Consider the following 56,587-nt stretch of genomic DNA (forward strand, 5'->3'; position numbering starts at 1 on the left):
GTTTCTTCGGCAAGTACAACACCATCTTCTGGCTCAGCCTGGTGTATTGCGCAGGCCATGCCTGCCTGGCCATCTTTGAAAGCAGCGTCAACGGCTTCTACTTCGGCCTGTTCCTGATCGCCTTCGGCTCGGGCGGCATCAAGCCGCTGGTCGCCTCGTTTGTCGGCGACCAGTTCGACCAGACCAACAAGCACAAGGCCAAGCTGGTGTTCGACATGTTCTACTGGATCATCAACTTCGGCTCCTTCTTCGCGTCCTTGCTGATGCCGGTGTTCCTGCGCGACTACGGCCCTTCGATCGCTTTCGGCATTCCCGGCGTGATGATGCTGGCCGCCACCGTCGTCTTCTGGATGGGCGCCAAGAAATACGTGCACGTGCCGCCGGCGCCGCCCAATCCCGATTCGTTTACCCGCGTCGCCCGCACCGCCCTGCTGGCCCGTGTCGAAGGCGGTTCGCGTCCAGGCCTGTATGTTGCCTATGTCGGCGTGCTTGGCGCCCTGTATGCGTTCTACAGCATTCCTGAATGGGGCTTCGTGATCTCGGCCTGTACCGCGCTGGTATTGCTGCTGGCCTTCGGCAGCATCGGCACCGCGATGCAGCTGGAACGCGCACGCGGCATCCACCCGGACGAAGCGGTCGAGGGCGTGCGTGCGGTGCTGCGCATCCTCGTCATCTTCGCTCTGGTCACGCCGTTTTTCTCGCTGTTCGATCAGAAGGCCTCGACCTGGATCGTGCAGGCCAATACCATGGAAAAACCGAGCTGGTTCCTGCCGGCGCAAATGCAGGCGCTGAACCCGATGCTGGTGATGCTGCTGATTCCGTTCAACAACCTGGTGCTGTACCCGATGCTGAACCGCTTCGGCCTGGAAGCAACCGCCTTGCGCCGCATGACAGCCGGCATCGGCTTTTCCTCACTGGCCTGGATCGTTATCGGCCTGCTGCAACTGGCCCTGGACAGCGGCAGCGCCGTCTCCATCATGTGGCAGATCCTGCCGTACGCGCTGCTGACCTTCGGCGAAGTGCTGGTGTCGGCCACCGGCCTGGAATTCGCCTACAGCCAGGCGCCCGTGTCGATGAAGGGCGCCATCATGAGCTTCTGGAATTTGTCGACCACGGTGGGCAATCTGTGGGTGCTGATCGTCAACCGCAGCGTGATGAACGAAGGCGTGATCGGCAAGATTGCCGAGAGCGGCATCAGCGTGACGGCCTTCCAGATGTTTTTCTTCGCCGCCTTTGCTGCGGCGGCCATGCTGGCCTTTGGCCTGTATGCGAGGCGCTACAAGATGGTCGACAACTACCGCCAGGCGGTGGTGCCGGGCAAGGCGTGATGCCAGCCTGAGCTGGCAGTAACAAGGAAGGGCGCACACTGTGCGCCCTTTTTTTACGTCGTCACCGTCGGCGCATCGCGCCCCGTACGCTCCCTGATCTGCGCCAGCTGCTCGGCAATCGCGATCAGCCCGGCCAGCGCCTGCTGGGTCGGGATATCGTGCTGGGCCGGGTCGGCCTCATAGCGTTCCAGGTACAGGCGCAACGTGGCGCCCTGGGTGCCGGTACCCGACAGGCGCAGCACAATGCGCGAGTTGTCCGTCATGATGATGCGGATGCCCTGCTTGTGCGACACGGAACCGTCGACCGGGTCGGTATAGCTGAAGTCGTCGGCCAGCGCTACCGTGTACTGTCCCAGCTGCTGGCCCGGCAAGGCGGCCAGCTGGCCGCGCACGGCGTCCATCAATTGCGCGGCGGCGGCGCTGTCGATATCCTCGTAGTCATGGCGCGAATAGTAGTTGCGGCCATACGTGGCCCAGTGCGCGCGCACGATCTGCTCGACCGACTGTTTTTTTGCTGCCAGCAGGTTGAGCCAGAATAGCACGGCCCACAAGCCATCCTTCTCGCGTACATGGTTCGACCCCGTGCCATAGCTTTCTTCACCGCATAAGGTGGCCATATCGGCGTCGAGCAGGTTGCCGAAGAATTTCCAGCCGGTCGGCGTTTCAAAGCTGGGGATGCCCAGCGCGGCAGCCACGCGGTCGGCTGCGCCCGAAGTCGGCATCGAGCGGGCGATGCCTGTCAGGCCGGCGCGGTAGCCGGGCGCCACGGTGGCGTTGGCAGCCAGGATGGCCAGGCTGTCCGATGGCGTGACGTCGAAGCGACGGCCAACGATCATATTGCGGTCGCCGTCGCCGTCGGACGCCGCGCCGAAGTCGGGTGCGTCGTCTTGCGCCATGCGTGCAATCAGCTCGGCCGCATTGACGGGATTCGGGTCCGGGTGGCCGCCGCCGAAGTCTTCCAGGGGCAGGCCGTTGATGACGCTGCCCTTCGGTGCGCCCAGCAGGTCTTCCAGGATGGCCGTGGCGTACGGGCCGGAAACGGCATGCATGCCGTCAAAGCAGATGCGCAGGCCACCCGCGAACAGGGAGCGGATGGCGTCGAAATCGAACAGCTGCTGCATCAGCCCGGCGTAGTCCGCCACCGGGTCGATCACTTCGACCACCATCTGCTCGACGCGCACTTCACCGAGCGTATCGAGGTCGATGTCGGGCGAGTCGCTGATGCGGTATTCCTTGAGTTCCTTGGTGCGCGCAAAGATGGCGTCGGTGAGTTTTTCGGGCGCCGGGCCGCCATTGGCGATGTTGTACTTGATGCCGAAGTCGCCGTCCGGGCCGCCCGGATTATGGCTTGCCGACAAAATCAGGCCACCGCTGGCGCCGCGCTTGCGGATCACGCAGCTGACGGCCGGCGTCGACAAAATGCCGCCCTGCCCCAGCAGCACGCGCGCGTAGCCATGCGCGGCCGCCATGCGCAGCACCGTCTGTATCGCGGTGCGGTTGTAATAGCGACCATCGCCGCCCAGCACCAGGGTTTGCCCATGGTAATCGCCAAGGGTATCAAACACGCTTTGCACGAAATTTTCCAGGTATTGCGGTTCGCTGAACACGCCCACCTTCTTGCGCAAGCCCGAGGTACCAGGCTGCTGGCCCGCGATCGGCGCCGTATTGATCAGTTGAATTGCCATCTTGCCTCCTTATCAAGCAGCTATGCTAGCGCATGCGGCAACGATGGCAAAGCGTTGTACGCTTGCCACGGTGCGTCAGGCCACGGATCAGTGTGCAACCTTGCACCTTTCGCATCGTTAAAATATAATAAGAATCGTTCTCATTATCATTTGTCTATTCCACGCCAGCCAGCGCCAATGCGCCCAGCAAGCCATCCATTCCCATAAAGAGTCCGCCGCATGACGGCGGCAGACGAGAAGAAAGATTTTTATGGCGCGACCACGCTCGCTGGACTGCAAGCTTGACGGTACGATTCCTTTTTCCACCCGCCCGCTGGCCGCCGCCGTGCGCTCGGCCCTGCTCCTGACGGCGCTGGGCACGACTGGCCTGGCGCTGGCCGACGACACCGCCACTGCTGCAGACGCTACCCTGGCCGAGATCAAGGTGGTGGGCCAGCAGGACAAGGCCAGCACCGAGTACACCGGTTCCTACACCACGAAAGAAATGGCCACTGCCACACGCATGGGCCTGTCGATCCGCGAAACGCCGCAATCGATTTCGGTCGTCACGCGCCAGCGCATGGACGACATGGGCCTGAACAGCCTGGCCGATGTGCTGGTACAGTCGACCGGCGTAACGGTGCAGGAAAATGACAGCGAACGCACCACCTTTGCCGCGCGTGGTTTTTCTATCGGCAATTACCAGATCGACGGCGTGGCCGTCAATTCAGGCGCCAATGCGCTGTTCGACACGGCCATTTATGACCGCATCGAAATCGTGCGCGGCGCCACGGGCTTGGTCAGCGGCAATGGCGACCCGTCGGCCACCATCAACATGATGCACAAGCGCCCGGGCAAGGAATTTGCCGCTTCGGCTGGCATGACGGTGGGCTCCTGGAGCAAGGTTCGCCTGGAAGGCGATATCAGCACACCCCTGAAGGCCGACGGCAGCATCCGCGGCCGCCTGGTGGTGGCCGGCCAGAACCGCCACTCCTACATGGATTTGTACAAGGAACGCAAACTGGTCGGTGCCGTGGTGGTCGAAGCGGACCTGACACCGGACACCATGCTGACAGCCGGCATCGACTACCAGAAAAACACCCCGAAAGGCACCAGTTGGGGCACCACCCCGCTGTTCTTCGCGGACGGCACGCCGGCCAACATGCCACGCTCGTTCAATATGGCGGCCAAATGGAGCAGCTGGGAACGCCAATTCCAGAACAGCTATGTCTATCTCGATCATCGCTTCGCCAACGACTGGAAGATCAAGGCCGCCTATGGCCGCCTCGACAGTTCGTCCAACGGCAAGCTGTTTTACGGCGGCAACGGCTTTCCGAACCAGGACGGCTCCGGCCTGTCCGTCTGGAGCGGTGCCTTCCCCTACGATGAAAAGCAGGATAATTTCGACTTGTCGGCCAATGGCACTTTCCCGCTGTTCGGCCGCCAGCATGACCTGGTAATGGGCGTCAACGGCTGGAAACGCACCGGCACCACGCTTGAGACGCAAATGGAAAACCCGCTGCCGTTTGCCACCACCATCCCGGACTTCCGCAACTGGAACGGCGACGTGCCCGAACCGGACCTGATACGCACCGGTGCGCGCGATGTGGCCACTACCAAACAGTCAGGCGCGTTTATCGCCACCCGTCTCAACCTGGCCGACAGTTTCAAGCTGCTGGCAGGCGCGCGCATCTCGAACTGGAAGACCTACAACGACCGTTATGACACCAGCAATGCGTTCGTCAGACGCAGTGCGGCGTATAAAACCGATGATGTACTCACGCCATATGCGGGCGTGGTGTGGGACGTCAGCAAGACCACTTCGCTGTACGCCAGCTACACCGACCTGTTCAAGCCGCAGAACCTGAAGGACAAGAACGACGCCTTCCTCGACCCGATCACCGGCAGCAATGTCGAAGGTGGCGTGAAGAGCGAACTGTTCGACGGCGCCCTGAATGCCTCGTTTGCCGTGTACCGGGCCAGGCAGGACAACCTGGGCGAGGAAGACATGTCAGTGGCACCGACCTTCGTGCTGCCGGACGGCAGCCGTCCGTACGTATCGACCGGCAAGGGCAATATCAGCAAGGGCCACGAGGTGGAAGTGTCGGGCAGTCCCCTGCGTGGCTGGCAGCTGTTCGCCGGCTATACGCATGGCAAGACCCGCACCGACAAGGGCGTGTTGACCAATACCATACAGCCGACCAATATGCTGCGCCTGACAAGCACCTACCGCCTGCCCGGCGACTGGCAGAACCTGACCATCGGCGGCGGGGTGAGCGTGCAGAACGACATCTGGGCCACCAATGTGGCACTGCCCGGTGGCAAGCGCGGCAGCGTCAGCCAGGGCGGCTATACCTTGCTCAACCTGATGGCGCGCTACCAGATCAGCCCGAAACTGTCGGCCACCATGAACCTCAACAATGCGCTCGACAAGAGCTACTTCCGCCGCGTCGGCTTCTACAGCGGCGGCTACTACGGCGAACCACGCAGCCTGGCGCTGAACCTGCGCTACCAGTATTGATACGGCCACTGCCGATTTGCCATGCCACCCCCACCAACAGGAATACACACATGAACATCACTTCCATCGTCCGCCTGTCCGCCCTCTCCATCGCCCTGGCAGGCGGTTGCCTGCTGTCCGGCGCGGCCGGCGCCCACCAGATCTGGCTGGAACAGAACGACAAGGCCGCCAGCATCTACTTCGGCGAATTCGGCGACAACTTGCGCGAAGCGTCGCCGGGCCTGCTCGACAAATTTACCCTGAAAAACGTCAGCTGGATTTCCGGCAGCACCAAAAAGCCGCTGCAGGCCAGCAAGAGCGCCGGCGCCTTCGTGCTGAACGGTAAAGTTGCGCCAGGCGAAACCATCATCGCCGAGGAAAACAGCTATCCGGGCTGGGAAAGCAAGAAGGATGGCAAGGTCCTGTTCTCGATCTGGACCCCGGCCGCGCGCATCGTTGCCGACCACAGCGCACAAGCGCCAGCGCTGACCCTGGACCTGCTGCCTACCGGCACGCCGGGCCAGTTCAAGGTCACCTATCAGGGCAAGCCGCTGGCCAAGGCCAAGATCGGCGCAGTGGTGCAATCGGGCTGGATGCGCGAAGCCTACAGCGACGAGCAAGGCCTGGTCAGCTTCCCGCTGCCATGGCAGGGCAGCTATGTGCTGGAGGTGCACCATGAAGACAAGACCGGTGGCCAGCGCGACGGCAAGAAATATGACAGCGCCAGCTACGTCACCACCCTGAGCCTGGTGCAGGCGCAGGGTGTGGCGCCACTGCCGGCTGCGCCAGCCGTGCCACCGAGCAAGGACCACGGCTGATCCATGCACGCGCCTGCCACCAACCATAAAATGCCACGCCTGCGGCTGTCCGCAGGCGCACTGTACCGCCTCGGCGTGGCCTCGCGCGGCGTGGCCGCCATCGTCGGCGGCTACGTGCTGGCGGCGCTGGTCACCATGCTGCTGTCGGTGACCCTGCCGATGGCGCGCCCGGAAGCCGTCATGACGGCAACCCTGCTGTCATTCACTATCTATACCTGCGCCGTGCTGTGGGTGTTTGCCACCGCCACCGCCCTGCGCGCCTGGCTGGGGCTGCTGATCCCCAGCGCCGTCATCGCCGCCATCCTGCAGTGGCTGGACGTACTATCGTGGAGTCTCGCATGAAAGAAGGTTTCCGCCAGTCGATGGCATGGCTGCACACCTGGTCCGGCCTGCTGGTGTGCTGGGTGCTGCTGCTGGTGTTTTGCGGCGGCACGGCCAGCTACTACCGCAGCGAAATCACCTTGTGGATGCAGCCCGAGCTGCATGCTGTCGCGGCCAACCCGGTCAGCAGCGAAGTGGCCGCCAGCGCCGCCCAGGCCGCGATGACCGAGCGCGCCGGCGGCGCCACGCGCTGGTTCATTACCTTGCCCGACGAACGCACGCAAGCGACGCAACTGGGCTGGAGCAAGCCGCCGAAACCGGGCGAAAAAAAGAAGGGACGGCGCGGCAACTTCCATACCGAAAAGACCGACCCGGCCACCGGCGAGGTGCTATCCAAGCCACGCGACACGCGCGGCGGCGAATTCCTGTATCGCCTGCATTTCGACCTGCACTATATGTCGCCCATCTGGGCCCGCTGGATCGTCGGTTTTTGCGCCATGTTCATGCTGGTGTCCATCATCAGCGGCGTGATCACCCACAAGCGCATCTTCAAGGACCTGTTCACCTTCCGGCCCAAAAAAGGCCAGCGCTCGTGGCTGGACGCGCACAATGTGACGGCAGTGCTGGCCCTGCCCTTCCATCTGATGATCACCTATACGGGCCTGGTGACATTGATGTTCCTGTATATGCCGTCCGGCGCCACCGCCGCCTATAAGGGCGACAAGGACACCTTCTTTGCCGAGGCGTTTCCGCGAGCGGAAGAACGCAAGGCGGCCGGCGTGGCTGCGCCCTTGACGCCATTCGCGCCGCTGGTGCGCCAGGCAGAGCAACAGTGGGGCAGCAAGGTTGAGCGCATCTCGGTCAATGCGCCTGGCGACGCCAACGCCGTGATTACCCTCAGCCGCGCCTCGGGCCGCGACATGTCGACCCGCCAGCCGTCGATGGATTTCGATGGCGTCACCGGCAAGCTGCTGTCGTCGAATGGCGAAGTGCTCCCTGGCGCGGCCGCCACGCAAGGCGTGATGGTCGGCCTGCACGTGGCCCACTTCGGCGCGCCGCTGCTGCGCGCGCTGTTCTTCCTGTCCGGGCTGGCCGGCTGCGCCATGGTCGCCACCGGCGCCCTGCTGTGGGCCGTCAAGACGCGCCAGAAACAGGCGAAAGCGCTGGCCGCCGGCAAGCGTGCCAGCTTCGGCTTGCGCCTGGTCGAAGCGCTCAATATCGGTGCGATTGCCGGCATTCCGATCGCCTTTGGCGCCTATTTCTGGGCCAACCGGCTGCTGCCGGTAGCGATGGAAGACCGGCCGCAAGAAGAAATCGCCTGCTTCTTCGGCGCCTGGGCACTGGCCGCCATCGTCGCCCAGCTGCGCCCGACGCGCGCCATGTGGCGCATCCAGCTGACGGCCGGCGCCATCCTGCTGGCCGGCCTGCCGCTGCTCAATGTGTTCACCACCGAGTCACACCTGGGCGTGACCCTGTTGCTGGGCCGTGGCCCCGTGTCGGTGGCTGCCTTCGACCTGGTGGTACTGGCACTGGGTCTGCTGCTGGCCTGGGCGGCGTACAAACTCAAGCCGCTGCCGGCGAAAGCGGCCAAGCTGGCTGCCGCAGCGCCAGCTACCAACACCCTGCCCGGAGCCGCATGATGGAGATCTTGTCCAATTTCCTCGTCTTCGCCCTGTGCTATGCCGGCCTGTCGTGCCTGTGCCTGGCAATGGACCGCCACTACGCCGACCTGCACGGGCGCGGCGCGGAACCGCCGCCGCAGCTGCGCCGCCGCCTGCAATGGGGAGGGGCTCTGGCACTGGCCTTCGCCCTGGCCTGGGCCATGCATATCGCCGGCGCTGGCTACGGCACTGTGTTCTGGGTAGGCAGCCTGACCGGCTGCGGCCTGCTGCTGATCTGGCTGCTGCCCTATGCACCGCAACAGGCGATGCGGCTGGCGCGGGTGGTGGGCGCTGCGGCGGCGCTGGCGGCGGTCATGCTGGCGCTGCTTTAAGCTGTACTTGCTGCTGTCACATCTGCTACGCTCACGGCTGATCGTACGCCAAAGGCAGCAGCAGATGCGCCAGCAAATCCGAACCAGGAACAAGCATGCCACACCCCACAACCGAGATTGACTATGTCGGCTTCTGGTCGCGCCTGGGCGCGAACCTGATCGATACCCTGCTGCTGTTGCTGATCGTGGTAGCGCTGAAGGTGGCCGTGTATGGCCGATATTATTGGATGGAAGATGTGTGGATACTCGGGCCTGCCGACTTCCTGATTTCCTGGGTATTGCCTAACGTGCTGCAGGTAGCGCTGTGGATCAGGCTTGCCACCACGCCGGGCAAGATGGCCGTCAGCGCCATCATTGTCGATGCGCGCACGGGCAGCCAGCCCTCTGCAAGGCAGTGCGTCATCCGCTGCCTGGCTTCCTACTTGTCAGCCCTGCCCCTGTTCCTCGGCTTTATCTGGATCGGTCTCGACGCCCGCAAGCAGGGCTGGCACGACAAGCTTGCCGGCACTGTCGTAATACGCCGCCCGGCCAGCCAGGCCGTGGCCTGAGCCGGGCCTGAGCATCGCTTCCACGCCATCGGCCGCCATCGCGCGCCCCAGGTGATAACCAAAAGCGGCATCGCAGCCCATGGCCGCCAGCATTTCCAGCTGGCGCGCGTTTTCCACGCCGCCGGCGATCGCGCGCAGCTTCAAGGTGTGGGCCATCGCCACCATGGCGCGCACCATGGCGCCGTCATCGGCTGATGCGCCCAGTTCATCGACAAAGCACTTTTCAATCCTGACGGCGTCGACCGGAAAGCGCTGCAGGGAATGCAGCGGGCCGTCGCCGGTGCCGAAGTCGCTGATGCAGATCGTCATGCCCAACCGGCGGAACTGGTGCAGGATTGCTGCACCATCGTGGTGATGGTCGATCAGGGTGGTGGCGGCGATTTCCAGTTCGATGCAGTGACCGGGCACGCCGGCCGCGCCCAGCGCGGCACCGACATTGCGCGCGATATCGCGCTGGTAGAACTGGCGCGCCGACAGGCTGACGGTAACCGTCAGCAGCCGGCCCTGCGCGATCCAGCGTTTTGCCTGCTCGACGGCAGTGGCCAGCACCCAGGCACCCACCGGCAGGATCAGCGCGCTTTCTTCCAGCACCGGCAGGAAATCGAGCGGCATCATCAGCCCCAGTTCCGGGTGCTTCCAGCGCAGCAGCGCCTTCACGCCCGTGATGGTGCCTGTCGCCAGGTCCATGCATGGCTGGTAAAGCAGCACGAATTCATTGCGCTCGAGCGCATGGCGCAGCGCCGTTTCCAGGATGGTGCGTGAATATGATTGCGTCTGCATGCGCGGCGCGTAGCGCAGGCAGGTGCCAGAGGCGTGCCGCTTGGCGGCATACATGGCGAGATCCGCCTTTTCGATAAGCGCATCGACATCATCATCGTCGTCCGGATACAGCGCCACGCCCACGCTGGCGGCCACCGACAGGCTGTACTGGTCAATCACGAACGGCGCAGCGATGGCGGCGATGATTTTCTCGGCCACGCGCGTCGCATCATGCGGATCGTGCAATTCGGTCAGCAAGACGATGAATTCGTCACCCCCCTGGCGCGCCACCGTATCGACCTTGCGCACGCACTGCTGCACCCGGCGCGCGAATTCGGCCAGCACCTGGTCGCCCACGTCGTGGCCCAGGCTGTCGTTGATGGCCTTGAAGCGGTCGATATCGACGAACAGCACCGCCAGCAAGCCCTGATGGCGGCGCGCATAGGCGATGCCGTGCTCGAAGCGAATCTGGAAGTGCAAGCGGTTCGGCAAACCGGTCAGGCCGTCATGGTGGGCGATGAATTCCAGTTGCTGCTCGGCGCGGCGGCGCGCCGACACGTCGTGCAACAGCAGCACCGCACCGTCTTGCGCCAGCGGTACGCAGCTGAAATGCACGTCGATGCGTTTGCCGTCGCTTTCGCGCAGCAGCACTGCGCCGCGCGCCACTTCCAGCATGGCTTGCTGCGCCACGCAGTCGCGCACCTGCTGCGCCGCATCGATGGCGGCTCCGTCATGGAACAGCGGCAGCAACTGCGACACGCTGGCGCCCACCCCGTGCACCGCCGGCAAGCCGCCCATCGTCAGTGCGCGCGCATTCAGGTAGCACACCACGCCATGGCGGTCGGTGCCGATCACGGCCACCGGCAGCGCCTGCAGCAGCGCCAGCATGGGTGCCTGCGCCGCCAGCTGGGCCTGGCCCAGCGCATGCAAGGTGCGCCAGCGGCGCTCGCCCCAGCACTGCCCGGCCAGAAGCACGCCGAGCATGGCCAGCACCAGGCACAGCGCCATCAGCAGCGACATCATGGATCACCAGCGGGACGGGACAGGGGGTTCATGGTTTTCCTCGTAACGGCGGATAAAAAGATTCCGAGAGGAAATACTATAAGAATAGTCGGCGCTTTTTTGCCCGTTCGGGCCGCGCTTGACCACGGTCAACTGTTCCGGCTACGGCCGCAAGGCAGCATGCGTGTCAATACGTCGTCCTTGCGCACACGGTGATGATAGACGGCCGCCAGCACATGCAGGCCCACCACGCCCCAGGCCACCCACTTGCCCAGGAAGTGGTGCACGGCGTCAACCGGCGGTTCGAAGCTTTCCCAGCCAAAGCCGAAGATGGACGCCAGCGCGTCGAACAGCGCGGTATCGCGAAACGAGGGCACGGAAAACAGGCCGAAGTCCGTCGGCAGGCTGGTGCCTGCATAGCCGGTCAGGGGCAGCACAATCAGCAGGCCGTACAGGCCCCAGTGCGCCGCATGCGCCAGCCGGTGCTCCAGCACGGAGCCAGGCGGGTCCTGCGGCTGCACGTCAAACAGCCGCCAAGCCAGCCGCGGCAGCACCAGCGCACCCACCAGCAGCCCCAGCATCCAGTGCACGTTCAGCACCGCTAGGGTGCCCGGCGCTTCATCGTCGAGGAACCAGATCACATAATAAACAACGATATAGGCGCCGATAAAGGCGGCGGCGCTGGTCCAGTGAAAGAACTTGGCCAGCGCGCCAAAACGCTCGCGGCTATTTTTCAATTGCATGGTGTTTTCCTGGTCTTAAGGATGAGAGGGTGGGCCGGCCAGCAGGCCATTGAGGAGCATGTCAAGAGCGCCCTGCGATGCGGCCAGGCGCGCCGGCGGATCGCCATCGGCTTCGGCGATCCAGAAGGCCGCTTCGGTCACCGCCCCATACAGCATGCGCGCCGTCACGCCCGCATGCGATGGCCGCACCACGCCGTCGTCGATCAGCGCTTGCAGTGCAGACTCGAGCGCGGCGATGCCGATTCGCTGGTGCGCTTGCGGCACGTCGCCGAACATGGCGCGCGCGTCCTGCAGGATGATGCGGCGCAGTTCGGGCACCAGCGCCAGCTGCAGGTAGCCCTGGCAGCGGCGACGCAAGGCTTCCCAGGGAGTCGCCGCAGCATCCGCCATGGCCTGCAGGTGCAGACCGACCTCGCCTTCGAGCTGGTCGATGACGGCCAGCAGCAGCTTTTCCTTGCTACCGAAATGGTGGTACAGCGCGCCTCGCGTGAGGCCGACGGCGGCCGTGAAATCGTCCATCGAGGTCTGCGCGTAGCCCTGTTCGGCAAACGCCTGGCGCGCCGCAGCCAGCAGCCTGGCACGGGTTTCCTCGATCATGGCGCTGCGGCTGCGGCGCGTGGTGGTGACAGTTGATACAGGCACGGGCATTCCTTTCACATACGAAGCGTATGTGAAAGCATATTATTGACATACGCTTCGTATGTCAATGCAAAATTGCCCTGCCGTCAGCGCGCCGCCGTCGCTCCTGCAAACTCTTCACGCAACAGCGGATACAGGCGGCGGTAGCGGGCCAGGCGGTCGGCCAGCACGTTTGATGCCTGTGGCGCGATGGTTTCCTGCACCGCAGGCCGGCTGCATACCTCGCCTGGCGAGCGGCCGGTGACGGCCATTTGCGCCAGACGCGCGGCGCCCATGGTGCCGCCGGCCACGCCATGGTCGTGGCGCAGCACGTCCAGGCCCGAAGCGCTGGCGCACAATTGCGCCCAGAAGCGGCTGCGCGAGCCGCCGCCGACAAACGACGCCTGCGTCAAGCGGGTGCCGGCGTTGCGCAGCGCCTCGTTGCCGTCGGCCATGGCAAACGCCACGCCTTCCATCGCCGCATACGCCAGCTCGGCGCGGCCGTGTTCCGTCGACAGGCCGAAAAATACGCCGCGCGCGGTGGCGTCGTTGTGCGGCGTACGCTCGCCGCTCAGGTAAGGCAGGAAGAGCGGCGCCTTGCGCGCGTCGACCTTTTCAGCCAGGCTGGCCAGTTCGCCGATATCGTTCGATTGCGTCAGCTGCGCCACCCAGGACAGGCTGGACGCCGCGCTGAGGATCACGCTCATCTGGTGCCAGCGCTCGGGCAGGCAGTGGCAGAACGCATGCACGCCCTGGCCGGGATTGGGTGCATAGCCGTCGCTACCGGCAAACAGTACGCCCGAGGTTCCCAGCGACAGCAGGCCGGCACCCGGCTCGACTACGCCCAGGCCGACGGCGGCCGCCGCATTGTCGCCGGCGCCGCCCGCCAGTATGACCGGGTGGCTGATGCCCCATTCCTGGCACAGCGAAGTGCGCACCTGGGCGGCGGCGGCGCTGCCCTCGACCAGGCGCGGCATGTGCTCGCGCGACAAGCCGGTGGCCGCCAGCATGCGCTCGGACCAGTCGCGTTTTGCCACGTCCAGCCACAGGGTGCCGGAAGCGTCGGACATGTCGGACACGCACTCGCCGGTCAGCCGCAGCGCCACGTAATCCTTGGGCAGCAGCACGGTGGCGGTGGCGCGAAACAGCGCCGGCTCGTATTTTTGCAGCCACAGCAGTTTCGGCGCCGTAAAGCCCGGCATGGCCTGGTTGCCGGTGATGGCGCGTGATTCGGGCACCAGCGCTTCGAGTTCCACGCATTCGGCAAACGAGCGTGTGTCGTTCCACAAAATGGCCGCGCGCAGCACATGTTGCTGCTTGTCGAGCAGGGTCGCGCCATGCATCTGGCCCGATAATGCAATCCCGCGCAGGCCGGAAAACGCCACCGGCTGGGCAGCGCGGATGGCCGCGATCACGTCCAGCGTGGCGTGCCACCAATCCTCGGGATTCTGTTCCGACCAGCCCGGATGCGGACTGGCCACGCGCAGCGCCACGCCGCTGCTGGCGAGGATGGTTTGCGTGTCGTCCGTCAGGATGGCCTTGACTTCGGAAGTGCCGATATCGATACCAAGATAAGTCATGTGATTCCAAAAAATGTGTGAGGTGGCCGTCAGGCTGACGGTTCGGACATGTTCATCAGCAGGCAGGAGCGAAACTTCGAGGGCGACATCTGCTTGTGCGCCAAAAACTGGCGGTTGAAATTGGACAGGTTGTTGAAGCCGGTGCGGTAGCAGATATCGGTCACCTTCAGGTCGGTGTTCATCAGCAGTTCGCAGGCCAGCGCGATGCGCTCCTGGTTCACGTACTGGATAAACGAGGTCCCCGTGTGCTTGCGAAAGAAACGCGTGAACTTGAGCGTGTTCATCTCGGCCACGTCGGCCACGTCCTGCTCGCAAAAGTCCAGCGTGATGTTCTGCTTGATATACGCCAGCACCTGGTTGATGGTCGACGACATGTAGCGCCCGGCCTGCGCCATATAGGTCACGCTGGCCAGCGGACGGCGTTCGCGGCATGCGCACAGGGTGCCGAACAGGCGCGCGAACAGCTCGACCCGACGCAGGCCCTGCGCCGTCGTCAGCTCGCGCATCAGTGGCACCAGGCGCAGGCCCAGCGCGTCGGGAAACTGCAAGCCCCGCGAGGCCTCGCCCATCAGCGACTTCAGCGGCGCCAGTTCGGGAAACAGCAAGGTGCAGCGCTCGATGAAATCGCTGGAGAACTGCAGCACCAGGTCGCGCTCGGGCAATACCATGCCCTCGGGCAGTTCGCTGACCCAGTTGTGCGGCAAGTTTGGCCCGGTCAGTATCAGGTTGCCCGGGCCGTAGCTGCCGATATGGTCGCCGATAAAAAACTTGCCGGTCGAAGTGATGATGAAGTGCAGCTCATACTCGGGGTGAAAATGCCATTTGGCCACCGTGTGCGGAAAACCATGGGCCCAGGCACGAAATGATTCGTGTGATGGCTTGTGGATCACTTCCAGGTCTGGTGTCACGGTGTTTCCCCTGCTCGGTCTCGATGGCGGTATTCTAACGGTTTGCCGCCAGCGACTGTCCGATTTGCTCCACGCTGCTGGCGACATTGGCCATGTTCTTGACTCCTTGACGGCTGCTCAGGCCATGGTTATCTGTATCTTGACGTCGCCCCTCGTCAAACGCTTAAAACAAGGCCGGCCTGCCACCACTGCAAAAGCGGCCGGTTTTCAAATACTATTTTGTAACTGTTCAGCCTGAATGACCAAAGCTATTCGCATCATTCGCAGCGGTAACAGCGAAGTCACCTTGTCAGGCGACCGCCATGCATTCCCACCGACCGTCCGTATGCAGCGTGATCGGGTCAGCATTTCGCAAGTAGAATTCATCGACAGTCAGGCCGTCGATCAGGACCGGACGCCGGACGCGCTTTTGCTTTCCGTTGATGAAGATGGTCATGAACTTCGCCTTCTCCAACTTCTGGACGGGGGGGGTAAGTTTGCGCTTCGCTTTGGCCATGGTATTGAGTGCGATCGTTGACTGTTCGGGTACTACGCAGCTGGCATGACCGGATCGCCAGCAAATGCGCGGCGCAGAATTTCCAACATGCTGTGCCCCTGTTTTCGTAGCGTGTCGAGGCAGGATCGGATGGTGCAGAAATTGTCGGCGCCGGCAGTGGCGCGGAAGCAGCCCGATATTTTCTGTTTCACTTTGGGCATGCGTACGGCCCGTTCGGCGATGTTGTTGGAGAACGGAACGGTCGGATCGGCGATGAAGCGCAAGATGGCATCGGCATGCAGTCGGAAACGGCGCAACAAGTTGTGAGCGTCGGACTGTTTGCAGCGACCGGCTTTCCCGTCTGGCTTGAGCTTGAGAGGGTTCAATGGTTCGCCTTCGCGCACGATGTCGTGGTAGACAGTGGTAAAGGCGGCGATGGCATCGGCATCAAATGGCCGCCCTTGCTGCCGTGCCACCACACTCAATCGTTGGGGCATTGAGCAGCAGTTCTGCCATGGCGGCCGGCCAATCCTGGCCCGTCACCTCTTGCGCATAGACCAGTTCTTGAAGGAGATGGGCATTGCACAAAGCATGCAAACCATCGTCGAGTTTCCAGTAAGGAGCCCAGCAATCATGGACCAGGATACCGACGCGTTTGGGGAGAATGCCGTGCGCGGCGATGGCTTCCAGGCCGCGCTTGGCGTGCATACCGTACCACGTGAGATCCACCGTGGCAGCCACATGCATCCAGTGCAGCTTGCCGTCCACGCGCAGGCCCGATTCGTCGGCGCACATCACAGGCGCGTGGTGCAGCTGCCGTGCAATCAGCTCGGCCGTGCCCTGCAGAGCCACGCTGGCTTCGCAAACCCAGGCGTGCAAGGTTGCTGGCGACACCGACAAACTCGTCATCTCGCAGATCAACTCGGCGGCGCGCGCATATGGCAGCATTTGTCCCTGAGTCAGATGCACGCCCAGTGCGCGCACGTTCGGACCATATGACCGCAGCAGGAAAGGCGCTGTCGTGCCGCTGTCCGCAGGTGCAGACCACCGTGTAGACGCGGTGTTCGATCACATCGAAACACATCGTCGACACATCAAATACCTGGCGGCGTTCCAGCACTTGCGCCGCTTCGAGGGCCAGCGCGCAGTGTCAGTGGTTGCAGTGCGACGGCAGCGGATGATCCTCCGTGCCAGTGGGTTCGGCCACCCGCTTAAGCGTCGTGCCTTTATGGCCCGGTTGGCCACCAACGGCCTTGCCGGACTTGCCGCGCAATGAGCTGGTCTTCGGCTTCTTGGCCAGACCATCCGACGATGGTGGCTTGCTCGAATTGTCGCTGTTCATGCCCAGCTTCGCTTCGACCGCGTCCAGACGCGCAAACAGGGCGTCAATGACGCCTATCCTTGTCGGCATGGGACAAGTGCGTAAGGTCGGTGCGAGGTGGTTTCGGTGGCATGCCGATATGATGCGGCAATTGCAAAGAGTTTACAACTGTTGATTACGCCGCTCATTCAGGCTGAACAGTTACGCTTTTTTTTGCATGCGCCAAAGGCCCGGGTTTCTAAAAAAATATTTTCAAGGAGACTGGTGATTTTTTATTTCACCAGACGATATTATTTGAGCGTATTAACTGCGACCGCAGCCGGCATCGCCCAAAAAGGTTCAGTCACACCCTGCCATAAATCAGCGCTTCGTTTCAAGCGCCACTGCGCCCCAGCTTGAACGAACCAAAATCCTGTAGCGCCGCATAGTTCACCCGACCCGTTCAGGCAAGTTTCGGCATAAATTAGCGCGCTGTGTCCATTGTTCGCGTAAGCGATCTTGGAAAACCCCACTGTGGTAAGCCACGACTTGGCGTTCTTCGGGTCTGCAGCCATTTCAGCCCGCTCCAGCTTGTCACGCCCAAGAAACCCGGAGAATGCCGCAGTTGACGCTGGTACGTCGAACCTGGGGATGCTGTTGTCGGCGTCCCCCCCCGACCCGGGCGCGAGCAGCGTATCTTCAAGCTCGGCTGGCAGTCCTGGCAGTGACCGCGCCAGTTGGTGCTCCGGGTCATGCCGTGGCACCCTGGGCACCATCATTGTAGCACTGCCAATTTTTTGGTCCCATACCGCAAAGTTTTGCGGCTTCTGATGTGTGAAGATGACTTTTAGTACATCACGGTAGAGCCCACCATCGGCGGGGGCGGCACGCGCGACCTCAGTAGACGCAAGAGCCGACAGTGCTAGAAATATGCCCTTAAAAATCTTGCGATGTTTGCTTATAATATGCTTTTCAAGGTAACTATTACTCGGTAAATTTATCATTTTAAACCTTTGGTAATTATCGGTAACATCAAGGGCGGCTATCGCAAGCCAATGCCGCAAATATAATTCCAGCCGCCATCCATTGCAAGTTGCGCAATGTAAATTAAAGTAAATTAATATAGCTTTTCGATACAATATTCAGCTTTACAAAAATAAATTCGCTGGATAATATCGCCTTTCATTTTTAATAAATAAAGGTGAAATGATGACATATTAATTTAATTCAGACTATTTGACCAATACCCTGATTCCGGCTGTAAACTCGGCAGTGCTTGGAACGGAATTACAGGGCAACACGGCTGCCATTTCGCGGTTCAGCCTTGCAGGAGCGAGCAGCAGCTACAGCTTCGGCCTGTATCAATACGATGTCGCCGCGAATCCGGCGGCCAGGACTTTTTTGTCCGACATAGGCTTCAGCGCCACACAGATCGGCCAGCTCAGTCAGCATAACGCCCTCGACCCGTCCGTAGTACGCAGCCTGAACACGCAATTGAACACGGCGCTGAGCAATCCTGACAATGCCATGCGACTGCAACTGTTGAACAACGCGTGGGCTGCGGGGCTGGTGTCGCAGCTTCAGACTGTACTCAATAATTTGGCCAGTTCGGGGCCTGTCGGCCAGGCTATGGCAGACCAGATCTATGCGAACACGGCGCTGCAGGTGCAGGTAATTGATTATGGCAACCAGTTCCATCTGGATTTGAACGGCAGCATGGCGAATTGGCTCAAGGGTAACGTCGTGAATATGCCTGGTGGGAATTTCCAGATTTCCCCAGGTACCGTGTTGACGAAAGATATGATACGCAGCTTCGTCATGGCAACCGATTACGGCGTCCATCACGCCAGCGCGGAGACGAACCGGGAAAATGCCCTGTTTAACGTGATCAACACGATACCCCAGGGACTGCCCGCAGAGGTTGGCGACACCAGCGAGAGTCCCACCATTGACAACTCGCGCATGCCGGTAGTGATCGTCAAGCCCAACTCGTGCGAGCTTGTCGACATTCGCGGGTTGCCGCTGACCGACGAGGATCTGGCCAACCTGCAGAGAGCCTGCTCGCAGGCAGCCGATGGCACGGCGGCGCCCGAAGGCAGCGCCGATGGCACAGTCGCTGGCGCCAACACTGACGATGGTGGCAACTTGTGGACGGCGCCCGACGGCGGTGACGGTGCTGATGCCGCTGACGGCGGGGGCAACACCGATCCGGCGGCCGGTGGTGGTGGTCCCGACATTGGCGCCGGCGAAGGCGACGATCCAGACATCGGTAGTGGCGGTGGTGGCGGTAGTGGCGGTGGTGGTGGCGGTAGTGGCGGTGGCGGTGGCGGTGGTGGTGGTGGTGGTGGTGGTGGTGGTGGTGGTGGTGGTGGTGGTGGCGGTGGTGGTGATGATGACAATACGCCGCACGAGGAGGAACGTATCAGCCCGACGTCGCTGCATGATGCGTCCAGATTAGGCAAGGCCGGCGGCGGCGCCAGCAACACGCCGACCTCGCACGACAAGGGCGCCGGGACCGCCACGCTGTCATCAGCGTTGACAACGCAGGCGCCGGGCTTGCGTAGCGCCAGCCAGCTGATTCAATCGATGGCCAGCTTTAGCGCCCCATCGGGCGCAGTCAACCTGGACCAGGCCGGCGCTGCAGCGATCCATTCTGGTGCGATGAGTTTGACCGCCGGCCACCATCCTGCACGCAATGCTGCGTAACGGCTGCATTGAGGTATAGCCGCTTCGGCGGCCCTCTCCTTCTTCGAGCGCATGAACGCCACTGTTACCGCCCCACCGCCCGCCGCCGACGTCATCGGCTCGACCGACGACGCCACTATGCCCGCCGACAGCGGCCTTGAGTCGCTGCTGACCATGGCCGCGTTGCATGGTGTCGCAGCCGATGCCGCCACCTTGACGCATCAATTCGGCGAGAGTTTCAACGCGCAGTCCATTCTGCTGGCGGCGCGCAGCCTCGGATTGAAGGCCGGGCTGGTGCGGCAAGATCCGACGCGACTGGACAAAGCGCCGTTGCCGGCAATCGCACGGCTTAGCGATGGACGATTTTTCATCGTCGCCCGCTATCAAGGTGACACCGACGACAACGCCGGCACCGTGTTGCTGCAGCATGCCGGCGCGGCGCCGGTGGTCTGCTCGGTCGCCGAGTTGCTGGCGCAATGGACTGGCGAATTGATTTTCCTGACCAGCCAGGCCAGCTACACCGGAGCAATGGCGAAGTTCGACTTCAGCTGGTTTATTCCGTCCGTAATCAAATACCGCAGGCTGCTTGGCGAAGTGCTGCTGATCTCGCTGGTGCTGCAATTGATAGGCTTGGCAACGCCGCTGTTCTTCCAAGTTGTGATGGACAAGGTGCTGATCAACCATGCGCTGCAGACGCTCAACGTCATCGCGCTGGGACTGGTCTGCGCGGTGATTTTCGAGGCGGTGTTGACCGGTATCCGCACCTATGTGTTTGCGATGACCAGCAGCAAAATCGATGTCGAGCTGGGCGCGCGCCTGTTCCAGCATTTGCTGGCCCTGCCAATCGCCTACTTCGAAGCGCGCCGCGTCGGCGATTCGGTGGCGCGGGTACGCGAACTGGAAAACATTCGCGCCTTCCTGACCGGCAATGCCATGTCCTTGGTGATGGATGTGTTGTTTTCATTTGTGTTCCTGGGCGTCATGCTGCTCTACAGCCCACTGTTGACGCTGGTCGTGGCGGCATCCATTCCCGTCTACTTCGTTTTATCGCTGGTATTGACACCGATCTTGCGTGCGCGGCTCAATGACAAGTTCAACCGTAGTTCCGAAAACCAGTCGTTTCTGGTCGAAACCATCGGCGGCATCCAGACTGTCAAGGCGCTGGCGGTTGAGCCACGCTGGCAACAGAAATGGGAACAGCAACTGGCCGCCTATGTCGCCGCCGGCCTCTCGGCCACCAACGTCGGCCTGCTCGCTGGCGGCGGCGTGACGCTCACCAGCAAACTGGTCACGGCCGCCATCATGTGGCTGGGCGCCGGGCAAGTGCTCGACGGACAACTATCGGTGGGCGAACTGGTAGCGTTCAACATGCTGGCAAATCAATTGGCCTCGCCGGTGCTGCGATTGGCACAACTGTGGAACGACTTCCAACAGGTCGGCATCTCCATGGCGCGCCTGGGCGACATTCTTGACACGCGTACTGAAACCGTCGCGCAATCGTCGAACATGCCTGCGGTGCTGGGCGCCATCGCCTTCGACAACATCTCGTTCCGTTATCGGCCCGACGCTCCGGACATCATTCGTGGCCTGAACCTGAACATCGCACCTGGCGAGGTAATTGGTATCGTCGGCCGCTCGGGCTCGGGCAAAAGCACTCTGACCAAGTTGGCGCAGCGGCTGTACCTACCCGACCGCGGCCGGGTGCTGGTCGACGGCCATGACATCGCCATCACCGATATCGCGGCGCTACGCCACCAGATCGGCATAGTGCTGCAAGAAAACGTGCTGTTTTCACGCAGCATCCGCGACAACATCGCCCTGCATAACCCGGCGCTGCCGCTGGACCGTGTGATTGCCGCCGCCAGGCTGGCCGGCGCGCATGAGTTCATCTGTGAGCTGCCCCTCGGATATGACACCAAAATCGGCGAACATGGCGCTGGCCTTTCAGGAGGGCAACGCCAGCGCATTGCCATCGCCCGCGCGCTGATCGGCAATCCACGCATCCTGATTTTCGACGAGGCCACCAGTGCCCTCGATTACGAATCGGAACGCATCATCCAGGACAATATGCGCGCAATCTGCCAGGGGCGCACAGTACTGATCATCGCGCATCGGCTGTCGGCTGTGCGCCAGGCCGACCGTATCGTGGTCATGGAGCGTGGTCAAATTGCCGAACTGGGTAGCCATGACGAACTGATGCTTAATGCTGGCGGCATTTATTACCACCTGTTCCAGCTGCAATCCAGCGCGCCGGTCGCGCTGCGCCCAGAAGACGCGCAAGCCGCCGCGACGACACGGAGGTCGCCATGATTGATCGTCATCGACTGGGCGCCTGGCGCGCCCTGAGACAGCGTTATGTGGCGGTGTGGCGGGCGGCGTGGCGTCAGCGCCGCGCACTGGACACCCAGCTGTTGAGGGAACATGAGGCGGCCTATCTGCCGGCCGCGTTGTCGCTGCAGGCCCGTCCGGTTTCACCAACGGCCAGGCGCACCGCAGCCGTGCTGATCGCGCTGGTGGCACTGCTGTTGCTGTGGTCACTCTTCGGGCATGTCGACATCATCGTCAATGCCGCCGGCAAGATCATTCCGAGCGGCCGCATCAAGACCATCGCGGCGGTCGAGGTCGCCAGCGTCAAGGCGTTGCACGTGGCCGAAGGCCAGCGTGTCAAGGCCGGCCAGTTGCTGGTCGAACTCGATACGAGCGCCAGCGATGCCGAGCGCGACAAGGCGCAGGGCGACCACGACGCAGCGGTGCTGGAGTCAGCCCGGGCGCTGGCGCTGATCGCCGCGCTGACCGACGGCAAGCCGCCGCGCCTGCCCACTCCGGCCGCGCTGCAACGGGCCGGCGCGACGATCGGTGATGTTCAATGGCAGATGGAACAACAGCATTTGTCCGGTCAATACCGCGACTATTGCGCGCGACGTGGCCGGTTCGACGCCACCATTGCGCACCTCGGCGAAGCGCTGGCGCTGGCTACCCGACGCGCCGCCGATTACCAGGCGCTGTTACGCGAGCACGATGTTGCCCAGCACGCCTGGCTGGAGAAGGAACAGGCCAGGATCGAGCTGGCGGGCCAACTGGCCGAGGCCCGACAACAGCGCGTCGCGCTGCTGGAGGAAGCGCAACGCCTCGCGTACGACCAGTTAAGCGAAGGCAACAAACTGGCTGCTTCGACCCAGCAGGACACCTGGCGCGCCGCCGCGCACAGCAAGCTGCTGAACCTGACAGCGCCGGTTGACGGTACGGTGCAGCAGCTCACCGTTCACACGGTAGGCGGGGTCGTGCCGGCCGCGCAGGCGCTGATGCAGATCGTGCCCGATGCGCGCGCGGTGGAGGTGGAGGCCGAACTGGAAAACCGTGATGTAGGCTTCGTGCGCGAGGGCCAGCCGGCCGCCGTGAAAGTCACCGCCTTCGACTACACCAAATATGGCACTGTGCCCGCCAAAGTTACCCACGTGGCGCACGACGCGGTGCAGAATGAGAAAAAAGAACTGGTTTATACGGTGAAAGTGACCTTGAGCGACACTGCGCTGGGCATCGACGGCCGGCGCATGGCGCTGGCGCCCGGCATGGCGGTGGAAGTGGGCATCAAAACCGGCGAGCGGCGCCTGATCGAGTACGCCCTGTCACCATTGCTGCGCCACCAGCGTGAGGCGCTGCATGAGCGCTAAATTGGCGGGTTGGCGCGCGCTGACGGCGCTGGCCGCGCTGGCGCTGCCTTGCATGGTGCGGGCCGGTGGTCCGGACCTTTCACCGCTGAGCGCCGACCCGCTCGGTGCGCGCGCCGGCATGGCGCGCCCCGAAGTGATGCCGCCCGGCGACGGCCCGCCGCCGGGGTGCGAGGCCGAGGCGTTGGCAGAGCGGCCGTTGGGCGTGGTCGAGGTGATTGATCTGGCAATATGCCACAATCCGCAACTACGCATGGCTTGGGCCGCGGTCAAGCAACAGGCCGGCGCGCTGGGAGAGGCCAGAGCCGCCTATTTGCCCTCACTGTCGGCCAACGTCAGCCGCTTGCGCACCGACAACCATACCGGAGGACCGGCCGAAACCGTTACCGGCAACACCATGTATAGTGCACTGAACTGGCAGATCTACGACTTCGGCCTGCGCGCGGCCAACGAGCATGCTGCCGACAGCTTGCTGCAAGCGGCGCTGGCCAGCAACGACGCGGCACTGCAGAAAAACATGGCCGATACGATCCAGGCATATTTCGACGTGCAAAGCGCGCGCGCGGCCTGGCAAGCCAGGCAACTTGGCACTACCACGGCGGCATCAACGCTGGCGAGCGCGCAACGGCGCGAATCGAACGGCGTGCTGGCGCGCAGCGACCGCCTGCAGGCGGCTACCGCGTTGGCACGCGCGCAACTCGATCGGAACCGGGCGCTCGGCGCCTACCGTAAGGCGACAGCTCTGCTGGTCTATATAATGGGACTGCCGCCGCAGAGCGAGGTCACGCTGATTGAGGACGACGACATCGACAGCGCGCAAGCGGTGATGATGCAGCTGGAACGGCTGGAGCAGTGGTTGCAGACAGCCCAGCAGGCACATCCGGCCATCAGGGCAGCACGGGCCGAGTGGGAAGCCGCCCAGAGCCGGACCGCCGCCATTAGCGCCGAGAACAAGCCGAGCATCGTGTTGTCGGCCAATGCCTATAAAAACGGCTATCCGGGACAAGGGCTTTCGGCGAGCGCGTCGCAAGTGCGCACGGTAGGCATCACGCTCAACATCCCCTTGTTCGACGGCTACGCCCATGGCTACAAGGTCCAGGGCGCCGAAGCGGTGGCTGAACAAAAGGAGCAGGCATTGGTGGACACCGAACACCGCATCCTGATGGAAGTGGTCAAAGTGCATGCCGATGCGATGGCAGCGCTGGATAATCTGCAGGCATCGCAAACGCTGATGGAAGCCGCACAGGACTCAATGCGAACCTTCGAACGCAAATACGATCGCGGCGCCAGCGACATCGTCGAGATCCTGGCGGCGCAGGCGGCGCTGGCCGACGCCCGCGAGCAACGCATCATTTGTGTGGCCGAATGGCGCTCGGCGCGACTGCGGCTGATGGCCGACAGCGGCGTACTCGGTCGCCACTCGCTACTCGACAGTGCGCAGCACGCGGCGGTGCCCGCCCCCTAGTCACCGTGCGCGGATGATATGTTCAGGCGGAACAACAACCCGGCGATCGGATCAGCTCAGGACCTCAAGGCGGATATTGGTGACCGTGCCGTGCACAATGGTCAGCGCTTCCATCTTGACAATCGCCGCCGTCACGTTCTTTTCCTGGGTCTGGTGCGTGAGGAAAAGCCAAGTTTTTCCAGGCGATATTGCATTTCCTTGGCAATCCCATGATTGCTCGAACTTGCATATTCCTTGATGAGATCAATTGCACCCGGAGTGCCTATCCTGGCGAGCGCATGGCTGAACCATTTGGCGATAGTTTCATCTTCCGAACAGGTATATTGCAGATAACCAAATCCGCGCTCAAGTACTGACCGAATGAATGGAACACTACGGTCACTACCGAGCTGCTGTATCCTCATCGCGACTTCTTGGTGAAGTTGATGGCCCGGCATCACCAGCAGGCGATTCAGTACTTCGGTTTGCCCCTTCGGACCCTCAATCGCATTGCTCATCTCAATCAATCTGGACTGGGATTCCCAATCTTCCTCAGCAATTGCTTTTTCCATCTCAGCGAGTTATCAATGCCACTTCATCCTGTTGAGTTTGTTCAAGCACTGCGACCAGCGCATGCTGCCGATAACGAGCGACGTATGCATCCAGAGCCGAGCGCTGTATATCATTGAGAACGCGGTACGGCTCCGGCATGGCACCAGTTTTCTTTGCAAACAGGTCGCCTACCGGAAACTCTTGTATGGCGACCAGGTCGGAACAGGGTACAGTCACCACGCCCGACTTCGAGCTGCGCACAATGCCAGTGCTGTCTATCCTGAAATCACATGCTCCCACCCGCAGCACCTTGAACAGGAAAATGGGCGGTACAAACAGGTAGACGCAACAGCGCAAGGTCAACGCATCGAGGCGGCTGAGGGTTTTTCCCTGCCCGGCTTTGATGCGCGCAAAATCTGCAACAGAGTGTGCAGCCACGATGGCCAGGTAATCGGCAAGCCGGTAGCTGACGTGAAACTCAATCGCACTAGCACCCGCCAGTGCGGCTGCATCTTTTTGCATACAGAACTCCGGTTAATCGATGCCAGGATGGACGGCACCGTTTCGTTCAACTGCGTCACCAGTTCCGCATCCATGTACTTGTGCTCGTCCGGAATATCGAGCACATGCACCGGCTTGAAATCAAGCAGCCGCGTGTATTCGACCTTGAGGCGCGATTTGTTTTTCAGCAAAACCACATCCATGGTGCCGCGAAGCACTGATACTTTTCGGCCACAACAATATATAAAGGCTCTTGATTTATTAATTACTCGGGAGTATATTTTGCCAAGGTTGAGGCATACGCCCTGCCGCTAAAAAATAAATAAAATCTGGAGACAACACAATGAACCTCAAACAATGCATCGCATTGGCACTGCTATCGGCAACCGGCGGCGTTGCCATGGCCGATGAACCGATCGTCGGCCTGATCACCAAGACTGATACCAATCCCTTCTTCGTGAAGATGAAAGAAGGCGCACAGCAACGCGCAAAACTGAAGGGCGCCAAGCTGCTGACGGCGGCCGGGCGCGCCGACGGCGACAACGCCGGCCAGGTCACGGCGATTGAAAACATGGTGGCAGCCGGCGCCAAGGCGATCATGATCACCCCGAACGATTCGAAAGCCATCGTGCCGGCCATCAAGAAGGCGCGCGCCGCCGGCGTACTGGTGATCGCCCTCGACAGCCCGACCGAGCCGCAGGACGCGACCGACGCGCTATTCGCCACCGACAACTACAAGGCCGGCTTGCTGATCGGCCAATACGCCAAGGCGGCCTACGCCGGCAAGCCTGCCAAGATCGCCATGCTGGACTTGTTCCCGGGCCATCCGGTGGGCATTTCCCGCCACAACGGTTTCCTGGCCGGCTTCGGTGCGCCGGGCATCAGCGCCAAGACGGTCGGACTGGCGAAAACTCCCGACGTGGTGTGCATGGCCGACAGTTTTGGCGACCAGGGCAAGGGGCAGACGGCGATGGAAAACTGCCTGCAGAAAAATCCTGACATCAATCTGGTCTACACCATCAACGAACCGGCTGCCGCCGGTGCCTACAAGGCGCTCAAGGCCCTCGGCAAGGAAAAGAACGTGATGATCGTCTCGGTTGACGGCGGCTGCGCCGGCGTGCGCGACGTCAAGGCCGGCGTCATCGCGGCGACCGCGCAGCAGTATCCGCTGAACATGGCGGGCCTGGGCGTCGAAGCTGGTGTCGAGTACGCCAAGAACGGGAAAAAGGCCAGCGGCTACGTCGACACCGGCGTCACCCTGATCAGCGACAAGCAGCAGCCTGGCGTCGCCAGCCGCGACACGGCCTTCGGCCTGAACGCCTGCTGGGGTAAATAAGCCCACGCAGGCGGCCGCATTCGGCAAGGCTGCATGCCTTGCCGGCGCGCGGCCGCCTGCGCGTCTCCTTTTCCCCTCTTGAATATGGATAACAGATGCGCTCCACCGTCCCGACATTTATGCCGTCGCTCTCGAAACTGGGCCCGGTCATTGCCCTGCTTGCTGCCTGCATCTTCTTTGCGTCACAGAGCGACCGCTTCCTCAGCAGCCAGAATTTTTCCCTGATTTTGCAGCAAGTCATGGTCGTCGGCATTATCGCCATCGGCCAGACCCTGATCATCCTGACCGCCGGCATCGACCTGTCCTGCGGCATGGCGATGGCGCTGGGCTCGGTCATCATGACCAAATTCGCGGTCGACCTCGGCATGAACCCTTATCTCGCGATCGGGTGCGGCATCGCCGTCACCGTGCTGATCGGTTTCATCAACGGCGCGCTGGTCACTTCGATCAAGCTGCCGGCGTTTATCGTCACGCTGGGCACGATGAATATTGCCTTCGCTGTCACACAGCTGTACTCGCAGGCCCAAACCGTCACCGGCCTGCCGGCAGCGATGGGTTTTTTCGGCAACACCTTCCAGCTCGGCGCGGCCACCTTCACCTACGGCACCGTGCTGATGCTGGGCATGTACGTGCTGACCTGGCTGTACCTGCGCGAGACGGCGCCCGGCCGCCACCTCTACGCGGTCGGCAACAATCCCGAGGCAGCCCGCCTGACCGGCATTGCCACCAATAAAGTGCTGCTGGGCGTCTACATGATCGCCGGGATGTGCTACGGGATTGCCGCACTGATGTCAGTGGCGCGCATGGGCGTGGGCGACCCGCAGGGCGGCCAGACCGACAACCTCGACAGCATCACTGCAGTCGTGCTCGGCGGTACCAGCCTGTTCGGCGGGCGCGGCTCGATCATGGGCACCCTGGTCGGCGTGCTGATCGTCGGCGTGTTCCGCAACGGCCTGACCTTGATGGGCGTGTCCTCGGTATACCAGATCCTGGTGACGGGCATCCTGGTCATCCTGGCCGTGGCAACCGATCAACTGACACACAAGAAAGGGTGATCCATGACTACCCATGTACAACCGATATTCCAGGCCCGCGGCCTGGTCAAGCGCTACGGCAGCGTGACCGCCCTCGATGGCACCGATTTTGATTTGTTGCCGGGCGAAATACTCGCCGTGATCGGCGACAACGGCGCCGGCAAATCCTCGCTGATCAAGGCCCTGTCGGGTGCTCTGGTGCCCGACGAAGGCGAGATGCTGCTCGACGGCAAGCCGGTCCATCTCAAGTCGCCGATCGACGCGCGCCGCTACGGCATCGAGACGGTGTACCAGGACCTGGCGGTGGCGCCGGCCATGACGATCGCCGAGAACCTGTTCCTCGGCCGCGAACTGCTGCGCAAGGGCATGCTGTCGAAGTTCCTGCGCCTGATCGACAAGAAGCGCATGCTGGCCGAGGCGGAAGCCCATATGCGTGATCTGAAAATCGGCATCCGTTCGATGAAGCAAGCCGTCGGCACCCTGTCGGGCGGCCAGCGCCAGGGTGTGGCCGTGGCGCGCAGCACGGCGTTTGCCAAACACGTCGTGATTCTCGACGAACCAACCGCCGCACTCGGCGTGAAAGAGGGAAATATGGTGCTGGAATTGATACGCAATGTGCGCGACCGTGGCCTGCCGGTGATTTTGATCAGCCACAACATGCCGCACGTGTTCGAGATCGCCGACCGCATCCACGTCCAGCGCCTGGGCAAACGCGTCGCCGTCCTCAACCCCAAACACATCAGCATGTCCGACACAGTGGCCGTGATGACGGGCGCGAAGAGCGCCGAAGACTTTCCGGAGGAAGCCCATGCTTAAAGGAATCGATCCGCTGCTCAGCCCCGAATTGCTGAAGATCCTGTGCGAAATGGGCCATGGCGAGGAAATCGTGCTGGTCGACGCCAACTTCACCAGCCAGACACTGGGCCAGGGCAAGCCGCTGGTGCGCCTGCCTGGCATTACCCTGCAACGCGCCAGTGCAGCATTGCTGTCGGTGTTTCCGCTCGACGCCATGGTGGCCCAGCCGGTCGCCTTCATGAAAGTATGCAACACCGCCGACGACTATCTGTCGGCGCTGCAGCGCACCATGATTGAGCAGATTACCGCCAGCGGCGCCGCCACGCCGGCGCAATGTGAGGCCGTCGAGCGCTTCGCCTTCTACGAACGCGTCAAGCGCGCCTACGCCATCGTGCAGACCGGCGAAATGCAACCTTATGCCAATTTCCTGTTCAAAAAGGGTGTGATCAGCGATCCGCTGGCAGCCTGAGCAACCTGCAAGAAAAAATCCTTGATTCAGACGCGCCGGGCGGTATCGGCGCGGGGGTTGCACGCAGCCGGCCTGCGCACGCCTGAATAAAAAATCAATACAAAGGAGACACCATGTCGTATCACCTTCCTGTTCTCGCCTCTTGCCTGGCTACGCTGCTGGTGGGCTGCAGCAGCGGCAACGACAGCGACAGCAACAGCGGTCCGGCCCAGTCCAGTTACCTTGAAACCTACCGCCCCCAGCTCTCGTACACCGCCGCCAAGAACTGGCTCAACGATCCCAACGGACTGGTTTATCACGACGGCGAATACCACCTGTTCTACCAGTACAACCCGAACGGCAATACCTGGGGTGACATGTCCTGGGGCCACGCCGTCAGCACCGACCTGCTGCACTGGAACGAGCTGCCCGTTGCCCTGACGGCCGAAAAGGACGCGAGCGGCAAGCTCACGCAAATGTTCTTCTCCGGCAGCGTGGTGGTTGACACCAACAATACCAGTGGCCTTGGCAGCGCCGGCAAGCCTGCCATGGTGGCCGTCTACACCAGCGTGTACCCGCAAGGAAAAACCCTGGCAAACGGGCAGGTGCTCGCCCCCAATGCCCAGGCCCAGTCGATCGCCTACAGCCTGGACCGGGGACGCACCTGGACCCAGTACGCCGCCAACCCGGTGATTGCCGTGCCACCGGCGCCGTTTGAAACCGAAGGGCAAAATTTCCGCGATCCCAAAGTCTTCTGGTATGCACCGGAGCAAAAATGGGTCATGGTCGCCGTCGCTTCGGAGCGGCACCAGGCGCTGCTGTTCTCGTCCAAAAACCTGCGCGACTGGACCTACATGAGCGCCTTTGGCCCGGCCAACGCGGTCGGTGGCATCTGGGAGTGTCCCGACCTGTTCGAGCTGCCCGTCGATGGCGACGCCAGCAAAAGCAAATGGGTAATGAACATCAACATCAACCCCGGCTCGGTGGCCGGAGGTTCCGGGGCGCATTATTTTGTGGGGAAATTCGACGGCAAGCAGTTTGTGGCCGACGCCAACAGCGTGATCGACAAGAAACCCACTGCGGGCACGGTCTACCAGGACTTTGAAGCGGCCAGCTTTGACGCCACCGGCTGGACCTCGACGGGCGACTTTGCGGGCAAGGCGCCGGTGGCTCCTTCGCATGGCGTGGCCGACAACCAGGGCAGCCAGTTGCTCGATACCTACCGGTTGGGCAAAGATGACGCCGCCACGGGTACACTTACTTCGCCCGCCTTTACCGTCACCAGCAAGTACATCAATCTGATGGTCGGCGGCGGGCGCCATCCGCGCTTGCCCGATGCGGGCGACGGCACGGTGCCTGCGGGAACCTTGCTGTTTCCTGGCGCCGGTTTTGAAGGCCCGGCCAATGCCACCTACGCCGATCTGGGCTGGACGCCTGCCGGGGACCTGGTGGGGCAAAAGGTTGCTGTCGGAACCGACAATGACCGTCAATCGGCAGCCGGCAAGCTCGGCTCGGGTGTGCTCAATACCTTTTTCGGGGCCGGCGATACACCCAAAGGCAGCCTGACTTCACCCACCTTCACCATCTCCAGGGCCTATATCAACTTCCTCGTCGGCGGCGGCAACCATCCCTATGACAGTCCCAATCCCGTGGCGGTGGTGCTGAAGGTCAACGGCAAGGTGGTGCGCAGTGCCACCGGAGCGGACTCCGAACTGAACTGGACAAACTGGGACGTGCGCGAGTTCGCCGGACAGCAGGCCCAGATTGTCATCATCGACGACAACGACGGCGCCTGGGGACACATCCTTGCCGACGTGTTCGAGGCGGCGGACCAGCCGGCCAAGCCTGTCACGAATGAAACGACGGTCAATCTGCTGGTGAACGGCCAGGTGGTGAAGAGCGCTACCGGCGCCAATTCCGAAACCCTGAACTGGCGCAGCTGGAACGTGGACGCCTATCGGGGCAAGAGCGCGCAAATCCAGGTGGTGGACAAAAACACTGGCGGCTGGGGCCATATCCTGGTCGACCATATCGTTTTTTCGGACGCCGCCAAGGAAGAAGCCAACTGGCTCGACTACGGCGCCGACTTTTATGCCGCCGTAACCTGGAACGGCATCCCCGATGGCAAGCGCATCGGCCTGGGCTGGATGAGCAACTGGGACTACGCTGGCAACACCCCCACCACCCCATGGCGCAGCGCGCAAACCTTCGCCCGCGAATTCACGCTGCGTACCATAGGCGGCCAGGTGCGGCTGGTGCAGCAGCCGGTGGACAACTTCAGCACACTGCGCAACAAGGCACTCTACAGCGTCCAGGACCGTGCCTTGGCCGCCGGCGTGCAAAAGCTCGATATCGCCCCTGCCCCGGGTCAGGCACTTGACATCGTGGCCAGGTTCCAACCGGGCAGCGCCACCGGCTTTGGCCTGAAGGTGCGCACCGGCACGAATGGCGAAGAGACCGTCATTGGCTATGACGCGGTGGCTGGCGAGGTCTATATCGACCGCAGCAAATCGGGCGACGCCAGTTTCAACGCCAGTTTTGCTGCCCGCCACAGCGCACCACTGCCGCTGCGTACCGGCACGGTGGAGCTGCGCATCGTGGTCGATGCCTCATCGGTGATGGTGTTTGCGGGCAACGAGGTGGTGCTGACCGACCAGATCTTCCCGCAACCGTCCAGCAACGGTGTCGCGCTGTTCGCCGTGGGCGGCGCAGCAACGCTGAAAGAGCTGACCATCTGGCCGTTGAAGTCGATCTGGGCCAAGCGTTAAAGCTGCGCAGGAGTTTCATGCATCCGGAGCTTCACTGGTGGGGCGCCGGATATGTAATAAAATGTCTCTTTTACGCCTGCAGAAATCGGACCCGCCCCACCATGTCAGACAGCTTTACCGAAGAATCGCGCGCGCCGCAGGCCGCCATCGACGATGTGCAATGGCTGCAGCCGCGCGGCTCGAACCAGGTGGGCATGAGTCAGTTCAACGAGCGGGTGGTGCTGCAGGCGGTGCGCCTGCACGGCAGCATGCCAAAGGCCGACCTGGCCCGGCTGACCAACCTGAGCACGCAAACGATTTCCCTGATTATCAACCGCCTGCTGGAGGCCGGCCTGGTCAGCAAGCGCGCGCCGGTACGCGGCAAGGTCGGCCAGCCGTCGGTGCCGATCATGCTCAATCCGGACGGCGCTTTTTCGATCGGCATCAAGATCGGCCGGCGCAGCCTTGACGTGTTGCTGGTCGATTTCGTCGGCGACACGCGCGAGCGATTGTCGCTGTCCTATCCCTTTCCCGTTCCCGACACCGTGTTCGGCCAGATCGAGTCGGCGCTGAACAGCATGGCCGTGCTGCTGGGACCGGAGTTGCTGCCGCGCCTGTGTGGCGTCGGCATCGCCGCGCCGCTGGGCCTGGGCGGCTGGCAGAATCTGCTCGAGATGGCGCCGGAACAAGCCAACGCGTGGGACCATATCGACATCGGCCAGCGCGTGCAGGCGATGACGGCGCTGCCGGTCGAGTTTGCCAAGGACACGGCCGCCGCCTGTGTCGCCGAGCTGGTGCTAGGGCGCGGGCGCAGCATCAAGAACTTCCTGTACGTATTCATCGACATCTTTATCGGCGGGGGCCTGGTCATCAACAGCCATTTGCACGGCGGCCTGCACGGCAACGCCGGCGCGGTCGGCTCCTTGCCGCTTGGCATGGCCAGCGCTGGCGCAAGGAACCCGCCAGGCCAGTTGCTGGGCGACGCCTCGCTGTTCAATCTGGAGCAATTGTTCAGCCTGGCCGGGCTGGACCCGACCGCCGCCCACGACGGGCGCGCGCTGCAGCAACCCTTCGTTACGCACACCGTGGCCTGGCTCGATGACGCGGCGCGCGCCATTGCCCTGAGCATCAACAGCGCCACCTGCCTGCTCGACCTGGAGGGGGTGATTATCGACGGCTCCTTCGACCGCAGCCTGCTCGATCAACTGCTGGCCCAGGTCGAGCGCGCGCTGGAATGCTATAGCTGGGAGGGCATCGCCAGGCCCCAAGTGCTCGGCGGCACCGTCGGCCCGGACGCGCGCGCCGTCGGCGGCGCCTTCCTGCCCCTGTACGCGCATTTCGCGCCAGACCGCGATCTGTTTCTCAAGTAAAGGTTCTGTCGCCCTGTTCGCTACAGAGATGAAGAAAAACTCTTGCGATAGACATTGATATCCTTGCCAACAATCGGCTGGCGCGAAAAACGTTCGAAGCGCAGACCGAGCTTGTTGATCAGATTGATCGACGGCTGGTTCTGCGGCGACACCAGGCCATACACGCTGGGCAGGCCCAGCACGTCGCGCGCATGGCGCAGCACGCTTGAGGCCGCTTCCCAGGCCAGGCCCTGGCCGCAATACGCGGGCAGCAGCGCGTAGCCGATGTCGGGGCCGGGCATGGTAGCGCGCTTGATCAGGCCGCACATGCCGATCGCCACGCCGTCAGCGCGGTGTTCGACGATGTAGAAGGAGTAGCCCAGCTCGCGCTGCTGCGTGATGGGGCCCGTTTCGAGTGCCGCGCGGGCGGCGTCCAGCGTATGGATCTGGCGGTCGCCGATGGTGGCCAGCCACGTCGGCTGGTTCACCAGGCCGAGGAAAAATGCCGCGTCGTCGACGCTCGCTGTGCGCAGGCGCAAACGTGGTGTTTCAATGACAGTCATGCCGGCCACTGCATCGGATCACTGAGCAGCTGGTACATCACATACGCGTCGACATAGCCTAGCTGGGCGTGGCGATACGCCATCGGCAAAGTACCGACCACCGTAAAGCCCAGTTTTTTCCACAGGGTGACGGCGGCCAGGTTGGTGCTGACGACAAAATTGAACTGCATCGCCAGAAAGCCCGCACGGCGCGCCTCCTGCAGGCAGTGCACGCCCATCATGCGGCCCACGCCCACGCCCTGCGCGGCCGGGTCGACCATGAACGATGCATTGGCCACATGATTGCCATGGCCGACCTGATTGGCCACCAACTTGTACATGCCCAGCAGGCGCTCGCTGCCCATCACGGCAACAAAGCTTTGCACGCCGGGACCGAACCAGTAGGCGTGGCAGTCCTCGCGCGTGGTGCCGGCATCGAAGGTACAGGTGTCGCCGGTGGCCACAAGAGCCTGGAAGATGGTCCACATGGCGTCAAAATCGGCCTCGACGGCCGGGCGCAGTTCAATTTCTTTCAAGGTGGTGCTCCCGATAACAAGTGATGGCCGATTGTATCAGCGCCCCAGGCGGAAATTGACCGTTTCGGGCCGGCCCGGCAACTGCAATCTTGCGCCGGCGCGTGGCGACTCGCTGATGACCTGCCCGCGGCGCAGCACCAGGCGGCGTGCAGCGCGCAGGCGCAGCGCTTCCACCGTGGAACCGCAATCGAGGATCACCAGATCGGCATGGCAGCCGGGCGCGATGCCGTAGCCGTCCAGGCCCAGAATGGCGGCCGGCGTTTCGGTCACCGCCAAAAAGCAGTCATGCATGGCCTGCTGGCCCGTCATCTGCGCCACGTGCAAGCCCATGTGCGCCACCTCCAGCATGTCGCCCGAGCCCAGGCTGTACCACGGGTCCATCACGCAGTCGTGGCCGAAGGCGACCGGAATGCCTGCCGCCAGCATCTCGGGCACGCGCGTCATGCCGCGCCGTTTCGGATAGCTGTCGTGGCGGCCCTGCAGGGTGATATTGATGAGGGGATTGGCGATCGCCGCCACACCCGCCTCGCGGATCAGGGGCAGCAGTTTGCTCACATAATAATTGTCCATCGAGTGCATGGAAGTGAGGTGCGAGCCGGTCACCCTGCCCTGCATCCCCAGGCGCTGCGCGTGGAAGGCCAGGGTTTCGATATGGCGCGACAGCGGATCGTCCGATTCGTCGCAATGCATGTCGACCATCAGACCCTGCTCGCAGGCGTATTCGCACAGCAGGCGCACCGATTCGGCGCCATCGGCCATGGTGCGTTCGAAATGGGGAATGCCGCCCACCACGTCGACGCCCATGGCGATCGCCCGTTTCAGGTTGTCGAAAGCGTTCGGGCTGCGCAGGATGCCGTCTTGCGGAAACGCCACCAGTTGCAAATCGAGATACGGCGCCACTTGTCGCTTGACGTCGAGCAGCGCTTCGACGGCCAGCAGGCGTGGATCACAGATATCGACGTGGGAACGGATCGCCAGCAGGCCGCGCGCCACGGCCCAGTCGCAATACTGCAGCGCGCGCTCGACCAGCGCCTGCTGGGTCAGCTCCGGCTTCAGTTCACCCCATAGCGCGATGCCTTCCAGCAAGGTGCCGGACGCATTGACGCGCGGCAAGCCATAGCTGAGCGTGGCGTCCATATGGAAGTGGGCATCGACAAACGGCGGCGTGACGAGGTCGCCTTGCGCATCAATTTCGCGCCCACCCAAGACGGGCAAGGCGGGGCCGACGGCAGCGATGCGGCCATGTTCGATGGCGATATCGATGGCTTTGCGCCCATCGGGCAGGCTGGCGTTGCGAATCACGAGGTCCATGGAATTCCTGGCAAGAAAGTGAAAAAATGTTGCACCGCACGAATATAAAGTAGAAACTCTTTACAATCATAAACATAAAACAAGCATCTTGCGCAATCGCAAATCACTCTGGAAAACATAAAAGCCCATCAATTGGCATGCAGCAAGGCCGCCACACCGTTCGAAATAGCTTTCAACCAATTCGAATCACCGCTAGAATATTCATATTGCACTGCATCAAAACAGGCAAATACAACGCTTGAGCATCATCAAAAACCTACAAAACGCAGACTGAAAGTGGCCAGCGTTTTGCCAGCATTTTAATCCGGACCAAGGAGTAAATATGTTTCCGCTACCAGAACAATTATCCAGCGCGGCAAAATCGCAATGGGAAACGCAGTTGCAGCTGTTCAGTACTTTCGGTCATACCGTGTTTGACGGCGCCGAAAAAATCATTGCCCTCCACCTCGATGCCAGCAAAGCCGCGATGGCCAAGACCGCCGACACGGCGCAGCACCTGCTGGCTGCCAACGATGCGCGCGAATTGCTCAGCTACAGCAGCAGCCAGGCCCAGCCCGCCATCGAAAGCGTGCTGGCCTACAGCCGCCAGTTGTTCGGCATCGCCTCAAACACCCAGGCGCAGTTGCTGCAGGCGGCCAAGGCCAGAGTCGATGGCGCCAGCACGGTAGCGTCTGCGCCAGTGCAGGTACATGTGGAAGCGATTGTCGAGGTACCGGCAGCGGCGCCTGCTCCTGCAACTGCAGCTGCTGTCGAGCCAGAGCCAGCCCCGGCCGCCGTGCTGGCCCCGGTCGCAGAACCGGAGCCGGCCGCACCTGCACCGCTGCCGCTGGCCGCCACCTTGCCGATCGCCGCCTCGGCGCCGGAGGCAATTGCGCCGCCGCCAGCCGCGGTGAAAGCCACGGCCAAAGCGGCGCCAGCACCAGCGGCCAGCAAGCCGGCCAGCAGCGGTCAGGGCACCAACAGCGCCAAGCCTGCCGCCAAGGGCAAGCGCAAGTAACAGCGGGCACCGGGCGGCGCCGGGGCACCACGACGGGCTACGGCCCGTTTTTTGCGTGCTTTTTCCACCGTGTTTCCAGACTCGTGCGCAGCGCGTTTGCCCGCCTTGTTGTATCCTGTGCGTGCTTTTTGTCCGCGCGCCTCTTCCGTCCGCCCCGCGACACCCATCTAACAAACCAAGCAAAGGTAACCATGAGTTTATCGAGGCTCATCGCCGGCTTCGTGCGCCAGCATTGGCCGGCCTACGCCGCCGCCGCCGTCATGCTGAGTGGCGTGGCCACATTGACCGTCTGGATACCGCGCCGCATCGGCGCCATTATCGACGCACTGGCCGCCCGCACCATGAGCACCTCCCAGCTGTGGCTGGAATTGCTGACCCTGCTCGCGGTCGGCGTCGCCATCTATTTCCTGCGCGTGGGCTGGCGCATCACCCTGTTCAAGGCCGCCTACCAGCTGGGCGTAATGCTGCGCACGCGTTTCTACACGCGCATGTCGCAGCAGGGTGCTGCGTTCTACCAGGGACAGCGCACGGGCGACCTGATGGCGCTGGCCACCAATGATATCGACGCCATCGAAATGGCCGCCGGCGAAGCGATGCTGGCCGGCTTCGACGGCACATTGACATTGCTGATGGTGCTGGGCATCATGCTGCTGGGCGTGGACTGGCGCCTGGCCTGCATCGCCCTGTTGCCCTTCCCGCTGATGGGGCTGGCCTTCTGGCGCATTTCCAGCCATATCCATACGGCCTCGACCGACTCACTGAAGCGTTTTTCGGCGCTGAACGACCATGTGCAGGAATCCGTGTCGGGCGTGCGCACCCTGCGCGCGCTGGGCCTGGAACAACGCAGCAGCGCGCAGTTTTCCACCCTTGCCGGCCATGCGGCCAACGCCAGCCTGACGGCGCAGCGCTGGGAAGCGGCGTATGAGCCGGCCGTCGGCCTGACCCTGACGACCGCCACCGCGCTGACCCTGGGCCTGGGCGGCTACCTGGTGTGGCACGATCAACTGACCATCGGCGCGCTGACCAGCTTTTCCATGTACCTGGGCCAGCTGATCTGGCCGATGTTCGCCGCAGGCTGGGTGCTGTCCCTGATCGAACGTGGCCGCGCCGCCTGGCAGCGCTTGCAACCGATGCTGGACGCCCCGCTGGCCATCGACGACCACGGCACGATCACCACGCTGCCGCCGGGCCCGCTGCTGCTGGACAAGGTGAGCTTTGCCTATGCGGGCCAGAGCTCGCACGCGCTGGCGGACATCGCACTGCGCCTGGAACCGGGCCAGACGCTGGGCCTGGTGGGCCCTACCGGCAGCGGCAAGTCGACCCTGCTGCGTGTGCTGCTGCGCCAGGTCACGCCGCAAACCGGCCAGGCTACCTGGAGCGGCCAGCCGCTGGCCGCCTACACCCTGCATGCACTGCGTGCGGCCATCAGTTGGGTGCCGCAGGAATCGTTCCTGTTTTCGGCGACGATCGCTGACAATATCGCGCTGGCCCGCCCTGGCGCCACGCGCCAGGAAGTGGAACATGCGGCCGAACTGGCCGACATCCACGCCGATATCCTGCAATTCCCCGACGGCTATGAAACCCATGTCGGCGAAAAAGGCATCACCTTGTCGGGCGGCCAGCGCCAGCGCGTGGCGATCGCCCGGGCGCTGCTGGCCGACAACGGCCTGCTGTTATTGGATGATGCCCTGTCCGCCGTCGACACCGGTACCGAGACGCGCATCCTGCAGCACCTGGAAACACTGCGGCGCGCGCGCCCCGAGCGCAGCGCCATTATCGCCAGCCACCGCCTGAGCGCGGTCGTCAACGCCGACCTGATCCTGGTCCTGCGCGATGGCCGCATCACGGAAGCGGGCAATCACGAACAACTGCTGCAGCACGATGGCTGGTATGCCAGCCAGTGGCGCTATCAACAACTGGAGGCCAGCCTTGACGCCGACTGAGACCGTGCAAGCCACGTCGCAAGACAATGTACGCCGCCAGGCGATGCAGGCGATCGGCCTGCTGCGCCGCGCCGCCGCGCCCGACCTGCGCCATCTGTACTGGGCGACATTCTGGCTGATCATCGCCGCCGCACTGGAAGTGACGGGTCCGATCCTGGGCAAGGCCCTGATCGACCAGCACCTGCTGCCACGCAACCTGGACTGGACCCGCATGTCGCTGCTGCTGGGCGGCTGTCTGCTGACGGGCTGGATCGCTTCCGGCCTGCGCTATCTGCAGCTGGTGCGGCTATCGGGCCTGGCGATGCGCTCGGTGCAGCGCCTGCGCGAAACCGTCTACCAGCACGTCCTGCGCCTGCCGATGGCTTTTTTTGACCGCGCCATCACGGGCCAGCTGGTCAGCCGGGTGACCAACGACACCGAAGCGGTCAAGTCACTGTACGTACAGGTGCTGTTCGTGATCCTCGACAGCTCTATCGTCCTGATCGGCACCATGGCTGCGATGGCTTTTCTCGACTGGCGGTTGATGCTGATCGTGCTGGCGCTGCTGCCGGCGGTGCTGGTGATCGTCTTCCTGTACCAGCGCTGGAGCGCGCCGGCGGTGACCCGCGCGCGCGCCCTGCGCAGCGAGATCAATGGCCAGATCGCCGAATCGATAGGCGGCATGAGCGTGCTGCAGGCGAACAATGCCGAGCGCCGCTTCGGCCAGCGTTTTACCGGCATCAACCAGGATCATTACGCGGCGCGCATGCACGAACTGCGCGCCAACGCCTGGCTGCTGCGCCCCGCGCTCGACATGCTCAATATCGTGCTGCTGGCGGTGGTCATCTTCAGCTTCGGCCAGCGCGAAATGGGCGCTGTCGAAGTGGGCGTGCTGTATGCGTTCATCAGCTATATCGCACGCGTGATCGAGCCGCTGATCCAGATCACCATGCAGTTCAGCCAGCTGCAGCAGTCGGTGGTGGCCACCGCCCGTGTCTCGGCACTGCTCGATGAACACCAGGCGCTGGAACATGCGCCTGGCAAGGCCGCCAGCGCAGCCGAAGGCGCCATCGCAGCCGGCACGCCTGCCGTCGATATCTCGCACCTGACATTTGCCTACGTGGAAAACCAGCCGGTGCTGCACGACCTGTCATTGACCATTCCGCAAGGTGCCTTCTTCGGCATCGTCGGCCATACGGGCAGCGGCAAATCCACCCTGCTGTCCCTGCTGCTGCGCTTTTACCCGGTGGCGCAAGGCCGCATCGCCATCAACGGCATGGCACTCGACAGCATAGCCAACGAGCGCTTCCGCGCCGATGTGGGGCTGGTGCCGCAAGACCCATTCCTGCTGGCGGCGTCGGCGCGCGAAAACATCGACATGGGCCGTGGCTACAGCCAGGCGCAGATCGAGCAGGCGGCGCGTGCGGCCCATGCGCACGACTTTATCGCGGCGCTCGAACACGGCTACGACACGCCGCTGGGAGAAGGCGGCTCGCGCTTGTCGTCGGGCCAGAAGCAGCTGATTGCGATTGCCCGTGCGCTGGCTGGCCAGCCGCGCATCCTGCTGCTCGATGAGGCCACCTCGCGCATCGACAGCCAGACCGAGCAGATCGTGCAGCTGGCGCTGAACGAATTGCGCGGCAAGGTCACCATCATTGCGATTGCGCACCGCCTGTCGACCATCCGCGAGGCCGACACCATCATCGTGCTGAACCACGGCCGCATCACCGAAGCGGGACCGCACGAACAGCTGATGCAGGTTGACGGCGGCTTGTACCAGCGTCTTTATCTGCTGCAACAACTGGCACAATAAAGTGTGCACTTTGCTGAAAATATAGCGCGCGCTCGAAATTTCTTGATTGCAACATAATATAATTGCTTGTAAACAAGAGGCAAGTCGGGAGCGGGCATTGGCAGGCAATTTCGGGTGGATAGCACGGCAGGCGGGCCGGCGCGCAGCACAGGGTCTGCTGGCGCTGGGCTGTCTGCTGCCCGTGCTGGCCGGCGCCAGCCCGCAGTTGCAGCAGCGGCTCGACGCCTTGCGCGAGGACGGCCGTTTCGTGCCGGAACGCGCCCTGCAGCAACTGAAAGAGATCGAAGCCGAGGCGCTGCAGGCCCCGCTGCCGCTGCGCGCCGAATTCATTACCCAGCTGAGCAACGCCCATATGCGGCTGGGGCAGAACGATATTGCCCTGCAACTGACCGACGACCTGATTCTTGAAGCAGGCAAATACAAGAATGACGTGGCACTGGCCAAGGCCCTGCTCAGCAAGGCGTATATCAGTTTCGCCCTGAGCGAGCAGCGCACCTCCCATTTGTTGGCATACGAGGCGGAAGCCACCGCCAACCGTACCGACGACCTGCCCGTGCGCGTGCAGGCCACCATCAGCGCCGGCCAGTCGTGGGCCGAGGAGGGCAACTTTCCTGCCGCGCTGGCCAAGCTGCAAACGGCGGTCGACCTGGCGCGCCTGAGCGACTCGCCGGCCAGCCTGGCCGCTGCCTTGAATGCCTTGACCTTGCTGTACACGCAGATGCGCGACTATGACAAGGGTTTCAAGGTGCTCGACGAATTGCTGGTGGTGGCCGGCAAGCTGGAATCGCCGGGCCGCCTGGCACAGGCAAAAAATACCGAATACGGCCTGGCGCTGGACGCCAGCCAGCCGCAGCGCGGCCAGCGCGCCCTGCTCGAAGCACTGGCCCTGGAGCGCCAGCTGGGCGCCAAGACCATGGTGGCGAGCACCCTCGTCAACTTGTCGGACAGCTATTTGAAGCAGGGCGATTTCCATCGCGCACTGAGCTACGCCAACCAGGCCATCGCGGCGGCGCGCCTGGTGCGCAATGACGATGTGCAGGCGACGGCGCGCCTCAATATCGGCCAGGCCCTGATCGGCCTGGGCCGCCACGAGGAAGGCAAGCGCAGCGTGGAAGCGGGGCTGGCCTATTACGATCTGATGGACAACAAGCCCGACCTGCAAGCGGTGCTGCTGGAATACGGCATGGCGCTGGAAAAGGCCGGCGACATGAAGGGCGCCGTGACGGCCTATCATCGCGAACGCAAGATTTCCAACCAGCTATTTGAAAAACAGCGGCAAAAAGCCGTCTATGAGCTGCAGGAAAAATACGAGGCAGAAAAAAAGCAGCGCCAGATCGAACTGCTGAGCCGGGAAAACCAGGTCAAGAGCGCCGAACTGGACAACCGCCGCCTGCAGCAGCGCGTCTGGTGGCTGCTGGCGCTGGTCACGGCGCTGGCAGCCGTCATCGTCGGACTGCTGTACCGCAAAGTGCGCCACGCCAACGTGCAGCTGAAGGAAAAGAATCAGGAACTGGCGCACCAGAGTTCGCGCGATCCGCTCACAGCCCTGTATAACCGCCGCCATTTCCAGGACTTCATGCGCCGCTACGCGGGTGCACCGCCAGCGCCTGGCGTGCAGAAGGACAGCGACCTGGTGGGCGCCCTGTTCCTGCTCGATGTCGACCATTTCAAGCAGATCAATGATCAGCACGGCCATGCGGCCGGCGACCTGGTGCTCACCACCATCGCCGACACCCTGCATGAGGTGCTGCGCGAAACGGACATGATCGTGCGCTGGGGCGGCGAAGAGTTCCTCGCCTTCCTGCCGTCCGTCACGCGCGGTAGCCTGGACCATATCGCGGCAAGAGTGCTGGACGGCATCGCGGCGCAAGGCGTGGTGTATCAGGGCAAGGCCATCAACATACACGTCTCGATCGGCTTTGCGCCCTACCCCCTGGCGCCGCTGGGGCAGCCGCTGGCCTGGGAGCGCAGCGTCAATCTGGTCGACATGGCGCTGTACCTGGCCAAGTCGCACGGACGCAACCGCGCATATGGCGTACGGGGTTTTCAGCAGATGGAAGACACGACGCTGGAAATGGTGGAGCAAGACCTGGAGCGCGCGTGGCGCAACGGTGTTGTCGACTTGAATGTGGTGCTGGGACCGCAGAACGGGCAGCCGCGCGCGGCTGCCTGATTGCATTGACGATGGCCGGGCGTGCCGGCCATCATGCAAAAGCTTATTTTTTGGCGGACTCTTGCATTTTTTCGCCCGCACGTTCGACTTTCTTGCCGACCGCATCTGCCGCTTCATTCATTTTCGCGCTGGCGTCGGCGCCAACCTGGTCCATCTTGGCGTTGGTGTCCGCAGCGGCCTGGCTCATCTTGGCGTCGGCGCTGGCGGCAGCGGCCTTGATATCGGCTTCGGCCTTGGCGGCGGTGGCATCGATTTGCGCACCAGCCGTCTCGGCTGGGCCCTTGGTCGACATGTCATCTTTCTTCTGGCAAGCGGCCAGCGCCACGACCATCATGCCGGCGGCGCACATCGTCATCAGGTGTTTGGTTGCTTTCATGATATTCCCTTTCATTATTATCAAAATCAACAAATCAGCCTGCAATATACACTGGGAAATTTCTTCCCAGCGTACGCCAACGCACATAAGCATCGGCTTTTGACGTGCAGTTGTAAGCAATGGTTTCAGCGCTTTCAAGGCGGCGTTTCGCCGTTCAGCAGGGAGCGCTCCAGCAGCTGCGACAGCGAGGCGCGCATGGCCTTGGTGCGCGCCACCAGTTCAGGCCGTTTATAGCGTTCGGCCGCCAGCAGGCTCTTTTCCATGCAGGCATGGTCGCGCCTGGCGAGGCAAGCGTCGGCCGTGTCGAGTTCGCGGCTGGCCAGGGCCACCTTGATGCGGGCGTCAAGTTCAATCGTGTCGGCATCCTCGCCCCAGCGTTTCACATACGCCGCCAGCCGCGTGGCGGCCTGCTCGGGCTTGCCGGCATCGAAGGCCTGGCCGGTTGCCAGCACCACTTTCTCCCAGGCTTGGGCGCGCTTGTCCCGCTTGTCGCAGGTGGCAGCTGCACTGGTAATGCTGGCCTGCAAGCGTTTCAGTTGCGCGGCCGGTGCCTTGGCGCTTTTCAGCACGGCCAGGGCGCTGCGCGCACCGTCCAGGTCGCACTGCCGGGCCAGTACGGTGGCCGCCTGTACCTGTTCGGCCACGCTGGCCGGCTTGTCGTCGGGCTTGTTGACGAACCAGATACCGACCAGGGCAGCCACAGCCAGCAGCCAGGTGCGCAGGCGCACGGGCGCGCGTGGCGGTGGCACGGAGCGGGCCATGGCAGGTTTGGGCGGGGCAGGCTTGAGCGGCGTGACCGGCGGCGGCGCGGCGGGTTCGGGCGCCAATACCGGCTCGGCGACGGCGGGCGGCGTGACGGCGGCGGGCGGCATGGGCCGCCACTGCGGCGGTACTGGCGGCGGCATCACGGCCGGCGCAGCGGGCACTGCAGCTATCACGGGTGAAGGCATAGCCGTCTGGGAATTGCCGCAAAACGGGCAATATGCCACGCGCAGCGGCAGTTCCTTGCCGCAAGCGGCATTGATACAACGATCATTTACGGGTTCAAGCACGTTACTACCTTTTCAGACATCCATCGTGGCGAACGCTGCGGCCAATACTGTCGCCAGTATCCCGGCTGCGCTCCCTTGCAATATTACCCTACAGCGGCATTTGGCCGGGAGCATGGACGTGCTGGTGCCTGCGGCTGAAGGCGCGGGCGAGGATGGGTGGTCGTGATGAACTGTTCGATGTTGGGGTAATGTTACGCTTTGACGACGTCGACTTTTGCGATGACAGTACGTGGCACGATCTCGGTCTCGGGGCAAGACGCCATCGCATCGGAATATTCGAGCCAGCGTTTCAGGCTGTCCATGCGGCGGATGGTGATGCCCTTGCCGTTGATATAGCCGATCTGCTCGAAGTTGGTCTGGCTGGTGGTCAGTTTCGATACCGTGGGTGCGTTCTCGACCAGGCGGTCGTAAGCTTTTCGCGCCTTGTGTTCCCACTTGGCCAGCACGGGATCGTCGAAGCGGTTGCTTTCAAAATAGACGGTCACGGTCTGGTCGTGGTTGGCGAAGCCGACAATGGCGGCGCCCTTGCGTATCGTCATCAGGACATCCTCCTTGACGCCGGTGACGGGCACCAGCAGGGCAGCGCGGCCATCGGTATCGGGCCGTTCCATCGGGATATCTTGTCCAATCAAGCTCATCGCAGCACTCTTAACATTACTCTGTTGATATCGCACTGCCACCGTCGGCGGCAGGCTGTTTTACAAATAATACATTGCCACTAAGCACTACACAAGGTAATCAGGCGGCCATGGGCCGGATGGCCGGTGGCGATACAGACAGCCTGCGCCTTATAATGCGCAGTTCCAGCCTATCTGCCTCGACTTTCCCACCATGACGCCTCCAGACAATGACACCAGCCGGCTAGACGCCATCAGCGCCGCCGCCACCGAAGTGGCCGCGCAAAACGTGGCTGACCTGCTGGCCATGGCCATCTGCCACCGTGCCGACGAACCGGCGCTGCTGGTCTGCGACAAGCGCAGCTGGCTCAATCTGGTGCTGACCGATGCCTACCGGCAAGCCCTGCCGGACGCGGCCCTGATCGATTTCGACGAAGTCACGCCCGAAGCCGTGCTGGCCGCGTTTGCCACGCTGCCCGCTGGTAGCCTGGTAGTGCTGATACAGTCGACCAGTTTCCGCCTGGAAGCGTTCCGCATCCGCATCGAACTGTTCAAGCGCGGCCTGAAAGTGATCGAGCACGTGCACCTGTCGCGCATGCCCGGTGTGCAAGGCTTGCACTATATCGCCTCGCTGGCTTACGACCCCGCCTACTACCGCGGCGTCGGCCACGCATTAAAACAGCGCATTGACCGTGCCCGCCACGGCATGGTCGACAGCGGCGGCGAGCAACTGGTGTTCGCCTCGCCATTCGAATCGGCCAAGCTCAATATCGGTGACTACAGCGGCATGAACAATATCGGCGGCCAGTTTCCGCTCGGCGAAGTATTTACCGAGGCGCAAGATCTGGAAGCCGTCAACGGCCGCGTGCGCATTTTCGTGTTTGGCGACACCAGATTCATGGTCAATCGCCCCGACACGCCAATCACCCTGATCGTCGAAAAGGGCCGCGTGGCCGGCACCGAGAACGCCACGCCCGAGTTCCTCGAGATGCTGGAAATAATCCGCGCCCACGAAGGCGAGGTCTGGGTACGCGAACTGGGCTTCGGCATGAACCGCGCTTTTACGCGCGAGCAGCTGGTCAACGATATCGGCACCTACGAACGCATGTGCGGCATCCACCTGTCGCTGGGCGCCAAGCATGGCGTCTACACCAAGCCGCAATTCAAGCGCAAGGACGCGCGCTACCATGTCGACATCTTTGCCGTCACCGAAGCGGTCTACCTCGACGACGAGCGTGTCTACGCGGACGGCGCCTGGCAAGTCTGATGGCGCGAATACCCGCTACAAAATTCCGGCCGCCGCCAGTTCGCGATCCCATAGCGGCGCCGGCTGGTACTCCAGCACCAGGAAATCGATCAGCGCGCGCACCTTGGGCGACAGTTGCCGGCTGGCCGGATACAGTGCACTGAGGTAGTTCAGGGGCAGTGCCCAGCCGGCCAGCACCGGCACCAGGCTGCCATCGAGCAAGGCCCGCCAGGCCAGGAAGGTGGTGCTGTAGACGATGCCCAGGCCCTGCTTTGCGGCCTGCTGCAGCACCAGGCCGTTATTGGCCGTAAAACCGGCCTGCACGCGCACGCTGGTTTCTTCCAGGTTCGCGCCCTGCCCCCGTTGAAAATGCCAGTTGGTGCCATCGGTCAGGTGGCTGAAATGCAGGCAGTGGTGCTGCAGCAAATCCTGCGGCGTCTGCGGCACGCCCCACTGTGCCAGGTAGGCCGGGCTGGCGCACAGCACGGCGCGGCACGGCGCCAGCGGGCGCATGGCCAGCGCGCTGCTGTCGGGAATGCCGCCAACGCGGATGGTCAGGTCAAAACCATGGCGTATCGGATCGAGCAAGGCGTCGTCGACAAACAGTTCGGCCCGCAGTTGCGGGTGCAGCAGGCTGAAACGGGCGACGGCGTCGGCCAGCCAGGCGCTGCCAAAACTGGACGGCGCCTGGATACGCAGCGGCCCGGCCAGCGCCGCACCTGCCTGCACCACGTGGGCGACGCAGCGGGCCGCTTCCTGCGCCTGGCTGATGGTGGTCATGCACGGCGCCAGGTAGGCGCGGCCAGCGTCCGTCAGGCTCACCTCGCGCGTCGAGCGGTGCAGCAGGCGGGCGTTGAGCTTTTCTTCCAGCTGCATGATGGTCTTGCTGACCATGGCGCGTGACAGGCCTAGGCGCTGGCCGGCCACGGTGAAGCTGCGCTGCTGCGCCACCTCCACGAAAATTTCCATCGCTTGTAGTTGATCCATGTCAAAGATTGTCTGCGTTTTGGCGACAATCTGTCAACCGCTCACTGATTGCCTGCCACCCTCGCACAACCTACAATGGCCGCTTCCATCACCTTCCGGAGCCGCCGCCATGCTGACCATTCAACAACAAGAACAATACCAGCGCGACGGCTACCTGGTGCTGCCCGGTTTCAAAAGCCCGGAGGAAATCGCCGCCCTGCGTGCGCGCGCAGAGCAGATTGTCAACGAATTTGACCCTGCCGTCAGCCAGTCGATCTTCACCACGCGCGACCAGGCGAAAAACACCAATGATTATTTTCTCGCCTCCGACAACACCATCCGCTGCTTTTTTGAAGAAGAAGCGTTCGGCCCGGACGGTCAGCTGAAGCAGGCCAAGTCGCTGTCGATCAACAAGATCGGCCACGCCATGCATGACCTGGACCCCGTGTTCCGCGCTTTTTCCACCGACCCGAAACTGGCGCAAGTGGCGCGCGACCTGGGCCTCGCCGATGCCCAGGTATGGCAGTCGATGTATATCTTCAAGCAGCCCGGCATCGGCGGCGAAGTGCGCTGGCACCAGGACGCCACCTATTTCGAGACCACGCCGATCAGCGTGACCACCTTCTGGTTCGCGCTGGAAGACGCGACCCTGGAAAACGGCTGCCTGTGGGCCGAACCGGGTGGCCACCGCAGCCCGCTGCGCGAACGCTTTATCCGCAACGGCGACCAGGTGCGCGTGGAAAAACTCGATGCGACACCCTGGCCGGACGACAGCACCGCCGTGCCACTGGAAGTGAAAGCGGGCGCCCTGGTCTGCTTTCACGGCCTGCTGCCGCACTACAGCGCGCCGAACCGCTCGCCCGTCTCGCGCCACGCCTACACCCTGCACGCCACCGACGGCCAGACCGAGTATGCAAAGCACAACTGGATACAGCGCGACGCCTCGTTGCCGGTGCGAGGTTTTGTCTGATGCAAATACAGATTTTTGCGCCGCAGTGGGGCAATAACGCACTGCCCGCTGCAGTCTTTATCGACAAGGTGCTGGAAGCCGGTTTCGACGGCATCGAAATGTCGCTGCCCCTCGATGCGGCCCTGCGCGAGGAATGGACCGGCCGGATTGCCGACGCGGGCCTGGCCCTGATCGCCGCGCAGTGGGAAACCGTGTTTCACAGCGATTTTGCGCAGCACCGCGCCGCCATGGCCGAACTGCTGGAGAACGCCTGCCTGGCGCGCCCCGTGCTGGTCAACACGCATACGGGCAAGGATTACTACAGCGGCGCGCAAAACGCGGAGCTGATAGCACTTGCCATGGAAATCTCGGCCAGGCATGGCGTGCCCATCGTGCATGAAATCCACCGCAGCCGTTTCAGCGGCCACCCGATGCTGCTGATGCCCTACCTTGAACAGTTTCCGGATCTGCCGCTGACGGCCGACCTGTCGCACTGGTGCTGCGCCTGCGAATCCTTGCTGATGGACCAGCCGCACACCCTGGCCCGCACGCTGCCCCATGTGCGCCATATCCATGCGCGCGTCGGCCATGCGCAAGGGCCGCAAGTGGCGCACTTCCGCGCACCGGAAGCGCAGGAGGCGCTGGCCGCCCACCTGGCATGGTGGGATACAGTGGTGGAACTGCGCCGCGCAGCCGGCGCCGAACTGCTGACGATCACGCCTGAATTCGGCCCCGCGCCGTACCTGCAAACCCTGCCTTACACGCAGCAGCCAGTGGCTGACGCGTGGGAACAGAACGTCGCCATGTTGAATTTTCTACGCCAGCGCTACGCCGATTGAGCAAAATTGGCCTGCACGAAATCGATAAACGCGCGCAGCGGCGCCGGCAAATGGCGCCGGCCCGGGTAGTATAAAAACGGCCCGGGGAACGGCTTCACCCAATCCTGCAACACCGGCTGCAGCTGGCCTGCAGCGATATACGGCTGCAGCCATTCTTCAAACAGATACACCAGGCCATGGCCGGCGACGGCCATGCTGACCGCCATATCGGCGGCCGTCGGCGTGACGATCAAGGGGCCGCCGGGCGCCACATTGATGGCCTGCCCGTCGCGTTCGAACTCCCACGGTGGAATCGCGCCGCTGAGGAATTTCCCCAGCAGGCAGGCATGTTGCAGCAGTTCGCGCGGATGCGCGGGCACGCCGCGCCGCGCCAGGTAGGACGGCGCACCGGCCACCAAAAAACGCTGCGTGCGCGGGCCAATCGGGATGGCGATCATGTCCTGTTCCAGCCGCTCGCCGTAGCGGATGCCGGCGTCGCAACCACTGGCAACGATATCGACAAAATTGTTATCGACCACCAGTTCGACCACGATGTGCGGATAGGCGTGCAGGAACTGGTCAACCATCGGCTGCAGGAACAAGCGCGCCGCGTTGACCGGCACGTTCAGGCGCAGGCTGCCGCGCGGGCTGTCGCGCAAATCGTTCAGTATATCGAGCGCGCCGGCCACCTCGCTCAAGGCGGGCCGCAAGCGCGACAGCAGCAGCGCGCCAGCTTCGGTCGGCGTCACGCTGCGCGTGGTGCGCAGCAGCAGGCGGATGCCCAGTTGCTGCTCCAGGCGGCGCACGGCCTCGCTCATCGCCGACGCCGACTGGCCGGACAGGCGCGCGGCCTGGCGAAAACCCTGGTGCTGGGCGACCAGGGCGAAAGTGGCCAGGTCGGCCATGGAAGGACTCGATGGATGCATGGTGATTGTGCGCAAATGCGCACAGCCTGTGCGCGACTGCCCCGATTATCACACAGCGTCATCGGCGCTACCATGGCTGTTCCTTATTTCATCGTCCCCTCAGGAGCAGCCATGACCACCCATACCCCAAGCCAGCAGCAGTTCACACCCGCCGGTAGCAGCCTCGTTTTCAACCGCATCGGCTACGGCGCCATGCAGCTGGCTGGCCCGCACGTGTGGGGGCCGCCAAAAGACCGCGCTGCTGCCTTGGCCGTGCTGCGCGAGGCCATCGAGCTGGGCATCAACCATATCGACACCTCGGATTTTTATGGCCCGCATATCACCAACCAGATCATCCGTGAAGCGCTGCACCCCTACCGCGACGGCTTGACCATCGTCACCAAGATAGGCTTTGTACGTGGCGCCGACCAGTCCTGGCTGCCGGCTGCTTCACCCCAACAACTGCGCAACGCCGTGCACGACAACCTGCGCAACCTGGGCCTCGATGTGCTCGACGTGGTCAACCTGCGCGCGCCAGGGCTGGACGGCGCCAACGGCTCCTCGCTGGCCGAGCCGCTGGCAACGCTGGTGCAACTGCAGCAGGAAGGGCTGGTGCGCCATATCGGCCTGTCCAATGTCGATGCGGCGCAGGTGGCCGAAGCGCAGGCCATCACGCCGATAGTGTGCGTGCAGAATCACTACAACCTGGCGCACCGGGTCGACGATGCGCTGCTCGACGCCCTGGCCGCGCAAGGCATCGCCTATGTGCCTTTCTTCCCGCTCGGTGGTTTTTCGCCGTTGCAGTCCGATACCTTGAGCCAGGTGGCGGCCAGCCTGCAGGCGACACCGATGCAGGTGGCGCTGGCCTGGCTGCTGCAGCGCTCGCCGAACATGCTGGTGATCCCGGGTACTTCGTCGGTGGCGCATCTGCGCGAAAACGTGGCTGCTGGCGCGCTCAAGCTCGATGCACAAGCGTTGACGGCACTGGAGTCCCTTGCAAGTCGCTTGTAAGTATATCGCGCACTATATATACTGTGCAGATGGAAAATACTTCACCCAATCCCCTGCACCAGGTGCCGCGCCTGGACAGCCAGCTGTGCTTTGCGCTGTACTCGACTTCGCTGGCGATGAACAAGCTGTACCGCAAGCTCTTGCGCAAGCTGGGCCTGACGTACTCGCAATACCTGGTGATGATGGTGTTGTGGGAACGCGATAGCTTGAGCGTGTCCGAGGTGGGCGAGCGCCTGTTCCTCGACTCGGCCACCCTCACGCCCCTGCTCAAGCGCATGGAGCAGGCGGGCCTGTTGAACCGCGCGCGCGCCGCCAGCGACGAGCGGCAAGTCATTATCACGTTGACGGAATCAGGTAGCGCGCTGCGCGAACAGGCGGCGCTGTTGCCGGAAGCGATTTTGACGGCCAGCCAGTGCAGCGTGGCGCAGGTTGTAGATATGAAACAACAGCTCGACCAGCTACGTGCCAGCCTGATGAAAAGTGAGTAAACGGCCAGTTTCACCGACCGAAATATGGTCAAACCAGGCGAATACGGCGCCTGGCAAAAGCAGGCTTGAAATTCACCTTTTTTTATTACAAATCGATACAAGGCAGACCCTGCCCTGCGTTTAGAATAGTCTGCACTATTTCTTTACAACAATATCAGGGTGAACATGCGCATTCTTTCCGGCTCTGCGGCCTGCATGGCTCTTTGCTTTACCGTTTCCGCCTTTGCCGCCGAACCCTTCGACGACAAATTCCGCCAGCTGGAAGAATTGCTGCCCACCCCGAACACCTACCGCACCGCCTCCGGCGCACCCGGCCACGCCTACTGGCAGCAGCGCGCCGACTACACGATACGCGCCACGCTCGACGAAGCGAAACACGAAATTACCGGCAGCGGCACCGTCACCTACCATAACAAGTCGCCAGATACCCTGGGTTACCTGTGGGTGCAGCTGGACCAGAATATCTACAAGCCGGACTCCGACGCGCGCCGCATGACCACCGCGCCCTCGCGCCAGGCCTGGGCCAAGACGGCCGGCGAAGACACCATGAAATTCGAAGGCCTGCGCGGCATCCTGGCGCGCGGCGACTTCCAGGGCGGTTTCAATATCCGCGCGTTGAAAGGCGCCGACGGCCAGCCTTTGAAGCATGTCATCAACCGCACCATGATGCGCATCGACCTGCCGCAGCCCTTGAAACCGGGCCAGGATTTTGTGTTCCAGATCGACTGGGACTACCGCATCAACGAGCAGAAGGTGCTGGGCGGGCGCGCCGGCTACGAGTATTTTGCCGAAGACAAGAACGCCCTGTTCGAAGTGGCGCAGTGGTTCCCGCGTATGGCCGCTTATTACGATGCGGCCGGCTGGCAGCACAAGCAGTTCCTGGGCTCGGGCGAATTCACGCTGGAATTTGGCGACTACGACGTGCAGCTGACGGTGCCGGCCGACCATGTGGTGGCTGCCACGGGCGAGCTGCAAAACCCGCAGGACGTCCTCACGCCGGCCCAGCGCGAGCGGCTGGGAAAAGCCCGCAGCAGCGACAAGCCGGTCATCATCGTCACGCAGAAGGAAGCCGAAGCGGCCGAAAAGTCGGTCAGCCGCACGCAGAAGACCTGGCACTTCAAGGCCGCCAACGTGCGCGACTTTGCCTGGGCGTCGAGCCGCAAGTTCATCTGGGATGCACAGGGCTACAAGAAGGGCGGCAGCGACCTGATGGCCATGTCCTACTATCCGAAGGAAGGCAATCCGCTGTGGGAAAAATACAGCACGCAAGCCATCGTCCACACCATCGAACAGTACAACAAGTACAGCATAGCCTACCCGTACCCGACCGCCATTTCCGTCAACGGCCCGGTGGGCGGCATGGAATACCCGATGATCTCTTTCAATGGCCCGCGCCCCGTCAAGGACAAGAAGACCGGTGAGCTGACCTATTCGAAGCGCACCAAATATGGCCTGATCGGCGTGATCATCCATGAAGTGGGCCACAACTACTACCCGATGATCATCAACTCGGACGAGCGCCAGTGGACCTGGATGGACGAAGGCCTGAACACCTTCGTGCAGTACCTGGCGCAGCAGGCATGGGAAGAGCACTACCCGGCCTCGCGTGGCGAGCCGCGCGAGATCGTCGACTACATGCGTAGCCGCGACCAGGTGCCGATCATGACCAATTCCGAGTCCTTGCTGCAGTTCGGCAACAACGCCTACGCCAAGCCGGCGGCCGGCCTGAACATCCTGCGCGAAACCATCCTTGGCCGTGAACTGTTCGACTACGCCTTCAAGGAATATGCGCAGCGCTGGAAGTTCAAGCGCCCCACGCCGGCCGACTTTTTCCGTACCATGGAAGACGCCTCCGGTACCGACCTGGACTGGTTCTGGCGCGGCTGGTTCTACACCACCGACGCAGTCGATATCAGCATCGACGGCATCAGCGAATATGGCGTGAGCAGCAAAAACCCGGAAACGGAAAAAGCCTGGAAGAAAGCGCAGAAGGCGGCCCAGCCGGAATCAGTCACCGATCGTGCCAACAAGGGCATGGCACGCCGGGTCGACGCGCACCCGGAGCTGAAGGATTTCTATAACCAGCACGACGACTACACCGTCACCAACAAGGACCGCAACGCCTACGCCGAAGCGATCGCCGGCCTGGAACCGTGGGAAAAGGAGCTGCTAAATCAGGGCAAGCATTTGTACCTGGTCGACCTGTCGAACCTGGGCGGCATGGTGATGCCTTTGATCCTCGAGATCGAACTGAAAAGCGGCAAGAAATACATCGAGCGCGTGCCGGCCGAAGTATGGCGCTACTCGCCGAAGAAGATCACCAAGGTCGTCATCACGGACGAACCCATGGTCGGCCTGGTGCAGGACCCCTACTGGGAAACGGCCGATATCGACACCAGCAACAACAGCTGGCCGCGCAAGCTGGCACAGTCGCGCCTGGAACTGTTCAAGAGCGAGAAGTCGCCAAAGGACAACCTGATGCGCGACTTTAATACGCCATTGAAAACCAGGGGCGCAGCGGGCGACAAGGAGGACGAGTCGTGATCAGGGCTACCCTGCTGGCCTTGAGCCTGGCCCTTGCCAGCGGCGGGGCCGGCGCCCATAACTACCATATGGGCATCGCCGACATCAGCTACAACCCGGCCAGCGGCAGCACGGAAATCGTCCATACCTACACCGGTCACGACGTCGAGGCGCTGCTGACCCAGGTCTACCAGCGCCAGTTCGACCTGGGCCAGAAAGACAGCGAGGCCGCGCTGCGCCGCTACGTGGAAAAGCAATTTTATATCCTTGGTGCAAATGGCAAGCGCCTGCACCTGGACTGGGTCGGCATCAAGGTCAATGCCGACAATGTGGTGATCTTCCAGGAAATCCCCCGCACCCGCCTGGCGAGCGGCGCGCGCATCCACAACCAGTTGCTGACCGATTTTTTGCCCAGCCAGCGCAATACCCTCAATGTGCAGGATGGCGAGAAGATCCAGACGCTGTTCTTTGACCAGAAAAACGTCGAATTGCCGGTGAAGTAACTTTGTACCCCAACGTCAAAATGCCGGGGTCAGACCCTCAAGGCCGCTAGCTCAAAGGCTTGCGCTAACGCTCGCGGGGGTCTGACCCCAGATCTTGCTCTGGGGTGAAAATACCGCCAGCCAAACACCTCAACATCAAGAAAACCCACCACCTCGTCACACGATTGTCATCCAGGTATTAGAATGCCTGCCTGGACAACCTGATAGCGGCCGCACTTACGGCCGGCACCGACATGAGCACTGCCGCACCAATCTTCAACGACCCGTCCCACCTTGTCAGCGCCCTGCGCAACGATGGCTACGCCGTGCTGCGCCCGCAGGACGTGGCGGCCCTGGCCGGCTGTACCCTGCCTGAGCTGCGCGCGCTGGAACCGAGCTGGGATGATCTCGCACTCGACAACTACCTGAAAGATGGCGGACGCTACCGCCGCCGGCGCCATTCCTGCTTCGTGCAGGACGGTGATGCGCTGACACCAACGCCACACCGCGCGCACTGGCAGCCGGTCGAATACAACGCCCTGCATGGCGGCATGCACCGCCTGTTCGAGCCGGTCGAAGTGGCGATTGCGACGCAAGCGGCGTGGCGCCAGCTGATCGTGGCGCTGGGCGACATCTGCTCGCAAGTGAAGGGGGTGCAACCGTGGTTTATCGAAGCGCACCAGTTCCGCATCGATACCACCGACGGCATCGGCCGCCCCACGCCGGAAGGCGCGCACCGCGACGGCGTCGATTTCGTCGCCGTGCTGCTGATCAAACGCGAGTCGATCAAGGGCGGCGAGACGCGCATCTTCGAAGCGATTGGTCCCAACGGCAAGCGTTTCACCCTGACCGAGCCGTGGTCGCTGCTGCTGCTCGACGATGCTGCAGTGATCCACGAATCGACGCCGATCCAGCCCATCGGCCCGGCCGGCCATCGCGACACGCTGGTGCTGACCTACCGCGCCCGCCAATTCCAGGGCGAAAACTGACACCGTGTCACGGCCCGCGCGGACGACCGAAATAGTTACTTTGAAGTTACTTCGAAGTTACTTCTGAAGGTCTAAATCCGATATAGTCACAGGATATCTATACTGGGTGCCGACCGCGCCTGGCGTTCAAATACCATGAAGCGAGGAGAGGTCCGTGGACTCCAATAACCAGATCCAACCCGACGAAATCGAAATCCTGATCGTCGAAGACAGCCCGACCCAGGCCGAGCGCCTGCGCCGCCTGATCCAGTCACTGCACTACAACGCGCACGTGGTCGCCAACGGCCAGCTGGCCCTGGCCGCCATCCGCGAACGCAAGCCACACCTGGTGCTGTCCGATATCGTCATGCCGGAAATGAATGGTTACGACCTGTGCCGCGCCATCAAGGCCGATCCGGCCCTGCGCGATATCCCGGTAATCCTGGTCACCTCGCTCAACGACCCGAAGGACATCATTCGCGGCATCGAGTGCGGCGCCGACAATTTCATCCGCAAGCCATACGCGGAAGACTATCTGCTCAACCGCATCAGCCACATGCTGATGAACCAGAAGCTGCGCAAGAACCAGAATGTCGAAATCGGCATCGCGCTGTACCTGGGCGACCAGAAGCACTTCATCAATGCCGAACGCCAGCAGATCCTCGACCTGTTGATCTCGACCTATGAGCAGGCAGTGCAGGTCAATGGCGAGCTGCAGGCGCGCGAACGCCAGGTGATCGAGCTGAACATGCGCCTGGCCCACCACGCGGCCGAGCTGGAAACGACCAACCGCGAAATCGCCCTGAAGAACCTGGAGCTGGCCGAGGCGAGCCGCATGAAGTCGGACTTTATCGCCAATATGTCGCACGAGCTGCGCACCCCGCTGAACGCCATCATCGGCTTTACCGGTGCGCTGCTGATGAAGCTGCCAGGGCCGCTGACGGCCGACCAGGACAAGCAGCTGACCACCATCCGCGCCAGTGCGCGCCATCTGCTGTCGCTGATCAACGATATCCTCGACGTGGCCAAGATTGAAGCGGGCAAGCTGACGCTGTCGATCGAGCCCGTACCCTGCCACGACCTGATCACCGAAGTGGCCGACACGCTGCGCCCGCTGGCCCAGCAAAAGGGGCTGGTGCTGGAAGTGGACACTGGCGAGCAAAAAGTCATCATCGACACCGACCGACGCGCACTGACGCAAATCCTGATCAACCTGCTCAACAACGCCATCAAATTCACGGAACAGGGCAGCGTGCGCATCGGCCTGGCCCAGCGCGAGGAAGACGGCGCGCGCGTGACCGAAATGAGCATTACCGACAGCGGTGCCGGCATCCGGCAGGAAGACCAGGCCAAGCTGTTCCAGGCCTTCTCGCAGCTCGATTCGACCTCCACACGCCACGCGGAAGGCGCGGGCCTGGGCCTGTACCTGTGCCAGAACCTGGCCAACGCCATCGGCGGCGCCCTGTTCTTCAACAGCGACTATGGACACGGCAGCACGTTTACACTGGCCCTGCGCAGCTGACCACGGCGATGTGTGCAGCGCAATATAAGCGTTCGGATAACATGGTCAAACCGTCACCGTAGTTTTACGGTATTGCACTGCACCATTTTTGGCGCTATAGTGCACTTGTCTCCTCCAAGTCGTTCTCCGAACATTTGGATTCAGCCCGCGATTAAACCCGCGGGCTTTTTTTTGCCTGGAATTTTTATAAGTGAATCAAACGATTAAGTTATATCATTTGTTTTAGTTATGTGATTAAATTCCGGCATGAGAAA

52 protein-coding genes and 1 pseudogene (2 of these 53 only partly in view) are annotated in these 56,587 nt (G+C 62.6%); 33 read left to right on the plus strand and 20 right to left on the minus strand.

The genetic code is table 11. From position 1 onward, the window contains the following. Positions 1-1,328: the 3' portion of a POT-type proton-dependent oligopeptide transporter gene (locus tag ACQ4WM_RS07025; RefSeq protein ID WP_436545947.1), read on the plus strand. 247 nt of this gene lie to the left of the window's left edge; 1,328 of the gene's 1,575 nt are visible here — the last part of the coding sequence; its start codon lies beyond the left edge, outside the window; its stop codon occupies positions 1,326-1,328. 53 nt (positions 1,329-1,381) lie between these two features. Here the strand turns inward: ACQ4WM_RS07025 and ACQ4WM_RS07030 are convergent, their stop codons facing one another. Next, positions 1,382-3,013, minus strand: coding sequence for an alpha-D-glucose phosphate-specific phosphoglucomutase (locus ACQ4WM_RS07030; RefSeq protein WP_436545948.1), 1,632 nt, complete (start codon positions 3,011-3,013; stop codon positions 1,382-1,384). A gap of 250 nt (positions 3,014-3,263) precedes the next feature. Here ACQ4WM_RS07030 and ACQ4WM_RS07035 point away from each other — a divergent pair, with 250 nt between their 5' ends. The 6 genes from ACQ4WM_RS07035 to ACQ4WM_RS07060 all read left to right on the plus strand — a co-directional run bounded on the left by ACQ4WM_RS07035 (position 3,264) and on the right by ACQ4WM_RS07060 (position 9,172). Beyond that, the gene (locus ACQ4WM_RS07035) at positions 3,264-5,513 is read left to right on the plus strand and encodes a TonB-dependent siderophore receptor (protein WP_436545949.1); all 2,250 of its coding nucleotides are present in this window, start codon (positions 3,264-3,266) and stop codon (positions 5,511-5,513) included. A 50-nt stretch (positions 5,514-5,563) separates the two neighbouring features. Then, the gene (locus tag ACQ4WM_RS07040; protein ID WP_436545950.1) at positions 5,564-6,310 is read left to right on the plus strand and encodes a DUF4198 domain-containing protein; all 747 of its coding nucleotides are present in this window, start codon (positions 5,564-5,566) and stop codon (positions 6,308-6,310) included. A gap of 3 nt (positions 6,311-6,313) precedes the next feature. Further along, positions 6,314-6,652, plus strand: a complete 339-nt coding sequence (locus ACQ4WM_RS07045) for a DUF3649 domain-containing protein (RefSeq protein ID WP_436545951.1) — start codon at positions 6,314-6,316, stop codon at positions 6,650-6,652. Then, complete coding sequence (locus ACQ4WM_RS07050) at positions 6,649-8,271, plus strand: PepSY-associated TM helix domain-containing protein (RefSeq protein WP_436545952.1); 1,623 nt, start codon at positions 6,649-6,651, stop codon at positions 8,269-8,271. Before ACQ4WM_RS07045 ends, ACQ4WM_RS07050 begins: the two co-directional genes overlap by 4 nt. Then, positions 8,268-8,624, plus strand: coding sequence for a DUF3325 domain-containing protein (locus tag ACQ4WM_RS07055; protein ID WP_436545953.1), 357 nt, complete (start codon positions 8,268-8,270; stop codon positions 8,622-8,624). Before ACQ4WM_RS07050 ends, ACQ4WM_RS07055 begins: the two co-directional genes overlap by 4 nt. A 95-nt stretch (positions 8,625-8,719) precedes the next feature. Continuing rightward, positions 8,720-9,172, plus strand: coding sequence for an RDD family protein (locus ACQ4WM_RS07060; protein WP_436545954.1), 453 nt, complete (start codon positions 8,720-8,722; stop codon positions 9,170-9,172). 54 nt (positions 9,173-9,226) lie between these two features. On the opposite strand, the pseudogene ACQ4WM_RS07065 reads toward ACQ4WM_RS07060, so the two are convergent. From ACQ4WM_RS07065 to ACQ4WM_RS07085, 5 genes and pseudogenes are all read right to left on the minus strand, one after another. Then, positions 9,227-10,954 (minus strand): annotated as a pseudogene (locus ACQ4WM_RS07065) (putative bifunctional diguanylate cyclase/phosphodiesterase); the annotation flags it as partial. A gap of 128 nt (positions 10,955-11,082) precedes the next feature. After that, positions 11,083-11,676, minus strand: a complete 594-nt coding sequence (locus ACQ4WM_RS07070; RefSeq protein WP_436545955.1) for a cytochrome b — start codon at positions 11,674-11,676, stop codon at positions 11,083-11,085. A 15-nt stretch (positions 11,677-11,691) separates the two neighbouring features. Further along, a complete protein-coding gene (locus ACQ4WM_RS07075) occupies positions 11,692-12,318 on the minus strand; it encodes a TetR/AcrR family transcriptional regulator (protein ID WP_495542697.1) in 627 nt (208 codons plus the stop codon). Positions 12,319-12,401: 83 nt separating this feature from the next. Further along, positions 12,402-13,874, minus strand: coding sequence for a xylulokinase (gene xylB, locus ACQ4WM_RS07080; RefSeq protein WP_436545956.1), 1,473 nt, complete (start codon positions 13,872-13,874; stop codon positions 12,402-12,404). 29 nt (positions 13,875-13,903) lie between these two features. Beyond that, complete coding sequence (locus ACQ4WM_RS07085) at positions 13,904-14,782, minus strand: AraC family transcriptional regulator (protein WP_436545957.1); 879 nt, start codon at positions 14,780-14,782, stop codon at positions 13,904-13,906. Positions 14,783-15,020: 238 nt separating this feature from the next. Between ACQ4WM_RS07085 and ACQ4WM_RS07090 the strand changes: the two genes are divergently transcribed. Then, complete coding sequence (locus ACQ4WM_RS07090) at positions 15,021-15,299, plus strand: hypothetical protein (RefSeq protein WP_436545958.1); 279 nt, start codon at positions 15,021-15,023, stop codon at positions 15,297-15,299. Between the two features lie 11 nt (positions 15,300-15,310). Here the strand turns inward: ACQ4WM_RS07090 and ACQ4WM_RS07095 are convergent, their stop codons facing one another. The 4 genes from ACQ4WM_RS07095 to ACQ4WM_RS07110 all read right to left on the minus strand — a co-directional run bounded on the left by ACQ4WM_RS07095 (position 15,311) and on the right by ACQ4WM_RS07110 (position 17,621). Next, positions 15,311-15,733, minus strand: coding sequence for an IS66 family transposase (locus tag ACQ4WM_RS07095; protein WP_436545959.1), 423 nt, complete (start codon positions 15,731-15,733; stop codon positions 15,311-15,313). Continuing rightward, on the minus strand, positions 15,705-16,241 hold the full coding sequence (locus ACQ4WM_RS07100) for an IS66 family transposase (RefSeq protein ID WP_436545960.1): 537 nt from the start codon (positions 16,239-16,241) through the stop codon (positions 15,705-15,707). The genes ACQ4WM_RS07095 and ACQ4WM_RS07100 overlap by 29 nt, the downstream gene beginning before the upstream one ends. A 166-nt stretch (positions 16,242-16,407) precedes the next feature. Further along, entirely contained in the window at positions 16,408-16,668 is a 261-nt protein-coding gene (locus ACQ4WM_RS07105; RefSeq protein WP_436545961.1) for a DUF6444 domain-containing protein, read from the minus strand. A 200-nt stretch (positions 16,669-16,868) separates the two neighbouring features. Beyond that, entirely contained in the window at positions 16,869-17,621 is a 753-nt protein-coding gene (locus ACQ4WM_RS07110) for a hypothetical protein (RefSeq protein WP_436545962.1), read from the minus strand. 172 nt (positions 17,622-17,793) lie between these two features. Between ACQ4WM_RS07110 and ACQ4WM_RS07115 the strand changes: the two genes are divergently transcribed. From ACQ4WM_RS07115 to ACQ4WM_RS07130, 4 genes are read left to right on the plus strand one after another with little or no spacing between them, the layout of a single operon-like run. Further along, positions 17,794-19,263, plus strand: a complete 1,470-nt coding sequence (locus ACQ4WM_RS07115) for a hypothetical protein (RefSeq protein WP_436545963.1) — start codon at positions 17,794-17,796, stop codon at positions 19,261-19,263. Between the two features lie 51 nt (positions 19,264-19,314). Beyond that, on the plus strand, positions 19,315-21,552 hold the full coding sequence (locus tag ACQ4WM_RS07120; protein ID WP_436545964.1) for a type I secretion system permease/ATPase: 2,238 nt from the start codon (positions 19,315-19,317) through the stop codon (positions 21,550-21,552). After that, entirely contained in the window at positions 21,549-22,913 is a 1,365-nt protein-coding gene (locus ACQ4WM_RS07125; RefSeq protein WP_436545965.1) for an HlyD family type I secretion periplasmic adaptor subunit, read from the plus strand. The genes ACQ4WM_RS07120 and ACQ4WM_RS07125 overlap by 4 nt, the downstream gene beginning before the upstream one ends. Next, positions 22,903-24,375 (plus strand): TolC family protein, encoded by a 1,473-nt coding sequence (locus ACQ4WM_RS07130; protein ID WP_436545966.1) that lies wholly within the window; start codon positions 22,903-22,905, stop codon positions 24,373-24,375. Before ACQ4WM_RS07125 ends, ACQ4WM_RS07130 begins: the two co-directional genes overlap by 11 nt. 131 nt (positions 24,376-24,506) lie before the next feature. On the opposite strand, the gene ACQ4WM_RS07135 is transcribed toward ACQ4WM_RS07130, so the two are convergent. Both ACQ4WM_RS07135 and ACQ4WM_RS07140 read right to left on the minus strand, forming a co-directional pair. Next, the gene (locus ACQ4WM_RS07135) at positions 24,507-24,926 is read right to left on the minus strand and encodes a HEAT repeat domain-containing protein (protein ID WP_436545967.1); all 420 of its coding nucleotides are present in this window, start codon (positions 24,924-24,926) and stop codon (positions 24,507-24,509) included. 1 nt (position 24,927) lies between these two features. Beyond that, positions 24,928-25,428 carry a hypothetical protein gene (locus tag ACQ4WM_RS07140; protein WP_436545968.1) on the minus strand — a complete coding sequence of 167 codons (501 nt, stop codon included), beginning with the start codon at positions 25,426-25,428 and terminating at the stop codon, positions 24,928-24,930. Positions 25,429-25,750: 322 nt separating this feature from the next. Here ACQ4WM_RS07140 and ACQ4WM_RS07145 point away from each other — a divergent pair, with 322 nt between their 5' ends. The 6 genes from ACQ4WM_RS07145 (at position 25,751) to ACQ4WM_RS07170 (ending at position 33,137) form a co-directional block, all read left to right on the plus strand. Continuing rightward, a complete protein-coding gene (locus ACQ4WM_RS07145) occupies positions 25,751-26,743 on the plus strand; it encodes a sugar ABC transporter substrate-binding protein (protein ID WP_436545969.1) in 993 nt (330 codons plus the stop codon). Between the two features lie 95 nt (positions 26,744-26,838). Further along, on the plus strand, positions 26,839-27,798 hold the full coding sequence (locus ACQ4WM_RS07150) for an ABC transporter permease (protein ID WP_436545970.1): 960 nt from the start codon (positions 26,839-26,841) through the stop codon (positions 27,796-27,798). A gap of 3 nt (positions 27,799-27,801) precedes the next feature. Then, a complete protein-coding gene (locus tag ACQ4WM_RS07155) occupies positions 27,802-28,593 on the plus strand; it encodes an ATP-binding cassette domain-containing protein (protein ID WP_436545971.1) in 792 nt (263 codons plus the stop codon). Continuing rightward, positions 28,586-29,041 carry an RbsD/FucU family protein gene (locus ACQ4WM_RS07160; protein ID WP_436545972.1) on the plus strand — a complete coding sequence of 152 codons (456 nt, stop codon included), beginning with the start codon at positions 28,586-28,588 and terminating at the stop codon, positions 29,039-29,041. The genes ACQ4WM_RS07155 and ACQ4WM_RS07160 overlap by 8 nt, the downstream gene beginning before the upstream one ends. A 113-nt stretch (positions 29,042-29,154) precedes the next feature. Beyond that, positions 29,155-31,788 (plus strand): GH32 C-terminal domain-containing protein, encoded by a 2,634-nt coding sequence (locus ACQ4WM_RS07165; protein ID WP_436545973.1) that lies wholly within the window; start codon positions 29,155-29,157, stop codon positions 31,786-31,788. Between the two features lie 101 nt (positions 31,789-31,889). Continuing rightward, a complete protein-coding gene (locus ACQ4WM_RS07170) occupies positions 31,890-33,137 on the plus strand; it encodes an ROK family transcriptional regulator (RefSeq protein WP_436545974.1) in 1,248 nt (415 codons plus the stop codon). A 20-nt stretch (positions 33,138-33,157) separates the two neighbouring features. Here the strand turns inward: ACQ4WM_RS07170 and ACQ4WM_RS07175 are convergent, their stop codons facing one another. The 3 genes from ACQ4WM_RS07175 to ACQ4WM_RS07185 are packed head-to-tail and all read right to left on the minus strand — an operon-like array spanning position 33,158 to position 35,505. Next, entirely contained in the window at positions 33,158-33,679 is a 522-nt protein-coding gene (locus tag ACQ4WM_RS07175) for a GNAT family N-acetyltransferase (protein WP_436545975.1), read from the minus strand. Then, positions 33,676-34,194: a GNAT family N-acetyltransferase gene (locus tag ACQ4WM_RS07180; protein WP_436545976.1), complete on the minus strand. Its 519-nt coding sequence runs from the start codon at positions 34,192-34,194 to the stop codon at positions 33,676-33,678. The genes ACQ4WM_RS07175 and ACQ4WM_RS07180 overlap by 4 nt, the downstream gene beginning before the upstream one ends. A 36-nt stretch (positions 34,195-34,230) precedes the next feature. Further along, positions 34,231-35,505, minus strand: a complete 1,275-nt coding sequence (locus ACQ4WM_RS07185; protein WP_436545977.1) for an amidohydrolase family protein — start codon at positions 35,503-35,505, stop codon at positions 34,231-34,233. A gap of 322 nt (positions 35,506-35,827) precedes the next feature. Between ACQ4WM_RS07185 and ACQ4WM_RS07190 the strand changes: the two genes are divergently transcribed. The 4 genes from ACQ4WM_RS07190 to ACQ4WM_RS07205 all read left to right on the plus strand — a co-directional run bounded on the left by ACQ4WM_RS07190 (position 35,828) and on the right by ACQ4WM_RS07205 (position 42,410). After that, positions 35,828-36,502, plus strand: coding sequence for a phasin family protein (locus tag ACQ4WM_RS07190; protein WP_436545978.1), 675 nt, complete (start codon positions 35,828-35,830; stop codon positions 36,500-36,502). A 191-nt stretch (positions 36,503-36,693) separates the two neighbouring features. Beyond that, positions 36,694-38,445, plus strand: coding sequence for an ATP-binding cassette domain-containing protein (locus ACQ4WM_RS07195; protein ID WP_436545979.1), 1,752 nt, complete (start codon positions 36,694-36,696; stop codon positions 38,443-38,445). A 43-nt stretch (positions 38,446-38,488) separates the two neighbouring features. Next, entirely contained in the window at positions 38,489-40,237 is a 1,749-nt protein-coding gene (locus ACQ4WM_RS07200; protein WP_436546219.1) for an ABC transporter ATP-binding protein, read from the plus strand. A 97-nt stretch (positions 40,238-40,334) separates the two neighbouring features. After that, positions 40,335-42,410, plus strand: a complete 2,076-nt coding sequence (locus ACQ4WM_RS07205) for a GGDEF domain-containing protein (protein WP_436545980.1) — start codon at positions 40,335-40,337, stop codon at positions 42,408-42,410. Positions 42,411-42,453: 43 nt separating this feature from the next. Here the strand turns inward: ACQ4WM_RS07205 and ACQ4WM_RS07210 are convergent, their stop codons facing one another. Beyond that, complete coding sequence (locus ACQ4WM_RS07210) at positions 42,454-42,786, minus strand: apolipophorin (RefSeq protein ID WP_436545981.1); 333 nt, start codon at positions 42,784-42,786, stop codon at positions 42,454-42,456. 134 nt (positions 42,787-42,920) lie between these two features. After that, positions 42,921-43,547 (minus strand): hypothetical protein, encoded by a 627-nt coding sequence (locus ACQ4WM_RS07215; RefSeq protein WP_436545982.1) that lies wholly within the window; start codon positions 43,545-43,547, stop codon positions 42,921-42,923. Between ACQ4WM_RS07215 and ACQ4WM_RS07220 the strand changes: the two genes are divergently transcribed. Then, the gene (locus ACQ4WM_RS07220; protein ID WP_436545983.1) at positions 43,546-44,004 is read left to right on the plus strand and encodes a hypothetical protein; all 459 of its coding nucleotides are present in this window, start codon (positions 43,546-43,548) and stop codon (positions 44,002-44,004) included. The two genes, ACQ4WM_RS07215 and ACQ4WM_RS07220, sit on opposite strands and share 2 nt — an antisense overlap. A gap of 25 nt (positions 44,005-44,029) precedes the next feature. On the opposite strand, the gene ACQ4WM_RS07225 is transcribed toward ACQ4WM_RS07220, so the two are convergent. Next, positions 44,030-44,476: a hypothetical protein gene (locus ACQ4WM_RS07225; protein ID WP_436545984.1), complete on the minus strand. Its 447-nt coding sequence runs from the start codon at positions 44,474-44,476 to the stop codon at positions 44,030-44,032. A gap of 193 nt (positions 44,477-44,669) precedes the next feature. Between ACQ4WM_RS07225 and ACQ4WM_RS07230 the strand changes: the two genes are divergently transcribed. Further along, positions 44,670-45,722 (plus strand): M29 family metallopeptidase, encoded by a 1,053-nt coding sequence (locus ACQ4WM_RS07230; protein ID WP_436545985.1) that lies wholly within the window; start codon positions 44,670-44,672, stop codon positions 45,720-45,722. Between the two features lie 15 nt (positions 45,723-45,737). On the opposite strand, the gene ACQ4WM_RS07235 is transcribed toward ACQ4WM_RS07230, so the two are convergent. Then, positions 45,738-46,688: a LysR family transcriptional regulator gene (locus ACQ4WM_RS07235; protein WP_436545986.1), complete on the minus strand. Its 951-nt coding sequence runs from the start codon at positions 46,686-46,688 to the stop codon at positions 45,738-45,740. Between the two features lie 109 nt (positions 46,689-46,797). On the opposite strand from ACQ4WM_RS07235, the gene ACQ4WM_RS07240 reads away from it, so the two are divergent. Together ACQ4WM_RS07240 and ACQ4WM_RS07245 are read left to right on the plus strand one after the other, a co-directional pair. After that, on the plus strand, positions 46,798-47,637 hold the full coding sequence (locus tag ACQ4WM_RS07240) for a phytanoyl-CoA dioxygenase family protein (RefSeq protein WP_436545987.1): 840 nt from the start codon (positions 46,798-46,800) through the stop codon (positions 47,635-47,637). Beyond that, complete coding sequence (locus ACQ4WM_RS07245) at positions 47,637-48,455, plus strand: sugar phosphate isomerase/epimerase family protein (protein WP_436545988.1); 819 nt, start codon at positions 47,637-47,639, stop codon at positions 48,453-48,455. The genes ACQ4WM_RS07240 and ACQ4WM_RS07245 overlap by 1 nt, the downstream gene beginning before the upstream one ends. Here the strand turns inward: ACQ4WM_RS07245 and ACQ4WM_RS07250 are convergent. Next, positions 48,443-49,339 carry a LysR family transcriptional regulator gene (locus ACQ4WM_RS07250; protein ID WP_436545989.1) on the minus strand — a complete coding sequence of 299 codons (897 nt, stop codon included), beginning with the start codon at positions 49,337-49,339 and terminating at the stop codon, positions 48,443-48,445. The two genes, ACQ4WM_RS07245 and ACQ4WM_RS07250, sit on opposite strands and share 13 nt — an antisense overlap. A gap of 132 nt (positions 49,340-49,471) precedes the next feature. Between ACQ4WM_RS07250 and ACQ4WM_RS07255 the strand changes: the two genes are divergently transcribed. The 7 genes from ACQ4WM_RS07255 to ACQ4WM_RS07285 all read left to right on the plus strand — a co-directional run. Further along, positions 49,472-50,350, plus strand: coding sequence for an oxidoreductase (locus tag ACQ4WM_RS07255; RefSeq protein ID WP_436545990.1), 879 nt, complete (start codon positions 49,472-49,474; stop codon positions 50,348-50,350). A 29-nt stretch (positions 50,351-50,379) separates the two neighbouring features. Continuing rightward, the gene (locus ACQ4WM_RS07260; protein WP_436545991.1) at positions 50,380-50,838 is read left to right on the plus strand and encodes a MarR family winged helix-turn-helix transcriptional regulator; all 459 of its coding nucleotides are present in this window, start codon (positions 50,380-50,382) and stop codon (positions 50,836-50,838) included. A 165-nt stretch (positions 50,839-51,003) separates the two neighbouring features. Beyond that, entirely contained in the window at positions 51,004-53,382 is a 2,379-nt protein-coding gene (locus ACQ4WM_RS07265) for a M1 family metallopeptidase (RefSeq protein WP_436545992.1), read from the plus strand. Continuing rightward, positions 53,379-53,864: a DUF6702 family protein gene (locus ACQ4WM_RS07270; RefSeq protein WP_436545993.1), complete on the plus strand. Its 486-nt coding sequence runs from the start codon at positions 53,379-53,381 to the stop codon at positions 53,862-53,864. The genes ACQ4WM_RS07265 and ACQ4WM_RS07270 overlap by 4 nt, the downstream gene beginning before the upstream one ends. A gap of 233 nt (positions 53,865-54,097) precedes the next feature. Further along, complete coding sequence (locus ACQ4WM_RS07275) at positions 54,098-54,832, plus strand: 2OG-Fe dioxygenase family protein (RefSeq protein ID WP_436545994.1); 735 nt, start codon at positions 54,098-54,100, stop codon at positions 54,830-54,832. Between the two features lie 154 nt (positions 54,833-54,986). Further along, the gene (locus tag ACQ4WM_RS07280; RefSeq protein WP_436545995.1) at positions 54,987-56,333 is read left to right on the plus strand and encodes a hybrid sensor histidine kinase/response regulator; all 1,347 of its coding nucleotides are present in this window, start codon (positions 54,987-54,989) and stop codon (positions 56,331-56,333) included. A gap of 246 nt (positions 56,334-56,579) precedes the next feature. Continuing rightward, positions 56,580-56,587, plus strand: the beginning of a protein-coding gene (locus ACQ4WM_RS07285) for a CerR family C-terminal domain-containing protein (RefSeq protein WP_436545996.1). The gene runs 763 nt beyond the window's last position; 8 of the gene's 771 nt are visible here — the first part of the coding sequence; the start codon lies at positions 56,580-56,582; the stop codon falls past the right edge of the window.

It is taken from the genome of Janthinobacterium longum (assembly GCF_051380735.1).
Lineage (GTDB): Bacteria > Pseudomonadota > Gammaproteobacteria > Burkholderiales > Burkholderiaceae_D > Janthinobacterium.

Bases quoted from the DNA above. Each gene is read 5' to 3' on its own strand.
- ACQ4WM_RS07130 (WP_436545966.1), top strand. From the start codon at position 22,903: ATGAGCGCTAAATTGGCGGGTTGGCGCGCGCTGACGGCGCTGGCCGCG.
- ACQ4WM_RS07170 (WP_436545974.1), top strand. From the start codon at position 31,890: ATGTCAGACAGCTTTACCGAAGAATCGCGCGCGCCGCAGGCCGCCATC.
- xylB (WP_436545956.1), bottom strand. From the start codon at position 13,874: ATGACTTATCTTGGTATCGATATCGGCACTTCCGAAGTCAAGGCCATC.
- ACQ4WM_RS07185 (WP_436545977.1), bottom strand. From the start codon at position 35,505: ATGGACCTCGTGATTCGCAACGCCAGCCTGCCCGATGGGCGCAAAGCC.
- ACQ4WM_RS07235 (WP_436545986.1), bottom strand. From the start codon at position 46,688: ATGGATCAACTACAAGCGATGGAAATTTTCGTGGAGGTGGCGCAGCAG.
- ACQ4WM_RS07200 (WP_436546219.1), top strand. From the start codon at position 38,489: ATGCAGGCGATCGGCCTGCTGCGCCGCGCCGCCGCGCCCGACCTGCGC.
- ACQ4WM_RS07220 (WP_436545983.1), top strand. From the start codon at position 43,546: ATGGCAGGTTTGGGCGGGGCAGGCTTGAGCGGCGTGACCGGCGGCGGC.
- ACQ4WM_RS07140 (WP_436545968.1), bottom strand. From the start codon at position 25,428: ATGCAAAAAGATGCAGCCGCACTGGCGGGTGCTAGTGCGATTGAGTTT.
- ACQ4WM_RS07255 (WP_436545990.1), top strand. From the start codon at position 49,472: ATGACCACCCATACCCCAAGCCAGCAGCAGTTCACACCCGCCGGTAGC.
- ACQ4WM_RS07150 (WP_436545970.1), top strand. From the start codon at position 26,839: ATGCGCTCCACCGTCCCGACATTTATGCCGTCGCTCTCGAAACTGGGC.
- ACQ4WM_RS07160 (WP_436545972.1), top strand. From the start codon at position 28,586: ATGCTTAAAGGAATCGATCCGCTGCTCAGCCCCGAATTGCTGAAGATC.
- ACQ4WM_RS07175 (WP_436545975.1), bottom strand. From the start codon at position 33,679: ATGACTGTCATTGAAACACCACGTTTGCGCCTGCGCACAGCGAGCGTC.
- ACQ4WM_RS07055 (WP_436545953.1), top strand. From the start codon at position 8,268: ATGATGGAGATCTTGTCCAATTTCCTCGTCTTCGCCCTGTGCTATGCC.
- ACQ4WM_RS07120 (WP_436545964.1), top strand. From the start codon at position 19,315: ATGAACGCCACTGTTACCGCCCCACCGCCCGCCGCCGACGTCATCGGC.
- ACQ4WM_RS07035 (WP_436545949.1), top strand. From the start codon at position 3,264: ATGGCGCGACCACGCTCGCTGGACTGCAAGCTTGACGGTACGATTCCT.
- ACQ4WM_RS07105 (WP_436545961.1), bottom strand. From the start codon at position 16,668: ATGCCGACAAGGATAGGCGTCATTGACGCCCTGTTTGCGCGTCTGGAC.
- ACQ4WM_RS07165 (WP_436545973.1), top strand. From the start codon at position 29,155: ATGTCGTATCACCTTCCTGTTCTCGCCTCTTGCCTGGCTACGCTGCTG.
- ACQ4WM_RS07250 (WP_436545989.1), bottom strand. From the start codon at position 49,339: ATGGCCGACCTGGCCACTTTCGCCCTGGTCGCCCAGCACCAGGGTTTT.
- ACQ4WM_RS07275 (WP_436545994.1), top strand. From the start codon at position 54,098: ATGAGCACTGCCGCACCAATCTTCAACGACCCGTCCCACCTTGTCAGC.
- ACQ4WM_RS07155 (WP_436545971.1), top strand. From the start codon at position 27,802: ATGACTACCCATGTACAACCGATATTCCAGGCCCGCGGCCTGGTCAAG.
- ACQ4WM_RS07215 (WP_436545982.1), bottom strand. From the start codon at position 43,547: ATGGCCCGCTCCGTGCCACCGCCACGCGCGCCCGTGCGCCTGCGCACC.
- ACQ4WM_RS07045 (WP_436545951.1), top strand. From the start codon at position 6,314: ATGCACGCGCCTGCCACCAACCATAAAATGCCACGCCTGCGGCTGTCC.
- ACQ4WM_RS07210 (WP_436545981.1), bottom strand. From the start codon at position 42,786: ATGAAAGCAACCAAACACCTGATGACGATGTGCGCCGCCGGCATGATG.
- ACQ4WM_RS07090 (WP_436545958.1), top strand. From the start codon at position 15,021: ATGACCAAAGCTATTCGCATCATTCGCAGCGGTAACAGCGAAGTCACC.
- ACQ4WM_RS07265 (WP_436545992.1), top strand. From the start codon at position 51,004: ATGCGCATTCTTTCCGGCTCTGCGGCCTGCATGGCTCTTTGCTTTACC.
- ACQ4WM_RS07230 (WP_436545985.1), top strand. From the start codon at position 44,670: ATGACGCCTCCAGACAATGACACCAGCCGGCTAGACGCCATCAGCGCC.
- ACQ4WM_RS07240 (WP_436545987.1), top strand. From the start codon at position 46,798: ATGCTGACCATTCAACAACAAGAACAATACCAGCGCGACGGCTACCTG.
- ACQ4WM_RS07260 (WP_436545991.1), top strand. From the start codon at position 50,380: ATGGAAAATACTTCACCCAATCCCCTGCACCAGGTGCCGCGCCTGGAC.
- ACQ4WM_RS07245 (WP_436545988.1), top strand. From the start codon at position 47,637: ATGCAAATACAGATTTTTGCGCCGCAGTGGGGCAATAACGCACTGCCC.
- ACQ4WM_RS07135 (WP_436545967.1), bottom strand. From the start codon at position 24,926: ATGGAAAAAGCAATTGCTGAGGAAGATTGGGAATCCCAGTCCAGATTG.
- ACQ4WM_RS07040 (WP_436545950.1), top strand. From the start codon at position 5,564: ATGAACATCACTTCCATCGTCCGCCTGTCCGCCCTCTCCATCGCCCTG.
- ACQ4WM_RS07195 (WP_436545979.1), top strand. From the start codon at position 36,694: ATGAGTTTATCGAGGCTCATCGCCGGCTTCGTGCGCCAGCATTGGCCG.
- ACQ4WM_RS07030 (WP_436545948.1), bottom strand. From the start codon at position 3,013: ATGGCAATTCAACTGATCAATACGGCGCCGATCGCGGGCCAGCAGCCT.
- ACQ4WM_RS07060 (WP_436545954.1), top strand. From the start codon at position 8,720: ATGCCACACCCCACAACCGAGATTGACTATGTCGGCTTCTGGTCGCGC.
- ACQ4WM_RS07225 (WP_436545984.1), bottom strand. From the start codon at position 44,476: ATGAGCTTGATTGGACAAGATATCCCGATGGAACGGCCCGATACCGAT.
- ACQ4WM_RS07070 (WP_436545955.1), bottom strand. From the start codon at position 11,676: ATGCAATTGAAAAATAGCCGCGAGCGTTTTGGCGCGCTGGCCAAGTTC.
- ACQ4WM_RS07145 (WP_436545969.1), top strand. From the start codon at position 25,751: ATGAACCTCAAACAATGCATCGCATTGGCACTGCTATCGGCAACCGGC.
- ACQ4WM_RS07050 (WP_436545952.1), top strand. From the start codon at position 6,649: ATGAAAGAAGGTTTCCGCCAGTCGATGGCATGGCTGCACACCTGGTCC.
- ACQ4WM_RS07125 (WP_436545965.1), top strand. From the start codon at position 21,549: ATGATTGATCGTCATCGACTGGGCGCCTGGCGCGCCCTGAGACAGCGT.
- ACQ4WM_RS07190 (WP_436545978.1), top strand. From the start codon at position 35,828: ATGTTTCCGCTACCAGAACAATTATCCAGCGCGGCAAAATCGCAATGG.